55 protein-coding genes and 3 pseudogenes (1 of these 58 running past the window's edge) are annotated in these 55,305 nt (G+C 73.3%); 36 read left to right on the top strand and 22 right to left on the bottom strand.

What is annotated here, in order from left to right; genetic code table 11:
* Positions 1-276, bottom strand: the beginning of a protein-coding gene (locus E4U92_RS05270; protein ID WP_137299066.1) for an ADP-ribosylglycohydrolase family protein. Its footprint begins 798 nt before the window's first position; 276 of the gene's 1,074 nt are visible here — the first part of the coding sequence; its start codon is at positions 274-276; its stop codon lies beyond the left edge, outside the window.
* 219 nt (positions 277-495) lie between these two features.
* On the opposite strand from E4U92_RS05270, the gene E4U92_RS05265 reads away from it, so the two are divergent.
* Positions 496-1,614, top strand: coding sequence for a glycerate kinase (locus E4U92_RS05265; RefSeq protein WP_137299489.1), 1,119 nt, complete (start codon positions 496-498; stop codon positions 1,612-1,614).
* Between the two features lie 45 nt (positions 1,615-1,659).
* On the top strand, positions 1,660-2,490 hold the full coding sequence (locus tag E4U92_RS05260) for a helix-turn-helix domain-containing protein (RefSeq protein WP_137299065.1): 831 nt from the start codon (positions 1,660-1,662) through the stop codon (positions 2,488-2,490).
* Positions 2,491-2,586: 96 nt separating this feature from the next.
* On the opposite strand, the gene pssA is transcribed toward E4U92_RS05260, so the two are convergent.
* From pssA to E4U92_RS05215, 9 genes are all read right to left on the bottom strand, one after another.
* Entirely contained in the window at positions 2,587-3,438 is an 852-nt protein-coding gene (gene pssA, locus E4U92_RS05255) for a CDP-diacylglycerol--serine O-phosphatidyltransferase (RefSeq protein ID WP_067230354.1), read from the bottom strand.
* Positions 3,425-4,081, bottom strand: a complete 657-nt coding sequence (locus E4U92_RS05250) for a phosphatidylserine decarboxylase (RefSeq protein WP_137299064.1) — start codon at positions 4,079-4,081, stop codon at positions 3,425-3,427. The genes pssA and E4U92_RS05250 overlap by 14 nt, the downstream gene beginning before the upstream one ends.
* 171 nt (positions 4,082-4,252) lie before the next feature.
* Positions 4,253-5,458, bottom strand: coding sequence for an acyl-CoA dehydrogenase family protein (locus E4U92_RS05245; protein ID WP_067230359.1), 1,206 nt, complete (start codon positions 5,456-5,458; stop codon positions 4,253-4,255).
* A gap of 2 nt (positions 5,459-5,460) precedes the next feature.
* Positions 5,461-5,973: a MaoC family dehydratase gene (locus tag E4U92_RS05240; RefSeq protein WP_137299063.1), complete on the bottom strand. Its 513-nt coding sequence runs from the start codon at positions 5,971-5,973 to the stop codon at positions 5,461-5,463.
* Between the two features lie 5 nt (positions 5,974-5,978).
* Positions 5,979-6,944, bottom strand: a complete 966-nt coding sequence (locus E4U92_RS05235; RefSeq protein WP_137299062.1) for an HpcH/HpaI aldolase/citrate lyase family protein — start codon at positions 6,942-6,944, stop codon at positions 5,979-5,981.
* Complete coding sequence (locus tag E4U92_RS05230; protein WP_137299061.1) at positions 6,941-8,986, bottom strand: protein meaA; 2,046 nt, start codon at positions 8,984-8,986, stop codon at positions 6,941-6,943. The genes E4U92_RS05235 and E4U92_RS05230 overlap by 4 nt, the downstream gene beginning before the upstream one ends.
* A 19-nt stretch (positions 8,987-9,005) precedes the next feature.
* On the bottom strand, positions 9,006-10,349 hold the full coding sequence (gene ccrA / locus E4U92_RS05225) for a crotonyl-CoA carboxylase/reductase (RefSeq protein WP_137299060.1): 1,344 nt from the start codon (positions 10,347-10,349) through the stop codon (positions 9,006-9,008).
* Between the two features lie 412 nt (positions 10,350-10,761).
* Positions 10,762-11,571 carry a TetR family transcriptional regulator gene (locus tag E4U92_RS05220; RefSeq protein ID WP_229861981.1) on the bottom strand — a complete coding sequence of 270 codons (810 nt, stop codon included), beginning with the start codon at positions 11,569-11,571 and terminating at the stop codon, positions 10,762-10,764.
* A 136-nt stretch (positions 11,572-11,707) separates the two neighbouring features.
* Positions 11,708-13,513, bottom strand: a complete 1,806-nt coding sequence (locus E4U92_RS05215; protein ID WP_137299058.1) for a 3-hydroxyacyl-CoA dehydrogenase family protein — start codon at positions 13,511-13,513, stop codon at positions 11,708-11,710.
* A gap of 401 nt (positions 13,514-13,914) precedes the next feature.
* Here E4U92_RS05215 and E4U92_RS05210 point away from each other — a divergent pair, with 401 nt between their 5' ends.
* The gene (locus E4U92_RS05210; RefSeq protein WP_137299057.1) at positions 13,915-14,490 is read left to right on the top strand and encodes an adenylosuccinate lyase; all 576 of its coding nucleotides are present in this window, start codon (positions 13,915-13,917) and stop codon (positions 14,488-14,490) included.
* Between the two features lie 33 nt (positions 14,491-14,523).
* Here the strand turns inward: E4U92_RS05210 and E4U92_RS05205 are convergent, their stop codons facing one another.
* The 4 genes from E4U92_RS05205 to E4U92_RS05190 all read right to left on the bottom strand — a co-directional run bounded on the left by E4U92_RS05205 (position 14,524) and on the right by E4U92_RS05190 (position 18,287).
* Complete coding sequence (locus E4U92_RS05205) at positions 14,524-14,922, bottom strand: RidA family protein (RefSeq protein WP_137299056.1); 399 nt, start codon at positions 14,920-14,922, stop codon at positions 14,524-14,526.
* Positions 14,923-14,975: 53 nt separating this feature from the next.
* Entirely contained in the window at positions 14,976-16,559 is a 1,584-nt protein-coding gene (locus E4U92_RS05200; RefSeq protein WP_137299055.1) for an alpha/beta hydrolase, read from the bottom strand.
* A 225-nt stretch (positions 16,560-16,784) separates the two neighbouring features.
* Entirely contained in the window at positions 16,785-17,126 is a 342-nt protein-coding gene (locus E4U92_RS05195; protein ID WP_137299054.1) for a DUF6233 domain-containing protein, read from the bottom strand.
* A gap of 84 nt (positions 17,127-17,210) precedes the next feature.
* A complete protein-coding gene (locus E4U92_RS05190; RefSeq protein WP_168725034.1) occupies positions 17,211-18,287 on the bottom strand; it encodes an Rv2578c family radical SAM protein in 1,077 nt (358 codons plus the stop codon).
* A 182-nt stretch (positions 18,288-18,469) separates the two neighbouring features.
* Here E4U92_RS05190 and E4U92_RS05185 point away from each other — a divergent pair, with 182 nt between their 5' ends.
* From E4U92_RS05185 to E4U92_RS05140, 10 genes are all read left to right on the top strand, one after another.
* Positions 18,470-18,919 (top strand): SRPBCC family protein, encoded by a 450-nt coding sequence (locus E4U92_RS05185; protein ID WP_137299053.1) that lies wholly within the window; start codon positions 18,470-18,472, stop codon positions 18,917-18,919.
* Between the two features lie 254 nt (positions 18,920-19,173).
* On the top strand, positions 19,174-21,573 hold the full coding sequence (locus E4U92_RS05180; protein ID WP_229862102.1) for an MFS transporter: 2,400 nt from the start codon (positions 19,174-19,176) through the stop codon (positions 21,571-21,573).
* A 182-nt stretch (positions 21,574-21,755) separates the two neighbouring features.
* Positions 21,756-24,308: an ATP-binding SpoIIE family protein phosphatase gene (locus tag E4U92_RS05175; protein WP_137299052.1), complete on the top strand. Its 2,553-nt coding sequence runs from the start codon at positions 21,756-21,758 to the stop codon at positions 24,306-24,308.
* A 150-nt stretch (positions 24,309-24,458) separates the two neighbouring features.
* Positions 24,459-25,184, top strand: a complete 726-nt coding sequence (locus E4U92_RS05170; RefSeq protein WP_137299051.1) for a class I SAM-dependent methyltransferase — start codon at positions 24,459-24,461, stop codon at positions 25,182-25,184.
* Positions 25,185-25,287: 103 nt separating this feature from the next.
* The gene (locus E4U92_RS05165) at positions 25,288-26,121 is read left to right on the top strand and encodes a M55 family metallopeptidase (protein ID WP_137299050.1); all 834 of its coding nucleotides are present in this window, start codon (positions 25,288-25,290) and stop codon (positions 26,119-26,121) included.
* Positions 26,114-27,418, top strand: coding sequence for a M20/M25/M40 family metallo-hydrolase (locus tag E4U92_RS05160; protein ID WP_137299049.1), 1,305 nt, complete (start codon positions 26,114-26,116; stop codon positions 27,416-27,418). The genes E4U92_RS05165 and E4U92_RS05160 overlap by 8 nt, the downstream gene beginning before the upstream one ends.
* Positions 27,419-27,422: 4 nt before the next feature.
* The gene (locus E4U92_RS05155; RefSeq protein ID WP_137299048.1) at positions 27,423-29,390 is read left to right on the top strand and encodes a dipeptidyl-peptidase 5; all 1,968 of its coding nucleotides are present in this window, start codon (positions 27,423-27,425) and stop codon (positions 29,388-29,390) included.
* A complete protein-coding gene (locus E4U92_RS05150; protein WP_168725033.1) occupies positions 29,387-30,340 on the top strand; it encodes a S66 peptidase family protein in 954 nt (317 codons plus the stop codon). The genes E4U92_RS05155 and E4U92_RS05150 overlap by 4 nt, the downstream gene beginning before the upstream one ends.
* An 85-nt stretch (positions 30,341-30,425) precedes the next feature.
* Positions 30,426-30,671 (top strand): LapA family protein, encoded by a 246-nt coding sequence (locus tag E4U92_RS05145; protein ID WP_137299047.1) that lies wholly within the window; start codon positions 30,426-30,428, stop codon positions 30,669-30,671.
* Between the two features lie 20 nt (positions 30,672-30,691).
* Positions 30,692-31,243 (top strand): GNAT family N-acetyltransferase, encoded by a 552-nt coding sequence (locus E4U92_RS05140; protein WP_137299046.1) that lies wholly within the window; start codon positions 30,692-30,694, stop codon positions 31,241-31,243.
* Here E4U92_RS05140 and E4U92_RS05135 read toward each other — a convergent pair.
* Positions 31,215-31,562 (bottom strand): DUF6204 family protein, encoded by a 348-nt coding sequence (locus tag E4U92_RS05135; protein WP_137299045.1) that lies wholly within the window; start codon positions 31,560-31,562, stop codon positions 31,215-31,217. The genes E4U92_RS05140 and E4U92_RS05135 overlap by 29 nt on opposite strands.
* 178 nt (positions 31,563-31,740) lie before the next feature.
* On the opposite strand from E4U92_RS05135, the gene E4U92_RS05130 reads away from it, so the two are divergent.
* Positions 31,741-33,693 carry a DUF5107 domain-containing protein gene (locus tag E4U92_RS05130; protein ID WP_137299044.1) on the top strand — a complete coding sequence of 651 codons (1,953 nt, stop codon included), beginning with the start codon at positions 31,741-31,743 and terminating at the stop codon, positions 33,691-33,693.
* Positions 33,694-33,762: 69 nt separating this feature from the next.
* On the opposite strand, the gene E4U92_RS05125 is transcribed toward E4U92_RS05130, so the two are convergent.
* A complete protein-coding gene (locus E4U92_RS05125; protein ID WP_137299043.1) occupies positions 33,763-34,113 on the bottom strand; it encodes a VOC family protein in 351 nt (116 codons plus the stop codon).
* 99 nt (positions 34,114-34,212) lie between these two features.
* On the opposite strand from E4U92_RS05125, the gene E4U92_RS05120 reads away from it, so the two are divergent.
* Together E4U92_RS05120 and E4U92_RS05115 are read left to right on the top strand one after the other, a co-directional pair.
* On the top strand, positions 34,213-34,740 hold the full coding sequence (locus E4U92_RS05120; protein ID WP_137299042.1) for a phage holin family protein: 528 nt from the start codon (positions 34,213-34,215) through the stop codon (positions 34,738-34,740).
* Positions 34,741-34,746: 6 nt separating this feature from the next.
* Entirely contained in the window at positions 34,747-35,796 is a 1,050-nt protein-coding gene (locus E4U92_RS05115; RefSeq protein WP_137299041.1) for an SDR family oxidoreductase, read from the top strand.
* 22 nt (positions 35,797-35,818) lie between these two features.
* On the opposite strand, the gene E4U92_RS05110 is transcribed toward E4U92_RS05115, so the two are convergent.
* A complete protein-coding gene (locus tag E4U92_RS05110) occupies positions 35,819-36,772 on the bottom strand; it encodes an LLM class F420-dependent oxidoreductase (RefSeq protein WP_137299040.1) in 954 nt (317 codons plus the stop codon).
* 205 nt (positions 36,773-36,977) lie between these two features.
* On the opposite strand from E4U92_RS05110, the gene E4U92_RS05105 reads away from it, so the two are divergent.
* From E4U92_RS05105 to E4U92_RS05045, 13 genes are all read left to right on the top strand, one after another.
* A complete protein-coding gene (locus E4U92_RS05105) occupies positions 36,978-38,405 on the top strand; it encodes an NAD(P)/FAD-dependent oxidoreductase (RefSeq protein ID WP_137299039.1) in 1,428 nt (475 codons plus the stop codon).
* Between the two features lie 4 nt (positions 38,406-38,409).
* Positions 38,410-40,260 carry a transketolase gene (locus E4U92_RS05100; RefSeq protein WP_137299038.1) on the top strand — a complete coding sequence of 617 codons (1,851 nt, stop codon included), beginning with the start codon at positions 38,410-38,412 and terminating at the stop codon, positions 40,258-40,260.
* Complete coding sequence (gene ligD, locus E4U92_RS05095; protein WP_137299037.1) at positions 40,257-41,183, top strand: non-homologous end-joining DNA ligase; 927 nt, start codon at positions 40,257-40,259, stop codon at positions 41,181-41,183. The genes E4U92_RS05100 and ligD overlap by 4 nt, the downstream gene beginning before the upstream one ends.
* Positions 41,184-41,243: 60 nt before the next feature.
* A complete protein-coding gene (locus E4U92_RS05090; RefSeq protein ID WP_079083947.1) occupies positions 41,244-41,591 on the top strand; it encodes a gas vesicle protein GvpO in 348 nt (115 codons plus the stop codon).
* 93 nt (positions 41,592-41,684) lie between these two features.
* The gene (locus E4U92_RS05085) at positions 41,685-42,122 is read left to right on the top strand and encodes a gas vesicle structural protein GvpA (RefSeq protein WP_137299036.1); all 438 of its coding nucleotides are present in this window, start codon (positions 41,685-41,687) and stop codon (positions 42,120-42,122) included.
* Positions 42,123-42,141: 19 nt separating this feature from the next.
* Entirely contained in the window at positions 42,142-42,915 is a 774-nt protein-coding gene (locus E4U92_RS05080; RefSeq protein WP_137299035.1) for a GvpL/GvpF family gas vesicle protein, read from the top strand.
* 41 nt (positions 42,916-42,956) lie between these two features.
* Positions 42,957-43,220, top strand: a complete 264-nt coding sequence (locus tag E4U92_RS05075) for a gas vesicle protein GvpG (protein ID WP_137299034.1) — start codon at positions 42,957-42,959, stop codon at positions 43,218-43,220.
* Complete coding sequence (locus E4U92_RS05070) at positions 43,217-43,855, top strand: DNA primase (protein WP_137299033.1); 639 nt, start codon at positions 43,217-43,219, stop codon at positions 43,853-43,855. The genes E4U92_RS05075 and E4U92_RS05070 overlap by 4 nt, the downstream gene beginning before the upstream one ends.
* Entirely contained in the window at positions 43,852-45,135 is a 1,284-nt protein-coding gene (locus E4U92_RS05065; RefSeq protein WP_137299032.1) for an SRPBCC family protein, read from the top strand. The genes E4U92_RS05070 and E4U92_RS05065 overlap by 4 nt, the downstream gene beginning before the upstream one ends.
* The gene (locus tag E4U92_RS05060; RefSeq protein ID WP_137299031.1) at positions 45,132-45,470 is read left to right on the top strand and encodes a gas vesicle protein; all 339 of its coding nucleotides are present in this window, start codon (positions 45,132-45,134) and stop codon (positions 45,468-45,470) included. Before E4U92_RS05065 ends, E4U92_RS05060 begins: the two co-directional genes overlap by 4 nt.
* Entirely contained in the window at positions 45,467-46,285 is an 819-nt protein-coding gene (locus E4U92_RS05055) for a GvpL/GvpF family gas vesicle protein (protein WP_137299030.1), read from the top strand. Before E4U92_RS05060 ends, E4U92_RS05055 begins: the two co-directional genes overlap by 4 nt.
* Positions 46,282-46,470 (top strand): gas vesicle protein, encoded by a 189-nt coding sequence (locus E4U92_RS05050; protein ID WP_137299029.1) that lies wholly within the window; start codon positions 46,282-46,284, stop codon positions 46,468-46,470. Before E4U92_RS05055 ends, E4U92_RS05050 begins: the two co-directional genes overlap by 4 nt.
* A gap of 17 nt (positions 46,471-46,487) precedes the next feature.
* Entirely contained in the window at positions 46,488-46,751 is a 264-nt protein-coding gene (locus tag E4U92_RS05045) for a gas vesicle protein K (protein WP_067230442.1), read from the top strand.
* A 79-nt stretch (positions 46,752-46,830) separates the two neighbouring features.
* On the opposite strand, the gene E4U92_RS05040 is transcribed toward E4U92_RS05045, so the two are convergent.
* A complete protein-coding gene (locus tag E4U92_RS05040; RefSeq protein ID WP_137299028.1) occupies positions 46,831-47,652 on the bottom strand; it encodes a class I SAM-dependent methyltransferase in 822 nt (273 codons plus the stop codon).
* A 133-nt stretch (positions 47,653-47,785) separates the two neighbouring features.
* Positions 47,786-48,346, bottom strand: a pseudogene (locus E4U92_RS05035) (phosphatase PAP2 family protein); the annotation flags it as partial.
* A gap of 71 nt (positions 48,347-48,417) precedes the next feature.
* Here E4U92_RS05035 and E4U92_RS05030 point away from each other — a divergent pair.
* The 3 genes from E4U92_RS05030 (at position 48,418) to E4U92_RS05020 (ending at position 51,273) form a co-directional block, all read left to right on the top strand.
* Positions 48,418-49,074: a histidine phosphatase family protein gene (locus tag E4U92_RS05030; RefSeq protein WP_137299027.1), complete on the top strand. Its 657-nt coding sequence runs from the start codon at positions 48,418-48,420 to the stop codon at positions 49,072-49,074.
* A 102-nt stretch (positions 49,075-49,176) separates the two neighbouring features.
* The gene (locus E4U92_RS05025; RefSeq protein ID WP_137299026.1) at positions 49,177-50,796 is read left to right on the top strand and encodes an ABC-F family ATP-binding cassette domain-containing protein; all 1,620 of its coding nucleotides are present in this window, start codon (positions 49,177-49,179) and stop codon (positions 50,794-50,796) included.
* Between the two features lie 129 nt (positions 50,797-50,925).
* Positions 50,926-51,273, top strand: a complete 348-nt coding sequence (locus E4U92_RS05020; RefSeq protein ID WP_373311454.1) for a DUF6158 family protein — start codon at positions 50,926-50,928, stop codon at positions 51,271-51,273.
* A 113-nt stretch (positions 51,274-51,386) separates the two neighbouring features.
* Here E4U92_RS05020 and E4U92_RS05015 read toward each other — a convergent pair whose 3' ends face one another.
* Both E4U92_RS05015 and E4U92_RS05010 read right to left on the bottom strand, forming a co-directional pair.
* Positions 51,387-51,929, bottom strand: coding sequence for a type 1 glutamine amidotransferase domain-containing protein (locus E4U92_RS05015; protein WP_137299025.1), 543 nt, complete (start codon positions 51,927-51,929; stop codon positions 51,387-51,389).
* Between the two features lie 52 nt (positions 51,930-51,981).
* Complete coding sequence (locus E4U92_RS05010; protein ID WP_137299024.1) at positions 51,982-52,356, bottom strand: DUF2795 domain-containing protein; 375 nt, start codon at positions 52,354-52,356, stop codon at positions 51,982-51,984.
* Between the two features lie 170 nt (positions 52,357-52,526).
* Between E4U92_RS05010 and E4U92_RS35780 the strand changes: the two genes are divergently transcribed.
* The 3 genes and pseudogenes from E4U92_RS35780 to E4U92_RS37200 all read left to right on the top strand — a co-directional run.
* Positions 52,527-52,688, top strand: a complete 162-nt coding sequence (locus tag E4U92_RS35780) for a hypothetical protein (protein ID WP_168725030.1) — start codon at positions 52,527-52,529, stop codon at positions 52,686-52,688.
* 149 nt (positions 52,689-52,837) lie between these two features.
* Positions 52,838-53,101 (top strand): annotated as a pseudogene (locus E4U92_RS05005) (ATP-binding protein); the annotation flags it as partial.
* Between the two features lie 8 nt (positions 53,102-53,109).
* Positions 53,110-53,244, top strand: a pseudogene (locus tag E4U92_RS37200) (DNA/RNA helicase domain-containing protein); the annotation flags it as partial.
* Here the strand turns inward: E4U92_RS37200 and E4U92_RS04995 are convergent.
* Positions 53,226-53,735, bottom strand: coding sequence for a hypothetical protein (locus tag E4U92_RS04995; protein WP_229861982.1), 510 nt, complete (start codon positions 53,733-53,735; stop codon positions 53,226-53,228). The pseudogene E4U92_RS37200 and the gene E4U92_RS04995 sit on opposite strands and share 19 nt — an antisense overlap.
* Positions 53,736-54,184: 449 nt before the next feature.
* Here E4U92_RS04995 and E4U92_RS04985 point away from each other — a divergent pair, with 449 nt between their 5' ends.
* Positions 54,185-54,961 (top strand): hypothetical protein, encoded by a 777-nt coding sequence (locus E4U92_RS04985; RefSeq protein WP_373311455.1) that lies wholly within the window; start codon positions 54,185-54,187, stop codon positions 54,959-54,961.
* The last annotated feature ends 344 nt before the right edge of the window (positions 54,962-55,305 follow it).

The raw sequence follows: 55,305 nt of genomic DNA, 5'->3' as shown, positions 1-55,305 counted from the left end.
GTCGACGTCGTCGTCGCGGCAGCTCCCGTGGATGCGGCCGCGCACGCACTGGCGCCACTCCGGGCGCAGCGCGCCGGCCAGGCCCTCGTCGGCGGGTTCGGGAAGGTAGTCGGTCAGCGGCAGGGCCGCCGCCCGGCGCAGGTAGCGGTCGATGCGGTCGCGCGTCCACAGGTCGCCCTGCTCGACCGGCTTGCCGAGCATGTTGCCCGCGATCCGGCCGAGCCAGCCCCCCAGGATGCGGTCGTCGAGCTCCGGCTCGGTGCCCACAGGGGTCATGGGAAGGGTGTACCCGGTACGGGCCCACCCGTGCCCCCGGGGTGCGTACGGCCGTCTCGGGGCGCCGGTGCGGGGCCTGTCCAGGGTCCGGGCAGGGCATGACGGCGGGGGCGTCGTGAGGTTAAGGTCACTGCGGCGCGACTGGCCCTGACGTGCGCGGGGCCCGGAGAGCAAGGGGATGACCAGGTGGCGGAGGCTTCTGGACGCGGCACCCGACGGGTGCTCGTGGCCGCGGACAAGTTCAAGGGGTCGCTGACGGCCGTGCAGGTCGCCGAGCGGGTCACGGCGGGGCTGCGGCGGGTCGTGCCGGACGTGGAGGTCGAGGCGCTGCCCGTCGCCGACGGCGGCGACGGCACGGTGGACGCGGCGGTCGCCGCCGGGTTCGAGCGCCGCGAGGTGCGGGTCGCCGGGCCCCTCGGGGACGAGGTGACGGCCGCGTTCGCGCTGCGCGGCGACACGGCGGTCGTGGAGATGGCGGAGGCGAGCGGTCTGCAGCGGCTGCCGGAGGGCGTGTTCGCACCGCTCACGGCGTCGACGTACGGCTCCGGGGAACTGCTGCGGGCCGCGCTGGACGCCGGGGTGCGCACGATCGTGTTCGGCGTCGGGGGGAGCGCGACGACCGACGGCGGCGCGGGCATGCTGTCCGCGCTCGGGGCGCGCTTCCTGGACGCCCACGGCGAGCCGGTGGCGCCCGGCGGGGGCGGCCTCGCCGAGGTGGCCCGGGCCGACCTGTCCGGCCTCGACCCGCGCCTTCGGTCCGTGGACCTGGTCCTCGCGAGCGACGTCGACAACCCGCTGACCGGACCGAAGGGCGCACCGGCGGTCTACGGCCCGCAGAAGGGCGCCTCGCCGGACGACGTGGCGGCCCTGGACGCGGCGCTCTCGCGCTACGTGGAGGTGCTGGAGGCGGCGCTCGGGTCGCGGGCCGCCGCGCACGCGGCGTCGCCGGGTGCCGGTGCCGCGGGCGGCATCGGGTACGGGGCGCTGCTGCTCGGCGCGCGGTTCCGGGCCGGGATCGAGGTCATGCTCGACGTGCTGGGCTTCGCGCCGGCGCTGGATCGGGCGGAGCTGGTGATCACCGGCGAGGGGTCGCTGGACCGGCAGACGCTGCACGGGAAGGCACCGGCGGGCGTGGCGACGGCCGCGCGGGCCGCCGGCAAGGAGGTCGTCGCGGTGTGCGGCCGGCTGGCCCTGCCGCCGGAGGAGCTGGGGCGGGCCGGGATCCGGCGGGCGTACCCGCTGACCGACGCCGAGCCCGACGTGGCGCGGTGCATCGCCGAGGCCGGACCGATCCTGGAGCGGGTCGCCGAGCGGATCGGGCACGACTTCCTGACCTGAGCCCGCACCTTCGGCCCCCCGCCGACGGCGCCGTACGGTGGACCCATGGATGTCTCGAACGCCCTCGGGGAGTTCCTGCGGGCCCGGCGGGCGCTGGTGCGCCCCGAGGACGTGGGGCTGCGCGGCGGGGGGATCCGGAGGGTGCCGGGGCTGCGGCGCGAGGAGGTCGCGCTGCTCGCCGGCATCAGCTCCGACTACTATCTGCGCCTCGAGCAGGGCCGGGACCGCAACCCCTCAGTCCAGGTGCTGCGCTCCGTCGCGCGGGTGCTGCGCCTGGACACCGGCGCCACCGAGCACCTGCTCGCGCTGGCCCGGCCCCCGGGCGCGCCCCGCTCACCGGCCGCCCCGCGGGCGGCCGACGCGGTGCCCGCGAGTGTCCGCGGGCTCATCGACGGCTGGACCCGCAACCCCGCCTACGTCCAGAACCGGTACGCCGACGCCCTCGCCGTCAACCGGCTGGCGACCGCCCTGTCCCCGAACTACACCCCCGGCGTGAACCTGCTGCGCGCCGTCTTCCTCGACCCCGCCGAGCGCGCGCTGCGCCGGGACTGGGAGGAGCTGACCGAGGAGGGCGTCGCCGTGCTGCGCGGTGCCGTGGGGCCCGACCTGGACGGGCCGCGGCTCAGGGAGCTGGTGGCCGAGCTGTCCGCGGCCAGCGAGCGTTTCCGGCGGCTGTGGGAGCGGCACGACGTGCAGCCGCGGCGCGGGCGGATCAGCAGGCTCCGGCACCCGGAGGTCGGCGACCTGGAGCTGCACTCGAACAAGCTGTCGATCGACGGTACCGACGGGCTCACCCTGGTCGTCTTCCACGCCGAGCCCGGGAGCCCCAGCGAGGAGCGCCTGGAGGCGCTCGGCGCCCCCGCCACGGCCCCCTGAGCCGCCCCGGCCTCCGGTCGGGCCCGCCCGGTCCGGACGACGAGGGGCCCCGGACCGTACAGGTCCGGGGCCCCTCATGTCGTACGACGGCGGCCGCTACGGGAGCTGGGCCGCCCGCGCCTCGCGGCGGTTGTCGCGGAACGTGTTCACCCGGCGGGCCGTGGCGAACAGCGGGATCACCGCTCCCATGACGAGCTGCAGCGCGCAGCCGGTCTGCAGCAGCAGCTGACCGCTCGGGGCGTCGAACGCCCAGGCCGCCAGCAGGCCCATCGACAGCACGATCCAGCCGAGCATCGCGCCGGCCAGGCGGCCCCGGGGCTTGGGGTACTCCACCCGGCTCACCATGAGCCAGGCCGTGCCGATGATGGCGAGCAGCGTCGCCACGAACGGCAGCTCCAGCAGCACGATGGAGACCACCGTGAGCGCGCCGAACGGCGAGGGCATGCCCTGGAACATGCCGTTCGGCGGCGTCACGCACGAGAAGCGCGCGAGTCTGAGCACCACGGCGAGCAGCACGACGATCGCGCCGACCGCCGCCACCCGCTGGTGCGCGTCGTCGGCGACCATGCCGTAGACCAGGACGAAGTAGGCCGGGGCCAGACCGAAGCTGATCAGGTCCGAGAGGTTGTCCAGCTCCGCGCCCATGGGGGAGGAGCGCAGCTTCCTCGCCACCAGCCCGTCGAAGAGGTCGAAGACCGCCGCGCAGAGCATCAGGATGACCGCCGTGGCCGCGCTGTGGCGGGCCATGCCGGCCTCCTGGTCACCCGTGAGGTGGGGGATCAGGATGCCCGTGGTGGTGAAGTACACCGCCATGAAGCCGCACGTGGCGTTGCCCAGTGTGAGGGTGTCCGCTATCGACAGGCGCAGCGAGAGGGGCATCTCCTCGTCGTCCGCGTCGTCGGCCTCGGGTACCCAGCCCGCCTGCGTCTCCGGGTCAATCACGGTCAATGCGAGTCACCCCAGCCACGGTCTTCTGGCCGACCTCGACCGCGACCTCCACGCCCTCGGGCAGGTAGAGGTCCACGCGCGAGCCGAACCGGATCAGACCGATGCGCTCGCCCTGCTCGACCTTCGTGCCCTGGGGCAGGTAGGGGACGATGCGGCGGGCGACGGCGCCGGCGATCTGGATCATCTCGATGTCACCGAGCTCGGTGTCGAAGTGCCAGACGACGCGCTCGTTGTTCTCGCTCTCCTTGTTGAACGCCGGGACGAACCCGCCCGGGATGTGCTCGACCGAGGTCACGGTGCCGGCCAGCGGGGCGCGGTTGACGTGGACGTTCAGCGGGCTCATGAAGATCGCGACCCGGGTGCGTCCGTCCTTCCACGGCATGATGCTCTGCACCACACCGTCGGCGGGGGAGATGACCCTGCCCTGAGCGATCTCGCGCTCGGGGTCGCGGAAGAACCACAGCATGCCCGCCGCGAGAGCGGTGGCGGGCACGGCGACGGCCTTGGCGGCACCCGAGCGGCGGGCGCGGACCAGGCTGACGGCCGCGGTGGCGACGGTCGGCAGAAGCCACGGCGATGCTCCGCGCGCGAGGCGTACGCCGGCGAGGCTGTCGCGAGGTGCAGAGGTTTGGCTGTGGGGCATGGATGACCTTCGTAGCGGATGGTGCCGCGCTTCGACGGGGGGACGGCGGCTTTCCGGCGATCGTAGCGGTTAACGGCCACAACTGGGTAAGCCAGGAAGCCGAGTCGGCGGCTGAGGAAGGTTGACGGGGTGTGATCTTCTTCTCGAAGAAAACACCCCCAACCCGGACATCTAGCCCTGGAACCGATACTCTTCGAGCAGCCTTCGCCCGATGATCATTTTCTGGATCTCGGCGGTGCCTTCACCGATCAGCAGCATCGGGGCCTCCCGGTAGAGGCGCTCGATCTCGTACTCCTTGGAGAAGCCGTAGCCGCCGTGGATCCGGAAGGCGTCCTCCACGACCTCCTTGCAGTACTCGGAGGCCAGGTACTTCGCCATCCCGGCCTCGAGGTCGTTTCGCTCCCCGGAGTCCTTTTTGCGTGCCGCGTTCACCATCATCGCATGCGCGGCCTCGACCTTGGTAGCCATCTCGGCCAGCTTGAACTGGATCGCCTGGTGCTGGGCGATGGGCTTGCCGAAGGTGTGGCGCTGCTGGGCGTACTGGACGCCCAGCTCGAAGGCGCGCTGGGCCACGCCGCAGCCGCGCGCCGCGACGTTGACCCGGCCGACCTCCACGCCGTCCATCATTTGGTAAAAACCGCGCCCGGTGACCCCGCCGAGCACCCGGTCGGCCGGCACCCGCAGGCCGTCCATGATCAGCTCGGTGGTGTCGACGCCCTTGTAGCCCATCTTGTCGATCTTGCCCGGGATGGTCAGACCGGGACGGACCTCGCCGAAGCCGGGCTCCTTCTCCACCAGGAAGGTCGTCATCGACCGGTGGGGCGCCGTGCCCTCGGGGTGTCCTTCGTCACTGCGCACCAGGACGGCCACGAGCGAGGAGGTGCCGCCGTTGGTCAGCCACATCTTCTGGCCGTTCAGGACGTACTCGTCGCCGTCCTTGACCGCCTTGGACGTGATGGCCGACACGTCCGAGCCGAGGCCCGGCTCCGACATCGAGAAGGCGCCGCGCACGTCGCCGGCCGCCATCCTCGGCAGGAAGTGGTCCTTCTGCTCCTGCGTGCCGTGCTGCTTGAGCATGTAGGCGACGATGAAGTGCGTGTTGATGATGCCGGACACCGACATCCACCCGCGGGCGATCTCCTCGACGCACAGCGCGTAGGTCAGGAGCGACTCGCCCAGGCCCCCGTACTCCTCGGGGATCATCAGACCGAACAGGCCCAGCTCCTTGAGCCCGTCCACGATCTGCTGCGGGTACTCGTCGCGGTGCTCCAGCTCGGTGGCGACCGGGATGATCTCCTTGTCTACGAAGTCGCGGACGGTGGAGAGGATCTCCTGCTGGACGTCGGTCAGACCGGCGGTCTGGGCGAGTCGCGCCATGACTACTTCTCCTGCTCTCGCAGCTCCGGGCGGCCGGGCTGCTCGCCGCCGCGCTCCTTGATGTACGTCTCGGTGGGCACCATCACCTTGCGGCGGAACACGCACACCAGGGTGCCGTCCTGCTTGTAGCCCTTGGTCTCGACGTGCACGATGCCGCGGTCGTCCTTCGACTTCGACGGCCACTTGTCGAGCACGGTCGTCTCGCCGTAGACGGTGTCGCCGTGGAAGGTCGGCGCCACGTGCTTCAGCGACTCGATCTCCAGGTTGGCGATGGCCTTGCCGGAGACGTCCGGCACGCTCATGCCGAGCAGCAGGGAGTAGACGTAGTTGCCCACCACGACGTTCTTGCCGAAGTCCGTCGTCTTCTCGGCGTAATTCGTGTCCAGGTGGAGCGGGTGGTGGTTCATGGTGAGGAGACAGAACAGGTGGTCGTCGTACTCCGTGACCGTCTTGCCCGGCCAGTGCTTGTACGTCGCCCCGACCTCGAACTCCTCGTAGGTGCGTCCGAACTGCATGGCGCTCAGGCCTCCGGGATCTCGAACTTGCTGGTGCGCTGCATGCCGGCGGCGCGGCCCTTGCCGGAGATGACCAGGGCCATCTTGCGGCTGGCCTCGTCGATCATCTCGTCGCCGAGCATCGCCGAGCCCTTCTTGCCGCCCGCCTCGGACGTGTAGTAGTCGTACGCGTCCAGGATCAGCTCGGCGTGGTCGTAGTCCTCCTGCGAGGGCGAGAAGACCTCGTTGGCGGCGTCGACCTGGCCGGGGTGCAGCACCCACTTGCCGTCGAAGCCCAGCGCGGCGGCGCGGCCGGCCACCTCGCGGAAGCCGTCGACGTTGCGGATCTGCAGGTAGGGACCGTCGATGGCCTGGAGGTCGTTGGCGCGGGCGGCCATCAGGATCTTCATCAGGATGTAGTGGTAGGCGTCCGCCGGGTAGCCGGGCGGCTGCTCGCCCACGACCAGCGACTTCATGTTGATCGACGCCATGAAGTCGGCCGGGCCGAAGATGATCGTCTCGATGCGCGGGGAGGCCTGCGCGATCGCGTTGACGTTGTTCAGGCCCTGCGCGTTCTCGATCTGCGCCTCGATGCCGATGCGCCCGACCTCGAAGCCCATCGTCTTCTCGATCTGGGTGAGCAGCAGGTCCAGCGCGACCACCTGCTCGGCGCTCTGCACCTTCGGCAGCATGATGCAGTCGAGGTTCGGCCCGGCGCCCTCGACGACCGTGACGACGTCGCGGTACGTCCACTCGGTGGTCCAGTCGTTGACCCGCACCACGCGCGTCTTGCCCGTCCAGTCGCCCTCGTTGAGGAACTTGACGATGGTGTGCCGCGCCTCGGGCTTGGCGAGCGGGGCGCACGCGTCCTCCAGGTCGAGGAAGACCTGGTCGGCCGGGAGGCCCTGCGCCTTCTCCAGGAAGCGCGGGTTCGAGCCCGGCACCGCCAGGCAGGAACGCCGGGGGCGAAGGCGGTTGACAGGCGTCGTCATGCGGGGACCTCCAGGGGGTCGAGCTTGTTCGCTGTCCGGATCTCGTCGACGATGCGGCCGATGATGCCGGTGATGTCGAAGTCCTTCGGGGTGAAGACCGCCGCCACACCGGCGGCCCGCAGCTGTTCGGCGTCACCGCCAGGGATGATGCCACCCGCGATCACCGGGATGTCTGTGGCTCCGGCCACACGCAGCCGCTCCAGCACGTCCGGCACGAGCTGGGCGTGCGAACCGGACAGGATCGACAGGCCCACCGCGTGCACGTCCTCGGCCAGGGCGGCGTCCACGATCTGCTCGGGCGTGAGCCGTATGCCCTGGTAGACCACCTCGAACCCGGCGTCGCGGGCCCGCACGGCGATCTGCTCGGCGCCGTTGGAGTGCCCGTCCAGGCCCGGCTTGCCGACCAGGAAGCGCAGCTTGCCCACCTCCAGCTCCTTGGCCGTCAGCTCCACCTTGCGGCGCACCTCGGCCAGCTGGGAGCCCTCCTCGGCGGGCACCGCCACGGGCGCCGAGGACACGCCGGTCGGCGCGCGGAACTCGCCGAACACCTCGCGCAGCGCCCCGGCCCACTCGCCGGTGGTGACGCCGGCGCGGGCGCACTCCAGGGTGGCCTCCATGAGGTTGTCGGTGCCGCGCGCGGCCTCCTTCAGCTTCTCCAGCGCCTTGCAGGGGCGCGGGTGGTTGAAGGGCGGCTGGTAGCGGGTGTCGCGCCAGTGCTGGAGCGAGGCGATCACCTGGGCCTCGACCGCCGGGTCGACGGTCTGGATCGCGGTGTCCAGGTCGGCCGTGAGCGGATTCGGCTCGGTGCCCTCGAAGATGTTCACACCGACGATCTTCTCCTCGCCGGACTCGATCCGCGCCCGGCGCTCCGCGTGCGAGGCCACGAGCTGCGACTTCAGGTAGCCCGACTCGACGGCGGCCAGCGCGCCGCCCATCTCCTGGATCCGCTCGATCTCCGCGAGCGAGTCCTGGACCAGTTCCTCGACCTTGGCCTCGACCACCTTCGAGCCCTCGAAGAGGTCGCCGTACTCCAGCAGGTCGCTCTCGTAGGCGAGGACCTGCTGGATGCGCAGCGACCACTGCTGGTCCCAGGGGCGGGGCAGGCCCAGCGCCTCGTTCCAGGCGGGAAGCTGCACGGCCCGGGCGCGGGCGTCCTTGGAGAGGGTCACGGCGAGCATCTCCAGCACGATGCGCTGGACGTTGTTCTCCGGCTGCGCCTCGGTCAGGCCGAGGGAGTTGACCTGGACGCCGTAGCGGAAGCGGCGGTGCTTGGGGTTCTCGATGCCGTACCGCTCGCGGGTGACCTGGTCCCAGATGCGGCCGAAGGCCCGCATCTTGCACATCTCCTCGACGAACCGGACCCCGGCGTTCACGAAGAACGAGATGCGGCCGACGACGTCCCCCATGCGCTCCTGCGGCACCTGGCCGCTGTCGCGCACGGCGTCCAGCACGGCGATCGCGGTGGACATCGCGTACGCGATCTCCTGCACCGGCGTGGCGCCCGCCTCCTGCAGGTGGTAGCTGCAGATGTTGATCGGGTTCCACTTCGGCAGGTGGGAGACCGTGTACGCGATCATGTCCGTCGTCAGGCGCAGGCTGGGCCCGGGCGGGAACACGTGCGTGCCGCGGGACAGGTACTCCTTGACGATGTCGTTCTGGGTCGTCCCCTGGAGCCGGGTGACGTCCGCGCCCTGCTCCTCGGCGACGACCTGGTAGAGCGCCAGCAGCCACATGGCGGTGGCGTTGATGGTCATCGAGGTGTTCATCTGCTCCAGGGGGATGTCCTGGAACAGCCGGCGCATGTCACCGAGGTGTGCCACCGGCACGCCGACCCGGCCGACCTCGCCGCGGGCGAGGACGTGGTCGGAGTCGTAGCCGGTCTGCGTCGGCAGGTCGAACGCCACCGACAGACCGGTCTGGCCCTTGGCGAGGTTGCGCCGGTACAGCTCGTTGGACGCCTCCGCCGTGGAGTGACCGGCGTAGGTGCGCATGAGCCAGGGCCGGTCCTTCTCCCGCCGGCCGGCGGGCTGACGCTCAGTCATGGGGGGACCTCCGCTGTCCTCAGATGTTCCGGAAGCGGTTGATGGCGTCGATGTGCTGCGCGCGCTTCTCCTCGTCGCGCACGCCCAGGCCCTCCTCGGGGGCCAGGCACAGCACGCCGACCTTGCCCTGGTGGGCGTTGCGGTGCACGTCGTGGGCGGCCTGGCCGGTGTCCTCCAGGGAGTACACCTTCGACAGGGTCGGGTGGATCTTGCCCTTGGCGATCAGGCGGTTGGCCTCCCACGCCTCACGGTAGTTGGCGAAGTGCGAGCCGATGATCCGCTTCAGCGACATCCACAGGTAGCGGTTGTCGTACTCGTGCATGTAGCCCGAGGTCGAGGCGCAGGTGGTGATGGTGCCGCCCTTGCGGGTGACGAACACCGAGGCGCCGAAGGTCTCGCGGCCGGGGTGCTCGAAGACGATGTCGATGTCCTCGCCGCCGGTGAGCTCGCGGATGCGCTTGCCGAAGCGCTTCCACTCCTTGGGGTCCTGGGTGGTCTCGTCCTTCCAGAACCTGTAGCCCTCGGCGGTGCGGTCGATGATCGCCTCGGCGCCCATGGACCGGCAGATCTCCGCCTTCTGCGGCGAGGAGACGACACAGATCGGGTTGGCGCCGCCGGCCAGCGCGAACTGCGTGGCGTACGAGCCGAGGCCGCCGCTGGCGCCCCAGATGAGCACGTTGTCGCCCTGCTTCATGCCGGCGCCGTTGCGGGAGACGAGCTGGCGGTAGGCGGTGGAGTTCACCAGGCCCGGCGCCGCGGCCTCCTCCCAGCTGAGGTGGGCCGGCTTCGGCATGAGCTGGTTGGACTTGACCAGGGCGATCTCGGCGAGGCCGCCGAAGTTGGTCTCGAAGCCCCAGATGCGCTGCTCGGGGTCGAGCATCGTGTCGTTGTGGCCGTCGGAGGACTCCAGCTCGACGGACAGGCAGTGCGCGACGACCTCGTCACCGGGCTTCCAGGCGTTGACGCCGGGGCCGGTGCGCAGGACGACGCCCGCGAGGTCGGAGCCGATGATGTGGTACGGCAGGTCGTGGCGCTTGGCCAGCTCGTTGGTGCGGCCGTAGCGCTCCAGGAAGCCGAAGGTGGACAGCGGCTCGAAGATCGAGGTCCACACCGAGTTGTAGTTCACCGAGGAGGCCATCACGGCCACCAGGGCCTCGCCCGGGCCGAGTTCCGGCACGGGCACCTCGTCGAGGTGGATCGACTTGCGCGGGTCCTTGTCACGGGTCGCCATGCCCGCGAACATCTCCGTCTCGTCCTTGTGGACGGTGATCGCGCGGTACGACTCGGGGAGCGGCAGTGCGGCGAAGTCGGCGGGGGTGGATTCCGGCGACTGGATCGCGTCCAGGATGTCCTTCACGGTCACGGTGTTGCCTCCGGCGGTGAGCGCCCTGAGGGAGGGGCGCTGAGGGTTACGTCGGTGCTGCTGAGGGATGGGGGTGCCGTCGGTTCGGCGGATGGGACTGATCGGCGGCGCGGGTGGCGCGGGAGGGTGCCTGTGACGCAGGCGTCCGGGCGCGCGAGCCCGGGAGGGGGCTTGCGGGGACAGCCGGCGTTCGCATGGTCTTCGCGCGCCGGCCGCCCGGACACCTTCAACGTATGGCACACCGTGTCACCTGGCAAGGCACTCAGTGCCAGAACTTGCTCTCAGATGAAATCTTTACGCAACATATGAGCGATGATCGATCGAACGGCCCCGGGGATCTCCCCGAAAAGGGCCTCTGACATGGCAAAACGGCCACCCCGAAGGGTGGCCGTCGTCACAGCGGGGGACTGCCTCAGCGCTCCTTGAGGGCCTGCTCGATGGTCCGCATCACCTCGTGCAGCGGCGCGTCCGTGCGCGCCACGGTCACCAGCACCTCGCCCTCGGCCGAGACCGCCGCCGGGGCCGGCCTCGGGGCCGTGGACCGGCCCGCTCCGATGCCCGTCCCGAAGGTGCGGCGCACGATCGCGAAGGCGTGGTCGAGCTGCGCCTCCACGTCCCCCTGGCCGCCCGCGCGCAGCCAGCGCCGCAGCACGTGGTTGTGGGCGGTCACCACGGCCGAGGCGGCGACCTCCGCGAGCAGCGGGTCGTCGTTGGCGTCGTCGTCGTGCGCGTGCTCGTCGAAGTGCCCCAGCAGGTAGCGGGTGAAGAGCCGCTCGTAGCGGGCCACCGACGCGATCTCCGCCTCGCGCAGGGTGGGGACCTCACGGGTGAGCTTGTAGCGGGCGACCGAGATGTCCGGCCGGGCCGCGTACATCTTCATGACCTCCTTGATGCCGCGGCACACCGTGTCCAGCGGGTGCTCGTGCGCGGGCGCGGCGTTGAGCACCGCCTCGGCGCGGATCAGGGTGTCGTCGTGGTCGGGGAAGATCGCCTCTTCCTTGGAGCGGAAGTGGCGGAAGAACGTGCGGCGGGCGACCCCGGCCGCGGCCGCGATCTCGTCGACGGTGGTCGCCTCGTACCCCTTGGTCGCGAACAACTCCATCGCCGCGGCCGCCAGTTCCCGGCGCATCTTGAGCCGCTGGGCGGCCGCGCGGCTGCCCGCGGCGCTCTCCGGGGCGTCGGGCGTGGCGGGGGTACGTGAGGACTTGGCGGGCTGGGACATGACCCGAACGTACTGCATGTCCGCAGCTCGGTGCGCCGCTCCGGCGGTTCCCCCGCCCGGCGGGGGCGGGGGAGGGGCGGCCGGGCCCAGCAGACCGCCCCAGTCCGTGTCCGCCGGGAACCGGCCGCCGGGCCGGTCAGCGCCGGGCATATTCGCGGAAGCCCCGGCCGGTCTTGCGGCCGAGGCAGCCCGCGGCCACCAGGTGCTCGAGCAGCGGGGCCGGGGCGAGCCCGGGGTCGCGGAACTCGCGGTGCAGCACCCGCTCGATGGCCAGCGAGACGTCGAGCCCGACCACGTCCAGCAGCTCGAAGGGGCCCATCGGGTAGCCGCCGCCCAGCTTCATCGCCGCGTCGATGTCGTCGAGCGAGGCGTAGTGCTCCTGGACCATCTTGACCGCGTTGTTGAGGTAGGGGAACAGCAGCGCGTTCACGATGAACCCGGCCCGGTCACCGCAGTCCACGGCGTGCTTGCGGATCGTCCCGCACACCTCGCGGACCGTCGCGTGGACGTCGTCGGCGGTCAGCACCGTGCGGACCACCTCGACCAGCTTCATGGCCGGCGCCGGGTTGAAGAAGTGCATGCCGATCACGTCCTGGGGACGCGAGGTGGCCCGGGCGCAGGCGACGACCGGCAGCGAGGAGGTGGTGGTGGCCAGGATCGCGCCCGGCTTGCACACCTTGTCCAGCGCCTCGAACAACTGCCGCTTCACGTCCAGGTCCTCGGCGACCGCCTCGACCGCGAGGTCCACGTCGGCGAAGGCGTCGTAGGAGCCCGCCGGGGTGATCCGGTCCAGGGTCTTCGCGGCCGTCTCGGCCGTCATCCGTCCCTTGTCGACGGAGCGCGCCAGGGACTTGCCGATGCGGGCCCGCGCGGCCTCGGCCTTCTCCTCGCTGCGGGCGGCCAGGACGACGTCGTAGCCCGCCTTGGCGAACACCTCCGCGATGCCGGAGGCCATGGTGCCCGAGCCCGCGACGCCGACCGAGCGCACCGGGCGGCCCGGCGTGGCCGCGGCACCCTGCGTCGGGGTCAGCGCGTCCCGCACGACGGTGGCGCTGCCGGGGGCCTCGTAGGTGTAGAAGCCGCGGCCCGTCTTGCGGCCGGTCAGGCCCGCCTCGCTGAGCTGCTTCAGGATCGGCGCCGGGGCGTGCAGCCGGTCGTGGGACTCGGCGTACATGGCGTCCAGGACGGTGCGGGCGGTGTCGACGCCGATCAGGTCCAGCAGGGCGAGCGGGCCCATCGGCAGGCCGCAGCCCAGCCGCATCGCGGCGTCGATGTCCTCGCGGGAGGCGTACTTGGACTCGTACATCGCGGCGGCCTGGTTGAGGTAGCCGAACAGCAGCCCGTCCGCGACGAACCCCGGGCGGTCGCCGACCGCGACCGGTTCCTTGCCCAGTTCGAGGGCGAGGTCGGTGACCGCGGCGACGGCCTGCGGCGCGGTCAGCACGGAGGAGACGACCTCGACCAGCTTCATGGCCGGGGCCGGGTTGAAGAAGTGCAGGCCCAGCACCCGCTCCGGGCGGGCCGAGTCGGCGGCCAGCCGGGTCACGGACAGGGCGTTGGTGCCGGTCGCCAGGACGGCCGTGGGGCGCACGATCGCGTCGAGCTCGCGGAAGACCTGCTGCTTGACCTCGTACGACTCCGGCGTCACCTCGATGACCAGGTCGGCGTCGGCCGCCGCCCGCAGGTCGGTGGAGGTGGTCACCCGGGCGAGGACGTCGGCGCGCTCCTGCTCGGTGAGCCGGCCGCGCTCGACGGCGCGGGCGGTGGAGGACTCCAGGGCGGCGACGGACCGCGCGGCCTGGGCCCCGCTGATGTCGATGCCGATGACCTGGCGGCCGGCCTTGGCCAGCACCTCGGTGATGCCGGTGCCCATGGTGCCGAGGCCGACGACGGCGACGGTACGGAGGGGGGACAGGGACGAGTCGGACTGGGGAGTGGCCATCGCGGGACTCCAGGATGAGGGTGACGACTGGGAACGCCCCCCGGTGCGCCGAGGCGGCGCACCGGGTGCGTGAGGGATGCGGGTGTCTTCGGGCTGCGAGCGCACACGCCCGGTCCTGCCGTCACCGCGGGCGCGCACACGCCCGGCCGATGAACGGAAGGGGATCCGACCGGCCCTGTCCCGGGGCCTGGTCGTACTGCGGTACCTGAGGCACCGAACCGACTGCTGCTCCCGACGGCTGCGTCACCAGGCCGTCGTGAGGCGTTGCTGCGAGTGGGTGACTCGCTCGTCTGAGCTTAACCGGCGAGTAACGAGCGCGCCAGACCCCAGCCGGATCCGAGCCGGACTCAAGTGTGTGATCTGCCTCCTGCGGTCCGCCCAGGCCGCCTACGCTCGGCGTCATGGACGAAGAGTTGCGATCACTCACGGAGCGCTTACGGCGGGAGTCGGGCGGCACGGCGGACTTCGAGCACCTCGCCGCCACCGGGGACGCCGAGGTGCTCGCCGGGGTGCTCACCGCGCCGGGGCAGCCGCTGTGGGCCCGGGAACTGGCCGCGTTCCGCCTGGGGTTGGCCGGGGACCGGCGATCGTTCGAGACCCTCGTCCTGCTGCTCAACCACCGCGACCCGCCGCGCTGCGCCTCCGCCGCCCACGCCCTCGCCCGCCTCGGCGACCCCCGCACCGCCCGCGCCGCGGCCGCGCTCGCCACCAACGAGCTGCGCGTGGCCTACGCCCTGCACCCGGTGCGGCTGCTGGTCGACCTGCGGGCCCCGGAGGCCGTGCCGGCCCTGATCACCACGCTGCGGCGGCGCCTGCGCCCGCACGACCCCTACCGGCGGGTGGCCCTGGCCTGCGTGGAGGGGCTCGGTGCCCTGGCCGACACCCGCGCCCGCCCGGTCCTCACCGAGGCACTCGCCCACCCGCCCCTCGCCGAGGCGGCGGTGCACGCGCTGGCGCGCATCCCGCGGCAGAGGTAGGGACACACCTGCTCAGGGGTGCGGCCGGTGGCGTCAGTCGGCCACCACCGCCAGGGCCTCCACCTCCAGCAGGAACTCCGGGCGGACCAGGGCCGCGACCTGGACGGCCGAGGAGGCGGGCAGGTGCTCGTCGGGCAGGTGCGCGGCGCGGGCCTCGCGCACGGCCGGCATGTGGGCCATGTCCGTGACGAAGCAGGTGAGTTTGACGACGTCGTCGAAGGTCGCTCCGGCGGCGGCCAGACAGCGGCGGAGGTTCTCGAAGACCTGCCGGGCCTGGGCCGCCGGGTCGCCCTCGCCGACGAGCGCGCCGTGTTCGTCCAGCGGGAGCTGCCCGGAGACCGCGACGAGCCGGCCCGTGGCCGTCACGACGTGCGCGTACTGGGCGGCGGGTGCGACCCCTTCGGGGGCGGGGATCCTCGTCGGTCGGCTCATGCCTCCCATGATGGATCACGGGTCCGACGCGCGGTCCCCGCCCCCGGCGCTCCTCAGCCGCGGAAGCCCAGCAGGCGGTGCAGCGTGGAGCCGCGGGCCGCACCGGAGGCGGCGGCCTCGGTGCTCAGCGGCTGCGGATCGGGCAGCGCCGCGCAGACCGCGTCGGCCTCGCCCGAGCCGCGCGGCACCGTGCCGTCGGCGAGGTACCTGGCCAGGTGGTCGTCCAGGCAGGCGTTGCCGCTCAGGGTGATGCCGTGGTTGCCGCCGCCCTGCTCGACCACCAGGCTCGAGCCGCGCAGCATCCGGTGCACCAGCGCACCGCCCTCGTACGGGGTGGCCGCGTCGTTCGTCGCCTGGAACAGCAGCACCGGCGGGAGCTTGCGGTTGGCCACGTCGACCGGGCGCAGCGAGGAGGTCGGCCAGAACGCGCAGGGCGCGTTGTACCAGGCGTTGTTCCAGGTCATGAACGGCGCCTTGCCGTACACCGCCCAGTTGTCCGCCCGCCAGCGCGACCAGGTGCGCGGCCAGGCCGCGTCCCGGCACTGCACGGCGGTGTAGACGCTGTAGCCGTTGTCGCCGGAGGCGTCCACCGCCGCGAAGTTCGCGTACGCGTCCACCAGCGGCTCGGTGTCGCCGTCGTTGACGTACGCGGCGAACGCCTCGGCGAGGTAGGGCCAGTACCCGTTGTAGTAGCCGCCCGGCAGGAAGGTGTCCTCCAGCTCCGACGCGCCCACGGTGCCGCCCGCCGGCTGCTTGGCCAGCGCCGTCCGCATCGCGTACCAACGGGCCTCGATCCGCCCGGGGTCGGTGCCGAGGTGGTACGTGGCGTCGTGCTCCCCGATCCACGCCATCAGGGCGCGGTGGCGGTCGTCGAAGGCGCGGTCCTGGGCGAGGTTGTCCTCGTACCAGACGCCGCTCGGGTCGACGATCGAGTCCAGCACCAGGCGCCGCACCCGCTCCGGGAACAGCTTGGCGTACACGGCGCCCAGGTAGGTCCCGTAGGAGTAGCCGAAGTAGTTCAGCTTGCGCGCGCCCAGGGCCCGGCGGATCGCGTCCATGTCCCGCGCCGTGTCGGGGGTGTTCAGGAACGGCAGCACGCTCGCGTACTTGCTGCCGCAGGCCGCGGCGAAGGCCTTGGCGCGCTGGACGCCGGCCCGCTCGACGGGCCGGCTCAGCGGCAGCGAGTCCGGGCGGACCGGGTCGAAGTGGCCGGGCCGGCAGTCCAGCGCGGGCGTGCTCTTGCCCACCCCGCGCGGGTCGAAGCCGACGACGTCGTACTGGGACGCCACCGCCTTGGGCAGCGCCGAGGCGACGAACCCGGCGAGGGAGAGCCCGCTGCCGCCGGGCCCGCCCGGGTTGACCAGCAGCGGTCCCTGGTACGTCGAGGAGGTGTGCGGCACCCGGGACAGCGCCAGGGTGATCTGCCGGCCCCGTGGACGGGCGTGGTCCAGCGGCACCTTCAGGGACGCGCACTGCAGGGTCGGGTAGTCGTCCGTGCCGCACTTCTTCCAGGTGAGCTGGGCCGCTCGGGCGGTCTGCGGCGGGTGCGACGGGCTGGCGTCGGCGGGCACGGCGGTGAGGGTCCCGGCCACGACGACGGCGGCGGCACCGCACAGCACGGCTGCGCGTTTTCTCATCCGGTCCTCCCAGGACGGAGGGTGAGCGGACCGCGTGGGTCACGGCCCTCGCCGCATCGTTCCGGACGGCGCGCGCGGACGAACCCGTTCCGCCGATTGTTGACCCGATCGGGCCGCGCGATGCCGTCGAACGCGCCCGAGAGCGGCCGCGTCCGGACGAGTCGGGCCCGACCCGGGATGTCCGGGGGCCTGGCGGCACGTCAGGGCCCGCGGGGCGTCCGCCGGTCAGCCCTCCTGGTAGCCGAGCGCGCTGTCGGGCCGGCAGTGCGGGCAGGCCCTCACCCCTTCGGCCAGGGCGCGCAGCGCCTGCTCCCTGCTGATGCCCCGGCTGCGCCGGGCGGCGTTCCAGCAGTCGCCGACGTGGACGTACGCCGCTCGCGTGTCGCGGTTCAGCCCCAGCTCCAGGACCCACTCCGGTGCGGGTGGGCGGGCCTCGACGCCGCGTTGCCGCTCGGCCTCCCGGCGCTCCTCCTGGGCGATCCACCAGCGGGTGCGCTCCAGGTCACGCTGCTGCACGCGCTCGAGGAAGCGCAGCAGTGCGAGACGCGACGGACCGGGATCGTTCACACGTTCGATTTTAGGGCAGGGGGAGCCGGGCCGGCCCGGTGGGGTCCGGAGCGCGCCGGGACGGGCCGGCCCGGCGGACGGGGCTCACAGCAGGGTGAGCTGGGTCGGTCCGGACGGCTCCGGCTCCGCGGCCGGCTCCGGCCGGGCGATCCGGCGGGGCATCCCCGCGCGCGCGGGGCCGATGCCGTACTCCCGCGCGAGGTCGTGGACCTGGCGGGTGATCCGCCGCTGGTACCAGGTCGGGGCGTAGGCGCCGTCCGCGTAGAGCCGCTCGTAGCGCCGCACCAGGTGCGGGTGGTGCTGCCCGAGCCACGCCATGAACCACTCGCGGGCCCCCGGCCGCAGGTGCAGCACCAGCGGGGTGACCGAGGTGGCCCCGGCGGTCGCGATCGCCCGTACGGTGGCGCGCAGCTGGGCCGGCTCGTCGCCGAGGAAGGGGATCACCGGCGCCATCAGGACACCGCAGCCCAGTCCGTGGTCGGTGAGGGTGCGCACCACCTCCAGGCGCCGCTCGGGGGCCGGGGTGCCGGGCTCGACGGTCCGCCACAGCTCGCGGTCGGTGAAGCCGACCGAGACGGAGACGCCCACGTCGGTGACGTCCGCGGCCTGGCGCAGCAGGTCGAGGTCGCGCAGGATCAGCGTGCCCTTGGTGAGGATGGAGAACGGGTTCGCCCGGTCGCGCAGCGCCGACAGGATGCCCGGCATCAGCCGGTAGCGGCCCTCGGCGCGCTGGTAGCAGTCGACGTTGGTGCCCATCGCCACGTGGTCGCCGTGCCAGCGGGGCGAGGCGAGCTGGCGCCGCAGCACCTCCGGGGCGTTGACCTTGACCACGATCTGGGTGTCGAAGCCGATCCCGGTGTCGAGGTCCAGGTAGCTGTGCGTCTTGCGGGCGAAGCAGTAGACGCACGCGTGCGTGCAGCCGCGGTAGGGGTTGACCGTCCACTCGAAGGGCATGCGCGAGGCGCCCGGCACCCGGTTCAGGATCGAGCGGGCCCGGATCTCGTGGAACGTGATGCCGCGGAACTCCGGCGTGTCGAACGTGCGGGTGGTGACCGCGTCCGCGCCGAACAGCGCGGCGTCGGCCCGGCCGTGACCGGAACCCGCGGGCTCTGCGGGTTCCGCGGGTTCCGCGGGTTCCACTGTGAGGTTCTCCCAGCGCATGACGCCTCCTCGGTAGCGCGGACCCCACAATAGAACATCTGTTCCCATGATCGTGCGCGTGCTTTCGGCGGGCGCTCCGCGAGGGCCCGCGCCGGCCGCTTGCGGGGCCCCGATTTGGGCGGCCGACGGCTGGGGTGGTTGGCTTGCCCCAGCCCCGAGAAACCAGGACGTGGAGGAACTCAATGGCGCAGGTCGAGGCCACGACGGAACGGGTCGTCGCGGCGGACCCGGAGACGGTGTTCGACGCGATCGCCGACTACAGCGGCACGCGCGGCAAGCTGCTGCCCGAGCAGTTCAGCGAGTACGAGGTGCGCGAGGGCGGCGACGGCGAGGGCACCCTGGTGCACTGGAAGCTCCAGGCCACCAGCAAGCGGGTGCGCGACTGCCTCCTGGAGGTCAGCGAGCCGACCGACGGCGAGCTCGTCGAGAAGGACCGCAACTCCTCCATGGTCACCACCTGGCGCGTCACGCCCGCGGGCGAGGGCCGCTCCCGGGTCGTGGTGACCACCACCTGGCAGGGCGCCGGCGGCATCGGCGGCTTCTTCGAGAAGACCTTCGCGCCCAAGGGGCTCGGCCGGATCTATGACGCGATCCTCGCCCGGCTCGCCGCCGAGGTCGAGAAGCCGGCGTAACCTCCGCCCCTTCCTTGGGGGTTGGGCTCCGCTGACCCCCGTCACCGGTTCGAGTGGTTCTCCTTTCGGACCGGTTCGACGCCGTAACTCGTCGTGCTTGCTCGGAGTTGTCGCTTTACGCGGGAATTGTGCGGCAGGTGCGACGAGGGGAGCGGCAGGTGCGCGGGAGCACACTGGAGCGGGACGCCGGGGCGGGAACCGCGGGGGCGGCCCGGGAGGGCCGGGCGACCGGGGCGGCGGCCGCGCCGGACGCGGTGGGCCTCCCGTCCGACACGGCGCCCCCGGCGCCCGAACCCGGCACCCGCCGGGTGCGGTTGGTCTTCTTCGCGCTGATGCTCGCGCTGCTGCTGGCGGCGCTGGAGCAGATGATCGTCGCGACCGCCCTGCCCAGGATCGTCGGCGAACTCCACGGCCTGGACAAGATGTCCTGGGCGATCACCGCCTACCTGCTCACCGCCACCGTCGGCCTGCCGGTCTACGGCAAGCTAGGTGACCTCCTCGGCCGCAAGGGCGTCTTCCAGTTCGCCATCGTCGTCTTCGTCATCGGCTCCGGACTCGCCGGCCGGGCACAGACCATGGACCAGCTCATCGCCTTCCGGGCGGTCCAGGGCGTCGGCGCGGGCGGGCTGATGATCGGCGTCCAGGCGATCATCGCGGACATCGTGCCGCCCCGGCAGCGCGGCCGCTTCATGGGCCTCATCGGCGCCGCGTTCGGCCTGGCCTCGGTGGCCGGGCCCCTGCTCGGCGGCTACTTCACCGACCACCTGTCCTGGCGCTGGTGCTTCTACATCAACGTCCCCTTCGGACTGGTGACCCTCGCCGTCGTCGCCACCGTGCTGAAGCTCCCCAAGCCCCGCACCCGGCCGCGGTTCGACGTCGTCGGCACGCTGCTGCTCGCGGCCGCCTCCACCTGCCTGGTCCTGCTGACCAGTTGGGGCGGCACCGAGCACGCCTGGGACTCGCGCGTCATCCTCGGCCTCGGCGCCGGAGCGGTCCTCGCCACCGCGCTCTTCCTCGTCGCCGAGCGCTTCGCCGCCGAACCCCTCATGCCGCTGCGGCTGTTCCGCGACTCCGTCTTCACCGTCACCGGCCTGGTGGGCCTCGTCATCGGCGTCGCGCTGTTCGGCGCCGCGAGCTACCTGCCGACCTTCCTGCAGATGGTGGACGGCGCCTCCGCCACCGAGTCGGGGCTGCTGATGCTGCCCATGATGGGCGGCATCGTCGTGGCGTCCATCGTCTCCGGGCAGCTCATCAGCCACACCGGCCGCTACCGGCCCTACCCGATCCTCGGCTCGGCGCTCGCCGCGACCGGCATGTGGCTGCTCTCCCGCCTGGAGGTCGACACCCCCCGGCTGCAGTACAGCCTGTCGATGGCCGTGCTGGGTGCCGGCATCGGCATGGTGATGCCCGTCCTGATCCTCGCCGTGCAGAACTCCGTGCGCCCCGCCGACCTCGGCACCGCCACCAGCGCCAACAACTACTTCCGCCAGATCGGCGGCAGCGTGGGCGCCGCCGTCTTCGGCACCCTCTTCGCCGACCGGCTCGCCGACGCCCTCGCCGACCGGCTGCCCGCCCGCACGGGCGCCGCGCTGCCCGACGCCGAGTCGATCACCCCCCAGCTCGTGCACACCCTGCCCCCGGCGCTGCGCGACGCCTACATCCACGCCTACGCCGACGCCATGCCGAGGATCTTCCTCTACCTGGTGCCGGTCCTCCTGCTCGGCCTGCTCCTCGCCTTCTTCCTCAAGGAGACCCCCCTGGTGAACACCGCCGCCGCGACCGCCCACACGCCCACCACCGGGACGGAGACCGAGCCCGTGACCCACCCGCACCCGCAGACCGTCCCGCACCCCGCGGGCGGCGGCACCCCCGTCGCCTCCCGGGCGCCGCAGACGCCCGGCGTCGCCGTCTGCGGCACGGTCCAGCACTCCGACGGGACCGTGGTGCCCCGCGCGGCCCTCACCCTCATCGACGTCGCCGGGCAGCAGGTCGGACGCGGCGCGAGCGGGGAAGACGGACGGTACGCGCTGGCCGCGCCCGGCTCCGGTTCGTACGTCCTGATCGCCGCCGCGGGCGGGCACCAGCCGCAGGCCGTCTCCGTCACCGTCGGCGAGCGCCCCGTCGAGCTGGACGTCGTCCTCGGCGGCGCCGGACGCCTCGCCGGCAGCGTCGTCACCGCCGACGGCACCCCGGTGCGCGACGCCACCGTCACCCTCACCAACGTCCACGGCGAGGTCGTCGCCAGCACCCGCAGCGCACGCGAGGGCGGCTACGTCATCACCGAACTGGTCGCCGGCGAGTACACCCTGGCGGCCAGCGCGCCCGCCTTCCGCCCGGCCGCGCTCCCGGTCAGCGTGCAGGCCTCCCGCGAGACCCGCCAGGACATCGAACTCGCCGGCGGCGCGGTGCTGCGCGGCACCGTCCGCGCGAGCGGGGGCCGGCCGGTGGAGGACGCCCGCGTGACGCTGCTGGACGCGGCGGGCAACGTCGTGGACACCCTCACCACGGGCCCCGACGGCACGTTCCGCTTCGTCGACCTGTCGTCCGGCGAGTACACCGTGATCGCCGCCGGCTACCCGCCGGTCGCGACCGTCCTCCAGGTCGCCGGCGGCGGCCGCACCGAGCGTGACCTGCAGCTCGGCCACGAGGACTGACACCGCCCGGCGGCGGGAGCGCTCCCGCCGCCCGGCCCGGCAGGCGCCCGGACGGCACGGCCTACCCCGCCGGACCACGGTCGAAACAATTCCGGGATTGACGCACACACGCCACACCCGCGCCGTACGGTGGGCCCAGCGGAACAGATCTTGCACAGCTCTGGGGAGAGAGGGCCTGGGCCATGGACCGTGGCACCGAGAGGGAAACGCCTCCCAGCCGCGGAACGGACACCGCAGGGCCGGGGGACCCCGCGGACGCCGGACGCGTCCCGCTGGCCGTGGTCGTGGTGGACCGCGAGGGCCTCGTGTCGCACTGGAGCAGCGGCGCCCGACGGCTGTTCGGCGTCCCCAGGGAGGAGGCCGTCGGAGAGCCCGCGGTCGACCTGCTGCCCGTCTCCGGCGTGCTGCCCGAGGTGGACGACGACCTCCCGTACGACGACTTCGCCGCCCTCGACGGGCTCGGTCCCGGTCTGGGCAGCTCGCTCGACCACGGCCTGTCCTACCCGGCCGCGGGCCGCGCCCGGCTGTCCGTGCCCCGCCGCGAGGACCGGCCGCCCGTGGACCCCGGCGACCGCGTCGACGTGCTGTGGTGGGCCTACCCGCTCGTCGGGCCCGGCCGGGAGCGGCTGCTGGTGCTCGCCGCGGACGCGGCCGCACTGCACGAGCGGGACGGCGGGGGCGGTGACGGCCACGGCGACGGCGACGGCACGGACGGTGCCGGGGGCCCCGGGGGCGTCGGCGATCCGTTCGCCGTGGAGTGGATCGCGCCCGGCTTCGCCCTGCACACCGACTTCCCCGGCGCCGAGGACCTCGCCGCGAGGCTCCCTGAGATCCTGCCCAGCATGAGCGTCGGGGAGAGCGCCCGCATCGTCTCCCAGGTCCTCGAACTGGGCTACCCGGTCCTGGAGTTCAGCCAGAACGCGCGCGTCCCGGTCACCCCGGACTGGGGCGTCTCGCGCCGGGTGGAGCGCCGGGCGCGCCGCGAGCGGGCGGCCCGGGCCGCCGCCGAGGGCCTGCCGATACCGGACGACCTCGCCGACGAGGCCGAGGACCTGGAGCACGCCGCCGTCCGCGAGCGCCTGGAGTTCCTGAACGAGGTCAGCGGCCGGATCGGCACCTCGCTCGACCTCGCCCGCACCATCGTCGAGGTCAGCAAGGCCGTCGTGCCCCGCTTCACCGACGTCGCCGGCACCTACCTGCGCGAACAGGTCGTCGCCGGGGAGGGGTTCGCCGAGGGGGTGCCCGACACGACCACCCTGTGGCACCGGGTGGCCCTCGAACACACCGACGAACCCGGCCGCTGGGACGACGTCGTGCCCGTCGGCGAGGCGATGCCGTTCCCCGCGCACACCCCGTTCTTCCAGTGCATGACGACCGGCGAGCCCGTCCTGGTGCCGCGGATCAGCGAGCAGCTCGGCCACGCCATCGCCTCGCAGTTCGACAAGCGCGACATCCGGCCCCTGATCACCGGCCGTTCGATGCTGGTCGTGCCGCTGAAGGCCCGCAACGTCGTCCTCGGCTTCATGATCCTGCTGCGCCACCCCGAGCGCGCCGAGTTCAACGACATGGACAAGGTCACCGGCGCCGAACTCGCCGCCCGCGCGGGCCTCGTCCTGGACAACGCCCGCATGTACACGTACCAGCAGAGCGTCGCCGAGACCCTCCAGGACAGCATGCTGCCGCACATCCCGCCGCACCGGACGGGCTGCGACATCGCCACCCGCTACCTGCCCGGCACGCTCCTCGGCCGGGTCGGCGGCGACTGGTTCGACTCGGTGAAGCTCCCCGGCGCCCGCACCGCGCTGGTCGTCGGCGACGTGATGGGCCACGGCCTCAACTCGGCCGCGATGATGGGCCAGTTGCGGACGGCCGTGCAGACCATGGCCGCCCTCGACCTGCCGCCCGCCCAGTTGCTGCGCAACCTCGACGACCTCGCCCAGCGCCTCGGCGACGGCTACCTCGCGACCTGCCTGTACGCCGTCTACGACCCGATCGCGGGCGTGCTGCACCTGGCCAACGCCGGTCACATCCCGCCCGTGCTGGTGCGCGCCGAGGACGGCCGCAGCGAACTGCTGGAGCTGCCCACCGGCGCCCCCATCGGCGTCGGCGGGGTGCCCTTCGAGACGGTCCGGGTGCCCGTCGAGCCCGGCGACCGGCTGGTGATGTGCACCGACGGTCTGGTGGAGATGCGCGGCGAGGACATCGGGGTGGGCCTGGCGACCCTGTGCGCCTCGGCCGCCCACCCGGCGGCCTCCATGGACGACGCCTGCGACACCATCATCCGCGCCCTGAACACCCGCGGCGGCCGCAAGGACGACGTGGCCCTGCTGATGGCGCGCCTCAACGGCATCGCCCCGCAGGACGTCGCCGAGTGGCGTTTCCCGCCCGAGCCCGCCCAGGTCGGGCGCGCCCGCGCCGTCGTGCGCGAGCAGCTCCACGACTGGGGCCTGCCCCGGCTCGCGGACCCGGCTGAGCTGATGGTCAGCGAACTGGTCACCAACGCCGTGCGGCACACCCGCGCCCGCCCGGTCGAGGTCCGGCTGGTGCGCGGCGACACGCTGCTGTGCGAGGTGGACGACGACGACCACGAGCTGCCCGTCCTGCGCAACGCCGGGCCCGAGGCGGCGGCCGGACGCGGACTGCGCGTGGTCAGCGCCCTGGCCCGCGAGTGGGGCACCAGCCGTACCGGCGCCGGGAAGACGGTCTGGTTCGAGCTGACCCTGCCGCGCCGCTGAGGGAACGGGGAATCGCGGCGCCCAGGGCACGAACAGCGCGTGAAGGACGTGAAGTTGTGCGCCGGGCGCTTGTCCGTGCGCCCCCGGGGCGATAGACCGTACGGGACCGTCACCCACGACGGATCGGCCGTGCACCCCGGGGAGTCGGGCATGAGCGTGAGCAGTCGGTACCGGGAGGCCTGGGAAGGCTTCTGGCGCGAGGCGCCCGGCGCACCCGGGGAGGTGTTCTGGGACGCGGACCCGGCGCTCACCGCCGCCCTCCACCTGCCCCTGCTCGAACCCCATCTGCTCGACGGCGCACTGCCGTGGGTGGACCTCGGCTGCGGCAACGGCACCCAGACCCGCTTCCTCGCCGGCCGCTTCCCCCACGTCGTCGGCGTCGACCTGGCCGCCGCCGCCCTGGACCACGCCCGCCGCGCCGACCCCGCCGGACGGGCGGCGTACCGGCTGCTGAACGCCGCCGACCAGGGCGAGACGGAGGCGCTCCACGCCGAACTCGGCGACGCCAACGTGTACATGCGCGGCGTGCTGCACCAGTGCGACCCCGACGACCGGCAGCCCCTGGTCGACGGGATCGCCACGCTCGTGGGACGCCGCGGACGCGTGCTCCTCGTCGAACTGTCCGAGGCGGCACGGCCCGTGCTCGGGGGACTGGCCCAGGGTCCGTCCGGCCCCCCGCCGAAACTGGCGCCCATATTCCGCCACGGCATAGCGCCCGGCGAGGTCGCCGACGACGCGGTGCCGCGCTACCTGAGCGCCGCCGGCCTGACCGTCCTCGCCTCGGGGCGGGCGCCGCTCACCACGACCGAGGCCGGCCCCGACGGCACCCCGGTCCGCCTGCCGTCCACCTGGCTCGTGGCCGGACGCGAGGACTGAGCCGGGGAGCGGGGGCCGCGGGGCGCGCGGCCACCGGCACCCGAACGCCCCCCACCTGCCCCCTTCGTGACGCGGCCCCGTCCCCCCGCGTAACGTGCGCAGCATGAAACTCCTCATCAGCGCCGACATGGAGGGCGCCACCGGCGTGACCTGGCCCGCCGACGTGTTGCCGGGGACGCCCCAGTGGGAACGGTGCCGGGCGATGTTCACCTCCGACGTGAACGCCGCCGTGCTCGGCTTCCACGACGGCGGGGCCGACGAGGTGCTGATCAACGAGGCGCACTGGACGATGCGCAACCTGCTCCTGGAACACCTCGACGACCGGGCGCAGATGCTCACCGGCCGGCACAAGGCGCTGTCCATGGTGGAGGGCGTGCAGCACGGCGACGTGGACGGCATCGCGTTCATCGGCTACCACGCGGGCGCCGGAATGGAAGGCGTCCTCGCCCACACCTACCTCGCCAACCAGATCACCGGCGTGTGGCTGAACGACGTACGCGCCAGCGAGGGCCTGCTCAACGCGCACGTCGTCGCCGAGTACGGCGTGCCCGTCGTGCTGGTCACCGGCGACGACCTGGCCTGCGAGGACGCCCTCGGCTACGCCCCGGAGGCGCTGAAGGTGGCCGTGAAGGACCACGTGTCGCGGTACGCGGCCGTGTGCCGGACCCCGGCCCGCACCGCCGCCGACATCCGGGCCGCCGCCCAGCAGGCCGTGGCGCTGGCGGGCCGACGGGATCCGGTCACCGGTGGACCGTATACAGTCGCCGTCGAGTTCGACGCCGAACACCTGGCGACGGCCGTCACGGTCGTGCCCGGCGTCGGCCGCATCGGCGAGCGCAAGGTCGCCTACACGCACGAAACGATGTACGAGGCGATCCGCACCTTCAAGGCGGTCACCACGATCGCCTCGGCCGCGGTGGAGGAGCAGTATGGCTGACGGGCAGGCGCTGGACGAGGTCGTGCGGTTCACCTCGGACCTGATCCGCATCGACACGACCAACCGGGGCGGCGGGGACTGCCGGGAGCGGCCCGCCGCCGAGTACGCGGCCGAACAGCTCGCCGGCGCCGGTCTGGAGCCCGTGCTCCTGGAGAACACCCCGGGCCGCACCAACGTGGTGGCCCGCGTCGAGGGCAGCGACCCGTCCGCCGACGCGCTGCTCCTGCACGGCCACCTGGACGTGGTGCCCGCCGAGGCCGCCGACTGGCGCGTGCACCCCTTCTCCGGCGAGGTCCGCGACGGCGTCGTGTGGGGGCGCGGCGCGGTCGACATGAAGAACATGGACGCGATGATCCTCGCGGTCGTGCGCGCCTGGGCCCGGCAGGGCGTGCGGCCCCGGCGGGACGTCGTCATCGCCTTCACCGCCGACGAGGAGGCCAGCGCCGAGGACGGCTCCGGCTTCCTCGCCGACCGCCACCCCGGCCTGTTCGAGGGCTGCACCGAGGGCGTCAGCGAGTCCGGCGCGTTCACCTTCCATGACGGCGCCGGCCGGCAGATCTACCCGATCGCCGCGGGGGAGCGCGGCACCGGCTGGCTGAAGCTCACCGCGCGCGGCCGCGCCGGACACGGCTCCAAGGTCAACCAGGAGAACGCGGTCACCCGGCTCGCCGCGGCGATCACCCGGATCGGCGAGTACGAGTGGCCGCTGCGGCTCACCCCGACCGTGCGGGCCGCGCTCACCGAACTGGCCGCGCTGTACGGCATCGAGACTGACCTGAGCGACGTCGACGGCCTGCTGGACAAGCTCGGGCCGGCCGCCCACCTGGTCGAGTCGACCGTGCGCAACAGCGCCAACCCGACGATGCTGTCCGCCGGTTACAAGGTGAACGTGGTCCCCGGCCAGGCCGTCGCCCACGTCGACGGACGCCATCTCGCGGGCCACGAGGAGGAGTTCCGCGCCACCCTCGACGAGCTGACCGGACCCTACGTGGACTGGGAGTTCGACCACCGCGAGGTCGCCCTGCAGGCCCCGGTGGACTCCCCGACCTACGCCCGGATGGCCGACGCGGTACGGGAGTTCGCGCCCGAGGGACACGTGGTGCCGTACTGCATGTCCGGCGGCACCGACGCCAAGCAGTTCTCCCGGCTCGGCATCACCGGCTACGGGTTCACCCCGCTGAAACTGCCCGAGGGCTACGACTACCAGGCCATGTTCCACGGGGTCGACGAGCGCGTCCCGGTCGACGCGCTGCACTTCGGCGTCCGCGTCCTCGACCGGTTCCTGCGGACGGCCTAGGCGAGTGGGGGAGAACGTGCGCATCCTGCCGTACGGCGCGTGGCCGTCGCCCGTCGACGCGGCGACCGCCGCCGCCCACGACGGACGGCCCGAGTACGTGGGCTTCGTCGGCGACGAGGTGTGGTGGACCGAGCCCCGGCCCGCCGAGGGCGGCCGCCGCACCCTGGTGCGACGGCGCGCGGACGGCACCGAGGAGTCGGTGCTGGCCGCCCCGTGGAACGTGCGCAGCCGGGTCATGGAGTACGGCGGCCGCCCCTGGGACGGCGCCGTGCGCGAGGACCGGCCCCTGGTGGTCTTCGCGCACTTCGCCGACCAGCGGCTGTACCGGTACGAGCCCGGTGCCGGCGAGCCCACGCCCCTCACCCCGCTCTCGGCGACGGGCGGCGGACTGCGCTGGGCCGACCTGGTGGTGCGGCCCGAGCGGGACGAAGTGTGGTGCGTGCTGGAGGAGTTCACCGGCGACGGCCCCACGGACGTACGGCGGGTCCTGACCGCCGTACCGCTGGACGGGTCGGCCGCCGAGGACCGCTCGGCCGTCCGTGAACTGAGCGACGGCACCCACCGGTTCGTGACCGGGGCACGGCTGTCGCCGGACGGGCGGCGGGCCGCCTGGCTCGCCTGGGACCACCCGCGGATGCCGTGGGACGGCACCGAACTGCTCGTCGCCGACGTCCGCCCCGACGGCACCCTGGGCGCCCCGCGGACAGTGGCCGGCGGGCCCGAGGAGTCCCTGGCGCAGGTCGAGTGGGCGCCGGACGGCGGCCTGCTGTACACCAGCGACCGCAGCGGCTGGTGGAACCTCTACCGCGACGGCCGGCCCCTGTGCCGGCGCGAGGAGGAGTTCGGCGGCGCCCTGTGGAAGCTCGGGGAGCGCTGGTTCGCCCCGCTGGAGAGCGGGCTGATCGCCGTCGTGCACGGCAGCGGCACCACCGCCCTCGGCGTGCTCGACCCCGAGACCGGCGACCTCGTGGACGCGGCCGGCCCGTGGACCGAGTTCGCCTCCACCCTCGCGGTGCACGGCGAGCGCATCGCCGCCGTCGCGGCCAGCCCCCGCAGCGCCTACGAGGTCGTCGAGCTGGACACCCGCACCGGCCGGGCCAGGGTGATCGGCTCCGCCCACCGGGACGCGGTGGACCCCGCGCACTACCCCGAGCCGCAGATCCGCACCTTCGGCGGACCGGACGGCCGCGAGATCCACGCCCACGTCTACCCGCCGCACCACCCCGGCTGCGCCGCCCCCGACGCCGAGCGGCCGCCCTACGTCGTGTGGGCGCACGGCGGGCCCACGGGCCGCTTCCCCCTCGTCCTCGACCTGGAGATCGCCTACTTCACCACCCGGGGCATCGGCGTCGTCGAGGTCAACTACGGCGGCTCCACCGGGTACGGGCGCGCCTACCGCGACCGGCTGCGCGAGCAGTGGGGCGTCGTCGACGTCGAGGACTGCGCCGCGGTCGCCCTCGCCCTCGCCGAGGAGGGCACCGCCGACCGCGACCGGCTCGCGATCCGCGGCGGCAGCGCCGGCGGCTGGACCACGGCCGTCTCCCTCACCACCACCGACGTCTACGCCTGCGGCACCATCATCTACCCCGTGCTGGACCTGACGGGCTGGGCGACCGGGGAGACCCACGACTTCGAGTCCCGCTACCTCGACAGCCTGGTCGGACCGCTCGACGAGGTGCCCGGGCGCTACGCCGAGCGCTCGCCCGTCGAGCACGCCGACCGGATCGACGTGCCGTTCCTGCTGCTGCAGGGCCTGGACGACGTGATCTGCCCGCCCGCCCAGTGCGAGCGGCTGCTGGCCCGCCTGGAGGGCCGGGGCGTCCCGCACGCCTACCTCGCCTTCGAGGGCGAGGGCCACGGCTTCCGTCGCGCGGAGACCGTCCGGCGCGCCCTGGAGGCGGAACTCTCCCTGTACGCGCAGGTGTTCGGCCTGCGGCCGCCCGGCGTGCCGACCCTGGAGCTCGCCCCGTGACGGATCGCCCGCCCCAGCCCCCGGCCCCGCTGCGGCGTCCGCCCCGGCTGGCTCCCGGCGCCCGGGTGGCGATCGTCGCGCCGAGCGGCCCCGTGCCCGAGGAGCGGCTGGAGGCCGGCCTCGACGTGCTGCGCGGCTGGGACCTCGACCCGGTGGCCGCGCCCCACGTCCTGGACCGGCACCCGCGCTTCCCGTACCTGGCGGGCACCGACGCCGACCGCGCGGCCGATCTCCAGCGCGCCTGGTGCGACCCGTCCGTGGCCGCCGTGATCTGCGCCCGCGGCGGCTACGGCGTCCAGCGCGTCGTGGACCTGCTCGACTGGGAGGCGATGCGGGCCGCCGGGCCCAAGGTGCTCGTCGGGTTCAGCGACGTCACCGCGCTGCACGAGGCGTTCGCCACCCGGCTCGGCCTGGTCACCCTGCACGGGCCGATGGCGGCGGGCGTCGACTTCCTGAAGAACGCCCGCGCCCAGGACCATCTGCGGGCCACGCTGTTCGCGCCGGAGACGGTCCGGGTGATCACCGGAGCCCCCGGCGGTCGCGCCCTGGTTCCCGGCCGCGCCCGCGGCGTCCTGCTCGGCGGCTGCCTCAGCCTCCTCTCGGCCGACCTGGGCACCCCCGCCGCCCGGCCGTCGGCGCGGGGCGGGCTGCTGTGCCTGGAGGACGTGGGGGAGCACCCGTACCGGCTGGACCGGAGCCTGACCCAACTCCTGCGCGCCGGGTGGCTCGACGGGGTGCGCGGGGTGCTGCTGGGCTCCTGGGAGGAGTGCGGGCCCTACGAGCGGGTGCGGGACGTGCTGGCCGACCGGCTCGGCGCCCTCGGGGTGCCGGTCGCCGAGGAGTTCGGGTTCGGGCACGGGGCGGGCGCACTGACCGTGCCGTTCGGTGTCGGCGCCGAACTCGACGCGGACGCGGGGACACTCACCCTGGACCAGCCCGCCCTGCTCTGAGACGCCGGCCACCGTCACCCGGCACCCCGCGGCGCCGGGCCCGGGCCGGCGTGCGGGCGGACGCCGTCGGGCGCACCCTGGTGCCATGACCGCGAAGACCTCCGAGCGCCGCACCGGGGAGCCCCGGACCCGTGCGCTGACCCCCGCCCGGATCGCCGTCCTGGTCCTCGCCGCCCTCGCGCTGGTGTTCCTCTTCGAGAACACGGCCGACACCGAGATCAGGCTGCTGGTGCCCGTGGTGACCATGCCGCTGTGGGTGGCCCTGCTCGCCACCGGCGTCATCGGCGCGCTGTGCGGGTCCTGCCTCACCCTCGCGAGGCGGCGCCGCTGACCGCGCCGTACCCTGGCCCGATGCCGCACACACCGTCCCGCTTCCTCGCCGAGGGCCCCCGGGTGGGCATACGCCACTTCACCTACGAGGACGCCGCCGAGTTCACCGCGCGGGCCCGGGAGAGCAAGGACCTGCACCACCCCTGGCTGTTCCCGCCCACCACGCCCCAGGCCTACACCGCGTACGCCGCGCGGCTGATCGAGGACCCGTCGAAGGCCGGCTTCCTGGTGTGCACCCGGGACGACGGGGCCCTCGCGGGCTTCGTCAACATCAACAACATCGTCGAGGGCGCCTTCCAGTGCGGCGCGCTCGGCTACGGGGCCTTCGCCCATGCCGCCGGGCGCGGCCTGATGCGCGAGGGGCTGGACCTGGTCGTCGGGCACGCCTTCGGACCGATGCGGCTGCACCGCCTGGAGATCAACGTGCAGCCGCTGAACACGGCCTCCGTCGCCCTCGCCCGGGCCGCGGGCTTCCGGCTGGAGGGCTTCTCCCCGAAGATGCTCTACATCGACGGCGACTGGCGCGACCACGAACGCTGGGCGCTCACCGTCGAGATGCGGACCTCCGGTTGACCTTCATGGTGTCCAGGTCGGTGACGGTCGAGCGCAGCGCCGTCCAGCCGTACCCGAGCGCGCGCAGCGCCGACTCGGCACGGTCCTCGGCGACCGCGCCCGCCATCTCCTCGCCGTCGGCCGCGTCCGACACCACCACGAAGCGCATCGAGAAGTGCTTCAGCGGGCGCGGCTCGTAGGTCAGCGTGCCCTCCTCGGTGAACCGCATGATCGCCAGCCCGTGCCGGTCCGCCTCCGCGAGCAACCGGGTGCGGGCCTCCTCGGTGAGGCCGTCCCAGGTGCCCCGGACGATCACCCGGTAGGTGTGCTGCTCGGTCATCGTGTGCGCTCCTCGCTCGTGCCGTGACCGGCCCGACTCTACGGCGGCGGGGACGCCGCGCCCACGGGATTTCCCCGCGCGGCCCGGCGGTCGCGACGGCGCCCGGATCCGCCCTTTTGCGCAATCCTGACCTGCGGCGGCCCTGGTCAGCCCCGCCGCCGGAGGTTTCCATGGGGACGTGACGAGCATCCGACGTGCCGTAGTGACCCTGCCCGCCGCCGAGTTGGGACCCGACAACCCGCTGCCCCCGCTGAGCCCGCTCGACGAGGTCCACCACGTCCAGGACCGCGACCTGGAGGACCTGCCGCGCGAGATGGCCCGCCAGATCCGGTACGAGCCGCTGCGCAGCCTGCTGCCCGTGCGGGTGCGCGACGGCTACGGCAGACGGCGCGTGCCGCGCGACCTCGACGCCCTGGTCCTGGAGAACGACCGCCTGGCCGTGACCGTCCTGCCGTCCCTCGGCGGCCGCGTCGCCTCCCTGTTCCACAAGCCGACGAGCCGTGAACTCCTCTACCGCAACCCGGTGTTCCAGCCGGCGAACTTCGCCCTCAACGGCGCCTGGTACTCCGGTGGTGTCGAGTGGAACATCGGCGCCACCGGCCACACCACCCTGTCCTGCTCGCCCCTGCACGCCGCCCGTGTCCCCGCCCCCGACGGCGGCGCGATGCTGCGCCTGTGGGAGTGGGAGCGGCTGCGCGACCTGCCCTTCCAGGTCGACCTGTGGCTGCCGGAGGGCTCCGACTTCCTGTACGTCGGCGTCCGCGTGCGCAACCCGCACGAGAGGCCCCGCCCGCTGTACTGGTGGTCGAACATCGCGGTGCCCGAGGAGTGCCGCGTCCTCGCCCCCGCCGACGCGGCGTACCACTTCGGGTACGAGCGCCGGCTGCGCCGGGTCCCGGTCCCCGTGCACGACGGCGCCGACCGCAGCCACCCGCTCGGCAGCCGTCACGCCGCCGACTACTTCTACGACGTCCCGGCCGGCCGGCGCCGCTGGATCGCCGCGCTGGACGCCGACGGGCACGGCCTCGTGCAGACGTCGACCGACGCGCTGCGCGGGCGCAAGCTGTTCGTGTGGGGCACCGGACCGGGCGGCCGGCGCTGGCAGGAGTGGCTCACCGAGCCCGGCACGGGCGGCTACTGCGAGATCCAGGCCGGCCTCGCCCGCACCCAGCTCGAGCACGTCCGGCTGGAGGCGCAGAGCGAGGTGTCCTGGCTGGAGGCGTACGGCCCGCTGGACGCCCCGCGCGACGGCGCCTGGACCGACGTGGTCCGGGAGGCCGAGGCCCGGCTGGCCGCCGCGCTGCCCCGGGCCGCCGTCGACGCGGCGTACGCCGCCTGGCGGTCCCGCGCCGACACCGACCCCGGCGAGGTGCTGGCCACCGGGTCCGGCTGGGGCGCCCTCGAAGTGCTGCGCGCCGGCTGGAAGCTGCCCGGCACCCCCTTCCCCGAGGAGACGCTCGGCGAAGAGCAGGAACCGTGGCGGGAGTTGCTGCGGACCGGCTCCTACCCCGAGCCGCGCCGCGTCCGTCCGCCGGGACCCAGCCTGGTCGCCCCGCACTGGCGGGACATGCTGGAGACCGCCCCGGCCACCCCGTCGGCCGAGTACCACCTCGGCGTCGCCCAGTGGCACGCCGGGGACCACGCGCAGGCGGTGCGGAGCTGGGAACGGGCCCTCGGACTCGCCCCGTCCCTCTGGCCGTTGCTGCGTTGCCTGGCCGTGGCCGACCGGCTCGCCGGGCACGGCGAGCGGGCCGCCGACCGGTACGCCGAGGCGTTCGACGACCTGTGCCGCGAGCGCCGCGACGACGGCGACGCCTGGACGGCGGCGAGCGCCGCGCTCGGCCGCGAGGCCATCGAGGCGCTGCTCGCCGCGGGCCGCCCGGCCGCCGCCCGCGCGGTGTGGCAGCGGCTGGGCCCCGAGATCCGCGCCCGGGGCCGGTTCCGGCTGGCCGAGGCCGCGCTGCTGCTCGCCGAGGGGCGGCGGGAGGCGGCGCGGGCCGTGCTCGACGCCGGCCTGGAACCGGCCGACCTGCGCGAGGGCGCCGACGACATCGACCGGCTGTGGGCCCGCGCCGGGGACGGCCCGCTGCCGGCCCGGCTGGACTTCCGCATGCACCCGGAAGGGACGTGACGGGCCTGAACGGCCGGCCCCGCCCGACGTCCGGAGGCCCGCGGAAGGGACCGGGTGGCCGCAGGCCGGTCAGGCCGGCCTGCGGTCGACGTACTCGTAGACCGCGCCGTCCGGGTGGCGGGCGATGAGGTTGCGGCCCACCGGGGTCGGCACGGGGCCCGCCACGATGTCCGCGCCGAGCCCGGTGAGGGTCTTGTGCGCCTCGTCGACGTCGGTGACCGCGATGGTCGCCGCGACCTTGCGCAGCACCTCCAGCTCGGCCTGCGGCCCGCTCATCAGCAGGAAGCAGCCCACGGCCGCCACCTCGACGCCACCGCGCGCGAAGCGCAGCGCCGGGGTGCCGGTGAGGCGTTCGTAGAAGGAGACCGCGGCCTCCAGGTCGTCGACGCAGACGCGCAGTGTCGCTCCCAGAATCTCCATGCGCACGAGCCTAGTTGGGGCACCGCCCGCACGTCCCGGCCCCGGCCCGGCCGGCCCGCCGCGGCGTTACGCGCCGGTGACGGCGGGTACCCGCAGTCCATGGACCGCATCGATCACCTGGAGCATCTGGACAGACACCTGGTCGACGAGCTCGCCCAGGTGGCACGGGAGACCATCCGCGAGGAGCTGCGCGAGCAGACCCGGCGGCAGCGCCGCACCGCCCTGCTGTACGCCGCGTCCGGCGCGGTCGCCCTGTACGCCGGAGCCGCCGTCGCGCTCGCCGTCGGGTTGGCCCTGGACATCGGCCTGCCGGACTGGGCGGCCGCCCTGATCACCGCGGTGATCCTCGGCGCCGTCGCCTTCTTCCTGCGCAACGTCGCCCGGCCCTCCGCGTCCCACCCGGCCCCCGGGCACGGGCTCGGACACGCGGGCCACGGCGGCCCGGCCGCCGGCGGCACCCCGCCGGCCACGCCCCCCGCGGCCCCGCCCATGCCGCCGGTCGCCCCGAGCAGCGCGGCCGGCGCCACCGGCTTCCCGGCCGCCGGCGGACCGGCCGTGCCGGGCACCACGCCCGCCGCGCCCGGCCGCGACGACGTCGACCCCGAGGGCCCGCACCACCGGGCGTGAGGCACCATGCGCACACCATGGACACCGGCACCGAAGGACGCCACGAGCAGGGTCGTCGTGGTGACCGGAGCCAGCGGCGGCGTCGGCCGGGCCACGGCCCGTGCCTTCGCCGCCCGCGGCGACCGGGTCGCCCTCCTGGCCCGCGGACGCGAGGGCCTCGACGCGGCGGCGGACGACGTCCGCCGCGCGGGCGGACAGGCGCTGGTCGTCCCCGTCGACACGGCCGACGCCCGGGCCGTGGAGGACGCCGCCCAGCGGGTCGTGGACGCGTTCGGCCGGATCGACGTCTGGGTCAACAACGCCTTCACCGGGATCTTCGCGCCGTTCGCCGAGATCACCCCGGACGAGTTCCGCCGGGTGACCGAAGTGACCTACCTGGGTTACGTGTTCGGCACCCGGGCGGCGCTGCGGCACATGCTGCCCCGGGACCACGGCACCATCGTGCAGGTGGGCTCCGCGCTCGCCTACCGCGGGGTGCCGCTGCAGTCCGCGTACTGCGGGGCCAAGCACGCCATCCAGGGCTTCAACGAGTCGCTGCGCTGCGAGCTGCTGCACGACAGGAGCCGGGTGCGCACCACGATGGTGCAGATGCCCGCCCTAAACACCCCCCAGTTCGACTGGGTGGTGGACCGGATGTCCCGCCGCTCCCGGCCCGTCGCGCCCGTCTACCAGCCGGAGGTCGCGGCCCGTGCGATCGTGCACGCGGCCGGACACGCCCGGCGGCGCGAGTACTGGGTCGGCGGCTCCACGGCGGCCACCCTCCTCGCCAACGCCGTCGTACCGGGCCTGCTGGACCGCTACCTGGGCCGCACCGGGTACGACTCCCAGCAGGACGAGGGCGAGCCGCCCACCCGGGACGGCAACCTGTGGTCCCCGCTGGACGGGCCGCACGGCCACGACTTCGGCGCGCACGGCCGCTTCGGCGAGGAGTCGGCGGACCGCAGCGTCCAGCAATGGGCCTCGCGCAACCGCTCCCGCGTCGGCCTGGGGCTCCTCGCGGGCGGCGCCGTGGCCGCGGTCACCGCGGGCCTGCGCCGCAGCGGGCGCCCGCGGTGACCACGGCCCACGTGCGCCCGGCTCACGGCAGCCGGGGGAGCACCTTCGTGCGGTAGAAGTCGAAGAAGCCCTGCTGGTCGGGGCCGATCTGGTTGACGTAGATCCGGTCGAACCCGGCGTCCGCGAACTCCGTCAGCGCCGCCACGTGCTGGTCCACGTCGTCCCCGCACACCGTGCCGTCGGCCACCATCTCCTCGGTCACCAGCGGCTCGAGCTGCTCGAAGTGGCTCGGGGTGGGCAGGATCTGGCCCATCTCGCCGGGCAGGAACTGGTTCGGCCAGAGCTTGTGCACCGTACGGACCGCCTCGTCGCGGTCGGTGCCGTAGCAGACCTTCATGCCGCCGCTGACCGGCTTGCTGCCGCCGCCGCCCTTGCGGTACTGCTCCACCATCGACGCGTCCGGCATCATCGTGATGTAGCCGTCGCCGACGCGCGCCGCGAGCGAGGTCGCCTTCGGGCCGAAGCCGGAGACGTCGATCGGGACCGGCTCGTCGGGCACCGTGTACAGCCGGGCGTTCTCCACCGTGTAGTGCTTGCCGTGGTGGGTGACCTCCTCGCCGGTGAACAGCCGGCGCATCACCTGGATCGCCTCCTCCAGCATCTCCAGGCGCACGGTCGCGGGCGGCCAGGCGTCGCCGAGGATGTGCTCGTTGAGCGCCTCGCCGCTGCCGACGCCGAGCCGGAAGCGGCCCCGGGTCATCACCGCGCTCGTCGCCGCGGCCTGCGCCACCACCGCCGGGTGCATCCGCACCGTCGGACAGGTCACCGCGGTCTCGACCGGCAGCGACACCGCCTCCGACAGCGCCCCGATCACCGACCACACGAACGGGCTCTGGCCCTGCGCGTCGTTCCACGGGTGGTAGTGGTCGGAGATCCACAGCGCCTGGAACCCGGCCTGCTCGGCCATCCGCGCCTGCTCCACCAGCTCCGCGGGGGAGAACTCCTCGCAGGACAGGAAGTAGCCGTACTCGGGCATGGGGGGTACCTCCACGGGGGGAAAGGCGATCGGGTCGTTCGGCGCCCGGGTACCCGGGGCCCGGCGCGGAAACCGGCGTGCTCCCGCCGCGCGCCCGGGCCCGGGTTTGGCCCCGGCACCCAGGGGGACGCGGAATGCCGGACCGTCGCGCAGCCGAGACACCCCGCAGGAGCACCACGCCCGCCACACCGCCGGAGGCCCGCCCGTGAGTCGACCCCGCATCGTGATCGTCGGCGCCGGCTTCGCCGGCTACCGCGCGGCCCGCACCCTGAGCCGGGCGGCCCGGGGCCGCGCCGACATCACCCTGCTGAACCCGACCGACTACTTCCTCTACCTTCCCCTGCTGCCCCAGGTGGCCGCCGGCATCCTCGAGCCGCGCCGGGTCACCGTCTCCCTCAGCGGCACCCTGCGCGGCGTCCGGCTCGTCCTCGGCGAGGCCGACCACATCGACCTCGACGCGCGCAGCGTCCACTGCACGGGTCCCGAGGGCGACACCGCCACCCTCGCCTACGACCGGCTCGTCCTGGCCGCCGGCAGCGTCAACAAGCTGCTGCCCGTCCCGGGGGTCGCGGAGCACGCCCACGGCTTCCGCGGTCTGCCCGAGGCCCTGTACCTGCGCGACCACGTCACCCGCCAGATCGAGCTCGCGGCCTCCGCCGACGACCCCAAGAGCTGCGCCGCCCGGTGCACCTTCGTGGTGGTCGGCGCCGGGTACACCGGCACCGAGGTCGCGGCACAGGGGCAGCTGCTGACCGACGCGCTGGTCCGCAAGCACCCCCTGCGCGACGGCGTCCGCCCCCGCTGGCTGCTGCTGGACCTGGCCGGGCGCGTGCTGCCCGAGCTGGACCGGCGGCTGTCGGACACCGCCGGCCGCGTGCTGCGCGGGCGGGGCGTCGAGGTGCGCACGGGGACCTCCGTGAAGGAGGCCACCCGCGACGGGGTCCTGCTGACCGACGGGGAGTTCGTCGACACCCGCACCCTGGTGTGGTGCGTGGGCGTGCGGCCCGACCCGCTCGCCGAGTCGCTGGGCCTGCCCATGGAGCGCGGCCGGCTGCTCGTCGAGCCCACGCTGCGGGTCCCGGGCCGGCCCGAGGTGTTCGCCTGCGGGGACGCCGCCGCCGTTCCCGACCTCGACGAGCCGGGCCAGTACACGCCGATGACCGCCCAGCACGCCTGGCGGCAGGGCAAGGTCGCCGGGCAGAACGTCGCCGCCTCGCTGATCGGGGGCGAGCTGCGGTCCTACCGGCACAAGGACCTGGGGTTCGTGGTGGACCTCGGCGGGGTCCAGGCCGCCGCGAACCCGCTCGGCGTGCCGCTGTCCGGCCCGCTGGCCGGCGCGGTCACGCGCGGCTACCACCTGGCGGCCATGCCCGGCAACCGGGTCCGGGTCGCAGCCGACTGGCTGCTGGACGCCGTACTGCCGCGCCAGGGCGTGCAGTTGGGCCTCGTACGGTCCTGGTCCGTGCCGCTGGACACCGCGTCCCCCGAGCTGGTGCGGATGCCGGGCGGGGAGCCCGCCGGGCACCGGTCCGGCGGCGCACCCGCCCGCGACCACCCCGCGACCGCGCCGGGCGCGCACCCCGCGCCCGGCCCCGTCAAGCGATCCGACACTCCCGCGCAAGGAGACCAGTAGACCCATGGACAGCGCCGAACTCGCCGAACTCGGCCAGCAGTTGCGCGTCGACAGCATCCGCGCCTCGGCGGCAGCGGGCTCCGGGCACCCGACCTCCTCGATGTCCGCCGCCGACCTCATGGCGGTCCTGCTCGCCCACCACCTCCACTACGACTTCGAGCGCCCCGAACACCCCGCCAACGACCGCTTCGTCCTGTCCAAGGGGCACGCCTCACCGCTGCTGTACGCGGCCTACAAGGCGGCCGGCGCCGTCGACGACGACGAGCTGCTGACCTTCCGCGAGCTGGGCAGCCGCCTGGAGGGCCACCCCACCCCGCGGCGGCTGCCGTGGGTCGAGACGGCCACCGGCTCGCTGGGCCTGGGACTGCCCGTCGCGGTGGGCATCGCACTGTCCGGCAAGCGGCTGGAGAGCCACGCCTACCGGGTGTGGGTGCTGTGCGGCGACAGCGAGCTGGCCGAGGGATCGATCTGGGAGGCCGCCGAGCACGCGTCGTACGAGAACCTCGACAACCTCACCGCGATCGTGGACGTCAACCGGCTCGGCCAGCGCGGCCCGACCCGGCACGGCCACGACCTCGACGCCTACGCGCGGCGTTTCCGGGCCTTCGGCTGGCACACCGTCGAGATCGACGGGCACGACGTCGACGCGATCGACCGCGCCTGCGGCGAGGCCCGCTCCACCCTCGGCCAGCCCAGCGTGATCCTCGCCCGCACCCTCAAGGGCAAGGGCGTCGCCGACATCGAGGACCTCGAGGGCCTGCACGGCAAGCCGCTGAAGAACGCCGACGACGCGATCGAGGAGCTGGGCGGCCTGCGCGACCTGCGCGTGCGCGTCCACACCCCGGACGTCGACCGGGTGCTGCACTCCGTCCCCGGCGGCGGGCTCGACCTGCCGCGCTGGGAGCAGGGCGAGAGGGCCGCCACCCGGGACGCCTTCGGCAAGGCCCTGGCCGCCCTCGGCACCGCCCGCGGCGACGTGGTCGCCCTCGACGGCGAGGTCGGCGACTCCACCCGGGCCGAGCTCTTCGCCAAGGAGCACCCCGAGCGCTACGTCGAGTGCTACATCGCCGAGCAGCAACTGGTCGCGGCCGCCGTCGGACTCGCCGCGCGCGGCTGGGTGCCGTACGCCTCCACCTTCGCCGCGTTCCTCACCCGGGCGCACGACGTCATTCGCATGGCGGCCGTCAGCGGCGCCGGGATCAACCTCGTCGGCTCCCACGCGGGCGTGGCGATCGGGCAGGACGGGCCCTCCCAGATGGGCCTGGAGGACCTGGCGATGATGCGGTCCGTGCACGGCTCGACGGTGCTGTACCCGTGCGACGCCCACCAGACCGCGCGGCTCGTCGCCACCATGGCCGGCCTCGACGGCGTCCGCTACCTGCGCACCTCGCGCGGCGACGGCCCGGTGCTCTACGGGCCGGACGAGGAGTTCCCGGTCGGCGGCAGCAAGGTGCTGCGGTCCTCGGGCCCGGACGACCGGGTGACGATCGTCGCGGCCGGCGTCACCGTGCCCGAGGCGCTGGCCGCCGCCGACGCCCTCGGCGCGCAGGGCATCCCGGTGCGCGTGATCGACCTGTACTCGGTCAAGCCCGTGGACCGCGACACCCTGCGCCGGGCCGCCGAGGCGACCGGCTGCCTGCTCACCGTGGAGGACCACCACCCCGAGGGCGGTCTCGGTGACGCCGTGCTCGACGCCTTCGTCGACGGCCGCCCGGTGCCCCGCCTGGTGCGCCTCGCGGTCACCTCCATGCCGGGCTCCGCCTCCCCGCAGGAGCAGCTGCACACCGCGGGCATCGACGCCGAGTCGGTCGCCGCCGCCGTCCGGCTGCTGGTGGAACAGGCGATCGCGCCGTGAGCGGCGATGCCGAGCTGACGGTCCGCGCGGGCCGGCGCAGCGTCCCGGTGCGGCGGGCGGACAAGGTGCTGTTCCCCGCCGAGGGCTCCGCCCCCGCGTACACCAAGGGCGACCTCGCCGCGTACTACCGCTCCGTCGCCGCGTACATGCTGCCGCACCTGCGCGGCCGTCCCCTGATGCTGGAGCGCCACCCCGACGGGGTGGGCGGCCCCCGGTTCATGCAGAAGAACACCCCCGAGCACTATCCCGACTGGATCACCCGGGCCGAGGTCCCCAAGGAGGACGGCACCGTCTGCCACACCGTGTGTGACGACGCCGCCACCCTCGTGTACCTCGCCGACCAGGCCTGCCTCACCGTGCACCGCTGGCTCTCGCGGACCGGCGACCTCGACCGGCCGGACCTCATGGTGTTCGACCTCGACCCCGGCGAGGACGACTTCGCGACGGTGCGCCGGGCCGCCCGGTGGGTCGGCGAACTGCTGGACGAGCTCCAGCTCCCCTCGGGACTGATGACGACCGGCTCGCGCGGGCTGCACGTCGTGGTCCCGCTCACCGGCCGCCACGACTTCGACGAGGTGCGCGCCTTCGCCCGGGACGCCGCCGAGCTGCTCGCCGCCGAGCACCCGGACGACCTCACCACGGCCGCCCGCAAGAAGGACCGCGGCACCCGCCTGTACCTGGACGTCCAGCGCAACGGCTACGCCCAGACCGCGGTCGCCCCCTTCACCGTGCGGGCCCGCCCCGGCGCGCCCGTCGCCGTCCCCGTCGGGTGGGACCAGCTCGACGATCCGGAGCTGGGCCCGCGCCGCTGGACCCTCGCCGACGCGGCCGACCAGGGCCGCAAGAACCCCTGGTCAGGGCTGATGGGCCGGGGCCGGGCACTGGGGCCGGCCCGGCGCAGGCTCGACGCACTGCGTGGCTGATACATGTTGTTGTGCAGGTTTGGCCAAGACATGTGCGGCCACACGAAGTTCGAGGTGGCCATGTCGAACACAAACAACACATCACAGCCGCAGGAAGCACGAGATGAACACCCCGATCACGAGCACAGTGCGGCGGACAGCCGGATGACCCCGCTGGAAGTCCTGCGCCAGGCGCGCGCCCAGCTGGCGGAGCTGACCGGAATGGTCGCCGAGAACGTGTCGTCCTTCGAGCAGACGGAGGACGGCTGGCAATTGGAGATCGAGGTCCTCGAGCTCTCGCGCGTGCCCGACACCATGAGCCTGATGGCGAGCTACGAAGTCCAACTCGACCCCGAGGGACAGCTCACCGGCTACCGGCGCGTGCGGCGCTACGAGCGGGGGCGTTCCGACGCCCACCGGCGGGGCTGACCGGGCCGGCGCCCAGCGGAGGAAACACACCGCGCCGGCCCGGCCCCGCGCACCAGACCACGCAACGACACGAGACAAGGAGGCACGGTCGGCATGTCCGTTGTCCCGGCACAGCAGACCGGCGGCGGAGGCGGCAGCAGCGGCCTCTACGACGTACTGGAGCTCGTCCTAGACCGAGGACTCGTCATCGACGCGTTCGTGAGGGTCTCCCTGGTCGGCATCGAGATCCTGAAGATCGACGTACGCGTCGTCGTCGCCAGCGTCGACACCTACCTGCGCTTCGCCGAGGCGTGCAACCGGCTCGACCTGGAGGCGGGGCCGCGCAAGAGCCCCGGCCTGCCCGAGATCGTCGGTGAGGTGACCGAGTCGGGCGCCCGCGGCAAGTCCAAGGGTGCCCTGTCGGGTGCGGCGCAGACCGTGTCCGACGCCTTCAAGCAGGCCCGCGACGAGGGCTCCGAGGAGGAGCAGCCCGTCCGGCGCACGCGCAAGACCGCGACCACGCGGCGCAAGAGGGAAGAGGAGTCGGAGTGAGCCGCAAGGAGGAGCAGGAGTGAGCACGTACGTCTACGGGATCACCGCGCGCTCGCACACCGCGGTACCCGAGGGCACCACGGGTGTCGGGGAACCGCCCGAGCCCATCCGGATCCTGACGGAGGGCGACCTCGCCGCGATCGTCAGTGACTCGCCGGAGGGGCTGCGGCCCAAGCGCAGGGACCTGCTCGCCCACCAGAACGTCCTCGCCCAGGCGGAGGCGTCCGGGTGCGTGCTGCCGATGCGCTTCGGCAGCGTCGCCCCCGACGACGCCTCCGTGACCGGGGTGCTGGCCGAGCGGGCCGAGCACTACCTGGAGCGGCTGCGCGCCCTGGACGGCAAGGTCGAGTACAACATCAAGGCCACCCACGTCGAAGAGGCCGTCCTGCACCACGTGATGGCCACCAACGCCGAGGTGAGGTCCCTCGCCGAGGCCAACCGCAAGGCCGGCGGCGGCAGCTACGAGCAGAAGCTCCAGCTCGGCGAGATGGTCGCCTCCGCCGTGAAGGCCCAGGAGGCCGAGGACGCGGTGGCGGTCCAGCAGGCCCTGGAACCGGTCGCGGCGGCCGTCGCCACCGGCCCGGAGTCCACCGGCTGGCTGGCCAACGTGTCCTTCCTCGTCGCCCGGGACTCCGCGCAGGAGTTCCTGGCCGCCGTGGAGGCGCTGCGCAGCAGCCACCCCCACCTCGAGGTGCGGGCCAACGGTCCGCTGCCGCCGTACAGCTTCGTCGAGCCCGGCCCCGCCGAGCCCGCCGAGCAGGCCGGTCAGCGCGAGGCCGCGGCCCAGGAGTGAGGCACCGCAATCCGTGACGAGCAGCGAGAGGGGCGAGACAGGTGGGACTGATCGGGGAGGTGTTGCTGCTGCCGTTCGCCCCGGTGCGCGGCAGCGGATGGGTGATGGGACAGGTGCTCCGCGAAGCGGAGCGGATCTACTACGACCCCTCTGCCATCCGGGCCGAGCTGGCTCGTCTGGAGGAGCGGCTGGAGGCCGGGGAGATCACTGAGGAGGAGTTCGACAGCCAGGAGGACGAACTCCTCGACCGGCTCGAGGCGGCCATGCGCCGGGGCACGCAATCGGACGACGGGACAGCACGATGAACCGAACAGGACTGGGCCTCGCGGTAGGGGCCGGATACCTGCTGGGACGGACGAAGAAACTCAAGCTGGCCATCGCGGTCGGCGGCCTGGTCGCGGGCAAGAAGCTCAAGCTCAGCCCGAAGGCGATCGGGGACCTGCTGTCCCAGCAGCTCAAGGACAACCCGCAGTTCAAGGAGCTCGGCGACTCGCTGCGCCAGGACCTGCGCGGGGCCGGCAAGGCGGCCTCGGGTGCGATGCTGGAGCGGCAGCTGGGCAGCCTCGCCGACCGGCTGCACGGCCGTACGGCCGAGATGCGTGAGCAGCTCGCCGGCGGCGGGCGGTCCGACGACGAGGACGAGGCCGAGGACCGGGACGACCGCGAGGCCGAGGACCTGGACGAGGACGACGAGTACGAGGACGACCGGGACGACCGGGACGCCGAGGACGCCGAGGAAGCGGACGGGCAGGCCGAGGCGCCGCGCAAGCCGCCGGCGAAGAAGGCCCCCGCCAAGAAGGCGCCCGCGAAGAAGGCGGCCAAGAAGGCTCCGGTGAAGCGGGCCGCCACACAGAAGACGGCGACCAAGAAGACGCCGGCCCGCAAGACCGCCGCCAAGACGGCGTCCCGCGGCCGTTCGGCTGGAGGTGGCGACCGATGACCGAGACCCTGGGATCCGCGGCAGGCTCGGCGAAGTCGGCGGGCAAGTCCGCGACGGACTCCGCGCAGTCCGCCAATCCGCTGAGCGCCGTGGCGCACAGCGACGCGGCCGAGCGCCTGAAGGAAGAGGCGCAGGCGTACCTGACCGCGCAGGCCGAGCGCCTGCTGACGGGGGTGGGCCGCAAGCTCGGCGAGACCACGCTCAAGCTGAACGACATCGCCGAGGGCAAGAGCCCCGGCTTCGCGAAACTCGCCCTGGACGGCGGGCGCAAGATCGCCGAGGGGAAGGGGCCGGTGCGCACCGCCCTGGAGCTCGGCGGCTCCCGCGTCAAGGACAAGGTCACCGGCGCCCTGAAGAACCTCGGCGGCAAGGGCGGCGGCAAGGGCAAGGGTGGGGCCGGCAACAAGCCCACCGTGATCATGGAGTACATCGACGTCGGGGTGCCCCTGCGCACGGCGTACGACCAGTGGACGCGCTACCAGGACTTCAGCACCTTCGCCAAGGGTGTCAAGAGCGCCAACCGCGCCGACGACACCCACTCCGACTGGCAGGCGAAGATCTTCTGGTCCAGTCGTAGCTGGAAGGCGACCACGACCGAGCAGGTCCCGGACCAGAGGATCGCCTGGACGTCGGAGGGCGCCAAGGGCTCCACCAAGGGCGTGGTCACCTTCCACTCCCTCGGTGACAACCTCACGCGTGTCCTGCTCGTGATCGAGTACTACCCCTCCGGTCTCTTCGAGAAGACGGGCAACATCTGGCGCGCCCAGGGCCGCCGCGCCCGTCTCGACCTCAAGCACTTCGCGCGCTACGTCACCCTCAAGGGCGAGGCCCAGGAGGGCTGGCGCGGCGAGATCCGCGACGGCGAAGTGGTTCGCAGCCACGAGGACGCCGTGGCGGAGGAGGAAGAGGAGAACGAGCAGAACGAACAGGCCGACGAGGCCGAGGACGCCGACGAGGCCGAGGACGCCGACGAGGCCGAGGCGAACGGCGAGGCCGGCGAGGACGTCGAGGACGAGGACGCCGAGGCGGAGTACGACGAGGACGCCGACGCCGAGGACGGCGAGGACGACGCCGAGGCGGAGTACGACGAGGAGCCCGAGGGCGAGGAGGAGCCCGAGGACGACGCGGAGTACGCCGAGGAGGACGCCACGGCCGAGGACGACGCCGAGTACGACGAGGAGCCCGAGGGCGAGGAAGAGGCCGAGGGCGAGTACGAGGACGAGTACGAGACCGAGGAGGAGCCGGAGGAGGAGTCCGCCGAGGAGGGGAGCCGGCGATGACGACGGCCTCCCGACTGCCCGATCCGTACGGCCAGGGCGGCGGCGCCAACCTCGCGGACATCCTCGAGCGCGTCCTCGACAAGGGGATCGTGATCGCGGGTGACATCCGGATCAACCTGCTCGACATCGAACTGCTCACCATCAAGCTCCGCCTGATCGTCGCCTCGGTGGACAAGGCCAAGGAGATGGGGATCGACTGGTGGGAGTCCGACCCGTCGTTGTCCTCCGGTGCCCGCCGCGACGAGCTCGCCCGTGAGAACGCCGAACTGCGGGAGCGACTGGCCCGGCTCGAACAGCTGGAGCTGGGCCGCACCCGCGAGGAGGAGGCCCCATGACCGGACTGCGCTACGTCTACGCGGTCTGCCGCCCCTTCGACGCGCCGCTCCAGGCCCAGCTCACGGGCGTGGGCGGCGCTCCGGTCAAGATGCTGGCCCACCACGGCCTGGTCGCCGTGGTCAGCTCGGTGCCGGAGGGCGACTTCGCGGAGGCGCCGCTGCGCGAGCACCTGGAGGACCTCGACTGGCTCGGCGCCACCGCCCGGGCCCACCAGCAGGTGGTCGACGCGCTCACCGCGGTCACCACCCCGCTGCCGCTGCGGCTCGCCACGGTGTTCCGCGACGACAGCGGGGTGCGCGTGATGATCGAGTCCGGCGAGGAGGCGTTCCGGCGCACGCTGGACCGGCTCGACGGCCGCGTGGAGTGGGGCGTGAAGGTCTACATCGAGGGCGGCGAGGAGCCGGCCGAGGCCGCGCCCGCGGCGAAACCGGTCTCGGGCCGGGACTACCTGCGCCAGCGGCGCAACCGGGCCCAGGAGCGCGAGGACCGGTGGCGTGCGGCGGAGCGGTTCGCCACCCGGCTGCACGGCACGCTGGCCGCGCACGCCGAGGACTCCCGTCTGCACGCCCCGCAGAACTCCGCGCTCACCCGGGGCTCGGGGCACAACGTGCTCAACGCGGCGTACCTCGTGCCGCGCGCCCACTCCGAGGAGTTCGTGGAGCTCGTCGACCACACGAAGGACGAGGAGCCGGGCATGCGCGTGGAGCTCACCGGCCCGTGGGCGGCCTATTCGTTCGTCGATCCCGAGGGGCGCGGTGCGGGCGAGGCGGCCGGCACCGGCGGTACGGGCGACACATCAGGGGAGGCCGAGTGACCGTCGTCGAACGCCGTGAGATCGCGCTCGTGGACCTGCTGGACCGGCTGCTGGCCGGCGGCGTGGTGATCGCGGGCGACATCACCCTGCGCATCGCCGACGTGGACCTGGTCCGCATCGACCTCAACGCGCTCATCAGCTCCGTCAACGAGAACGTGCCCTCACCGTGGGGAGACTTGCCGTGACACCGCCGCGCAGGCGCATGGACCTGGAACCGGACACCGTCGAGCGTGACCTGGTCAAGCTCGTGCTCACCGTGGTCGAACTGCTCCGCCAGCTCATGGAGCGGCAGGCCGTGCGCCGCTTCGACCAGGGCGACCTCAGCGAGGAGCAGGAGGAGCGGATCGGGCTGACCCTGATGCTGCTCGACGACCGGATGGCCGAGCTGCGGGACCGGTACGGGCTGCGGCCCGAGGACCTGAACCTGGACCTCGGGCCGCTCGGGCCACTGCTGCCCCGGGAGTGATTCCGGGCGGAGCCAGCCCCGGGGGGCGCGTCGGGCCCCCGCTGTCCGCACGGCCCGCATCGCGGACATTATCCGGTTGTCAGGCGTCCTTCCTGCACAGGACCTCTCCGTGCAGCACCGCGAACCAGGCGTCCTCGCGCCGTCCCCACTCCCGCCAGGCCTCCGCCACGGCCGCCAGCTCGTCCGGCGTGGCGTGGCCGCCCCCGGTGGCCCGCTCGGCGTAGGCCGAGGCCACCGTGCGGTCCGCCCACAGGCCGCTCCACCACTGCCGCTCCTCGGGCGTGCTGAAGGTCCAGGTCGCGGACGTGGCGGTGACGTCGGTGAAGCCCGCGGCCAGCGCCCACGCCTTCAGCCGGCGCCCGGCGTCGGGCTCGCCGCCGTTGGCCCGGGCCACCCGCCGGTACAGGTCCAGCCAGCCGTCCAGCCCCGCCGACTCCGGGTACCAGGTCATCGCCGCGTAGTCGGAGTCCCGTACGGCGACGAAGCCGCCCGGCTTGGTCACCCGGCGCATCTCGCGCAGCGCCTGCACCGGGTCGCCCACGTGCTGGAGCACCTGGTGGGCGTGGACCACGCAGAAGGTGTCGTCCGGGTAGTCCAGGGCGTGGACGTCCGCGACCGCGAAGTCGACGTTGCGCAGGCCCCGTTCCGCCGCCGTGGCCCGGGCCCGGTCCAGGATGCCCGCCGCGTGGTCGACGCCGGTGACGTGCCCCTCGGGGACCAGGGCGGCCAGGTCGGCGGTGATGGTGCCGGGGCCGCAGCCGACGTCGAGGACCTTCATGTGGGGCTTGAGCGAACCGATCAGGTAGGCCGCTGAGTTGGCGGCGGTGCGCCAGGTGTGCGACCGCAGCACCGACTCGTGGTGCCCGTGCGTGTAGACGGCGGTCTCCTGCGCCTTCGGCATGACTGAACCCCTTCGCGTCGTACCGGCCCCCGGGCGGCGTGGACGCCCGGGGCGATGGTCCTCACGGTACGCCCGTGGCCGCATGCTGAGACCATATGTTTCGCCATGCGGACTGACGGATCGTCAGAATTCATGGTGTCAGGCCCCTGACGGTGAACGCGGCACCCACCCCGAGCGCCGCGCCCGCGAGGACGTCGCCGGGGAAGTGCACCCCGGTGTAGACGCGGGACAGCGCCACCGAGAACGCGACCGGCGCGACGGCCGCCCCCCAGCCCGGCGACTCCAGCGCGACCCCGGTCGCGAAGGCCGCCGCCGACGCCGCGTGGCCCGACGGGAACGACGTGGTGAACGGCTGCCGCTGCAGCCGCCGGCCCACCGGCACCGCGTCCAGCGCGGGCCGCGTCCGGCGCACCGAGCGCTTGCCGAGCGTGTTGATGACCAGGGACGCCAGCCCCAGCGAGGCCACACCGCGGGCGGCGGCCCGGCGGCCCCTGGCCGTACGGCTCACCGCCATCGCGGCCGCCGCCGCGCCCCACAGCACCCCGTGGTCGGCGCCCCGGCTCAGCCGCGGCAGCACCGGCCCGGCGGCGGGCCAGCGCCTGGCGGCCGCGAACTCGAACACCCGCCGGTCGAGCGCGAGCAGCCCCGCGCGCAGGCCCGCCGCCGGGCCGGCGGGACCGAGATCCTTCCTCATGGCCTGCGGGTACCCTGAAGCGGCCGTTCCCCCGCGGGACGGGCACCCCAGCCGACCGGAGGGTCCCCCGCATGCGCCTGCTCCTCGTCCGCCACGGTCAGACCCCCTCCAACGTGGACTACCTGCTGGACACGGCCGCCCCCGGCCCCGGCCTGACGGACCTCGGCCGGCGGCAGGCGGCCGCGCTGCCCCAGGCCCTGGCCGGCGAGGACATAGAGGCGCTGTACGCCTCCACCCTGGTCCGCACCCAGCTCACCGCCGCCCCGCTGGCCGCCGCCCGCGGCCTGGAGGTCCTGGTCCGCGACGGCCTGCGCGAGGTGTCCGCCGGGGACATGGAGATGCTGCCCGGCGTGGGCGAGGCCGGCGAGCGCTACATGCGCACGGTGTTCGCCTGGGCCGACGGCGACACGGACCTGCGCATGCCCGGCGGCGAGTCCGGCACCGACTTCCTCACCCGCTACGACGCGGTGGTCGCCGAGGCCGCCGCGAGCGGCGCCCGGACGGTCGCGATGGTCAGCCACGGCGCCGCCATCCGCGCCTGGGCCGCCGCCCGCGCCCACAACGTCGACGTCCCCTTCGCCGCCGCCCACCGCCTGGAGAACACCGGCGTCGTCGTCCTGGAAGGCAGCCCCGAAGACGGCTGGAAGGCCCTGACCTGGGCGGGCGCCACGGTGGTCCCCGCGGGCGAGGGCGGCCCGACCGGGCAGGCCCTGGACGGGACGGCCTGAGCCGCACGCGGGCGCACCGGCCTCACCGCACCCCCGGACAAGGGGTTGCCCAGCCGGATAAGGGTTTGCCCGGCTCCCCGCCGGGCCCGCAGAATCCTCCCCATGGGACACCTGGAAGCCGCGCACCTCGAGTACTACCTCCCCGACGGGAGGGCGTTGCTCGGCGACGTGTCCTTCCGGGTGGGCGAAGGGGCCGTCGTGGCGCTCGTCGGACCCAACGGCGCCGGCAAGACGACCCTGCTGCGGCTGATCTCCGGCGAGCTCAAGCCGCACGGCGGCACCGTCACCGTCAGCGGCGGGCTCGGCGTGATGCGGCAGTTCGTGGGCTCCGTCCGCGACGAGACCACCGTGCGCGACCTGCTGGTGTCCGTCGCCCCGCCCCGCATCCGTGAGGCGGCCCGGGCCGTCGACGAGGCCGAGCACGCCGTGATGACGGTCGACGACGAGGCCGCCCAGATGCGCTACGCCCAGGCCCTCGCCGACTGGGCGGAGGCCCGCGGCTACGAGGCCGAGACCCTGTGGGACATGTGCACCACGGCCGCCCTGGGCGTCCCCTACGAGCGGGCCCAGTGGCGGCTGGTGCGCACCCTCTCCGGCGGCGAGCAGAAGCGTCTGGTGCTGGAGGCGCTGCTGCGCGGCACCGACGAGGTGCTGCTGCTCGACGAGCCCGACAACTACCTCGACGTGCCCGGCAAGCGCTGGCTGGAGGAGCGGCTGAAGGAGACCCGCAAGACGGTCCTGTTCGTCTCCCACGACCGGGAACTCCTCGCCCGCGCCGCGGAGAAGATCGTCTCCGTGGAGCCGGGCCCGGCCGGCGCCGACGCCTGGGTGCACGGCGGGGGCTTCGCCACCTACCACGAGGCCCGGCGCGAGCGCTTCGCCCGCTTCGAGGAGCTGCGCCGCCGCTGGGACGAGAAGCACGCCCAGCTCAAGAAGCTGGTGCTGAGCCTGCGCCAGGCCGCGAGCATCAGCCATGAGCTGGCCTCCCGCTACCAGGCCGCCCAGACCCGGCTGCGCAAGTTCGAGGAGGCCGGCCCGCCGCCCGAGCCGCCGCGCGAGCAGGACATCACCATGCGCCTGAAGGGCGGCCGCACCGGCGTGCGGGCCGTCACCTGCGAGCAGCTCGAGCTCACCGGCCTGATGAAGCCCTTCGACCTGGAGGTCTTCTACGGGGAACGGGTCGCCGTGCTCGGCTCCAACGGCTCCGGCAAGTCCCACTTCCTGCGGCTGCTCGCCGGTGACGACGTGGCCCACACGGGCCGGTGGAAGCTCGGCGCGCGGGTCGTGCCGGGCCACTTCGCCCAGACCCACGCGCACCCGGAACTCCAGGGCCGCAGCCTGCTCGACATCCTGTGGAAGGACCACTCCCAGGACCGGGGCGCGGCCATGTCCCGGCTGCGCCGCTACGAGCTGACCCAGCAGGCCGAGCAGGGCTTCGACCGCCTCTCCGGCGGACAGCAGGCCCGCTTCCAGATCCTCCTGCTGGAGCTGCAGGGCGTCACGGCCCTGCTGCTGGACGAGCCCACCGACAACCTCGACCTGGATTCGGCCGAGGCGCTCCAAGAGGGCCTGGAGGCGTTCGAGGGCACGGTCCTCGCGGTCACCCACGACCGCTGGTTCGCCCGCTCCTTCGACCGCTTCCTGGTCTTCGGCAGCGACGGCCGGGTCCGCGAGACGGCCGAGCCGGTCTGGGACGAGCGGCGGGTGGAGCGGGCGCGGTAGCCACCGGTCACGTACCCGGAGGCCGACCACGCGGAGTCTTCGTACAGTGGGTGCAGAAAGGTCGGCTCCACGGTTCGTTCACGGGATCCCGTTCGGGGTGGCCGTGAACCGGGTGGGTACCCGGGCCGCATGAACGAACACGACGAGCGGGGCACCACGATGACCGGAGTCGACCCGGACCGGCTGGACGACCAGCAGCTCATGAAGGAGCTGGAGACGATCCACCGCACCCGTCACGACACCCTGCTGTACGGCTCGAACGACGCACTGCGGGCCCACAACGAGCGCATGGCCGTCCTGGAGGGCGAGTACCTGCGGCGCAACCCGCGCCGCTTCGTGGCCCCCGGCCGCACCCGCGAGGGCGCCCGCGAACGCACCGCCGACGGCGAGCCCCAGGGCTCTTCCCAGGGTGCTGAGGGAACGCCGGTGGGCAAGTGGGGCCCGGGCGGCGCGGGTGGCGGCACGGGCGGGCGCTGACCACCGCCGGGACCGCCGCGTACGACCCCCCGCAACGGGTACGGCCCCCCGAGCCCCGCATGGGGCCTCGTGAGGGCCGGGGAGCCGTGAGGTGGGCCCGCTTGCCGTCGTCCTCAACCGGCCTCGGCCGCGAACACCTCGAGGTACGTCTCGCAGAACGCCTTGAGGTCGTCCGGCTTGCGGCTGGTGATCAGCTTGTTGGTGCCGTGGTCGCAGACCTTCACCTGCTCGTCGACCCAGGTGGCGCCCGCGTTGCGCAGGTCGGTCTGCAGGCTCGGCCAGGACGTGAGGACCCGGCCGCGCACGACGTCCGCCTCGACGAGCGTCCACGGGGCGTGGCAGATCGCGGCGACCGGCCGGCCCGCCTCGAAGAAGCCGCGCACGAACGCCACGGCCTTCTCGTCCGTGCGCAGGAAGTCGGGGTTGGCGACGCCGCCCGGCAGGACCAGCCCGTCGAAGGCGTCCACGGTCACCTCGCCGACCAGCTCGTCCACGGGGAAGGTGTCGGCCTTGTCCAAGTGGTTGAACGCCTGGATCTCGCCCGCCTCGGTCGACACGAGCACGGGCTCGTGGCCGGCGTCCTTCGCTGCCTGCCAGGGTTCGGTCAGCTCGACCTGCTCGACGCCCTCGGGTGCGGTGAGAAACGCGATACGCATGTTCAGTCCTTCGTACGCTCGGTCGGTTCGTGCCTGTGGTGGGGGCCGGGGGTCACTCGCGCTCGCCCACGAGCGCCTCGGCCAGCTCCTGGACGCCCTGCCAGGTCTTCTTCGGCGGCAGCTCCGCCACCGCCTCGATCAGGGCGTCGGGGGCGTGGTGCCGGCGCAGGGCGCTGACGACGGCCTTGCCGGTGGCCGGGAAGTCGCCGCGGGTCAGGGTCCGGGCCAGTTCGAGCCGGACCGTCTCGAGGGACGCCGCCTCGGGCGCCAGCCCACCGCCCCACACCTGCGGGTCGTCGTCGGCGCCCGGCTCGGGGTCGTGCCACTCCTCGGACCGGGTGGGGTGCCCCGACCGCAGCAGACCCTGCAGTTCGTGCTTCATCTCGTCGTCCCGGTGGACGCTCAGCCGGTCACTGCCTCGCTGCATGTCTCCCTCCAGAGCATCGGGAATCCCCCGCGTACCCGAGCAGAGCCGACCGACACCGGGTCATGCCCGGATCAAGCAGGGCTCGCGACAACGCATCCCGGGTTTGCCCTGCGGCGACCCGGGGACCCGGACCGCACCCCCCCACATGGACTGCTGGGGAAGGACATGCCATGGCGCTGCTCGCCGCGCTCGTCCCGGTCGTGATGCTCGCCGTCGTACTGGCCCTGGGCCGCTACGAGGACGCCCTGCTGCCGACATCGGACACCGAACAGGAACCGGCGACCACCGGACTGACGGCGACGGAGGGGGCGGGGCCGGGCGCCACCGCTTGAGCGGACCGTCGGCGCGAACCACGGTGCCGCCGGACATCCTCGGACAACATCGTCAGAGCGGCCCGACGGGCTTCCGCTCCACTCCGGTGGAGTCTCGAAGGACATGCCCCCACCCGCACGAGTCACTTCGTGCTGCCTGGGGGAAGTCCGTGCTGTTCCGCGAGTCCGCGAAAACGGTCGCCGTCATGGCATTCGACGGCTGGCTGTTCCTGCACCTCACCGACCAGTTCGCCCACCTGCACGGCCACCGGCCCGGTGCCTCGGAGGTGCGCTCCTGGGAGCGCAGCGTCCCCGTCCTGGCCGCCGCCCTCAACGACGCGGGCCTCGGTGACGTGGAGGTCGTGCTGGAGTACACACTGCCGCTGAACAGCAAGCGTGCCGACGCCGTGCTCGTAAGAAGTCCACCCCGGACGCCGACGTCGACCGCCTGATCCGCAACACGTACAAGGTGCTCCTGACGCGAGGGATGGTCGGCACGATCGTGTACTCGACGGACCCGGAGACGCGGGAGAAGCTGAAGGAGTTGGCGGGTGGAGGTCAGAACGCCTTCAGGTAGACCCTGGCCCGATCGTCCCCAAGCGCCTGGACGTAGATGTCGATCCACTGCACCTTCCTGCGACGGTCGTCCTTCACGCACGGGGGGCAGGCCCCGGCCGAGCGGGCTCCCTTCAGCGTCTGCGGCTCGGCCAGCCCGAGGTGCTCGAAGAGCTCGCCGTCCGGGGGGAAGTCGACCTTCTTCGCCTTCAGCGGTTCTTCGGGACGAAGGTCCGCCGCGATGCCTTCGGCGTTCCTCTCGCCGGTGACGAACGAGAGGAGGTAGATGTCCTCCTGGGGGTTGACCTGCACCGCTCCCTTGACCTCGGTCGCTCCCTCGGGCACGGTCACGTTCATGAACGCCGATGCCTCGGGCGCGCCGGCGTTCTCGTCCCACCGCGAGGTGCGCCCGTCGGTCGCATGGTGCTCGTCCGTGTCCGGGCCGGAGCAGGCGGACAGCAGAAGAGCGGCTGCCGCTGCCACGACGAGGAGGGCAGCTCGTGTGGTCGTCACCGGTTCTCCTCGTCGCCGCGTGAGACGTCGCCGCGGCTTCCTTCTCGTCCTTGGTCCGGCGGGTCCACTGTCGGTTTCGCACCGCTGTCCAGGTCGTACGTGTACGTGGAGCTGCTGCCTCGCATGTCGAACTCCCGAGCAAGTCCTGTCCTGTGCAACCGCCCCATCTCGGAGTCCGGGATCACCACGTCTCCGGGGAAGGTGGTCGACTTCACGTGAGGCGCGGTCGGGGCGGCAAAGGACCGGCGAGCCCGAAACCGGCCCCGCCGCCGCGGTACTGGCCGCGCACTCGACGAGCGGACCGTCATCAGCCCCAAGTCCCGGCGGCTCCACCGCGAACTGCAGTGCTCGACTTCGTGCACGCCGACCCTCGGATCGTGGGGCTCCTGTAAGTTCCTGCCACGAAGCAGGGTAAAGAGGTCGAGGACTCCGAGTCGCGGTTCTTCACGGTGCTGCTGGCGGCGGCGAAGCTCCCGAGCGTGCGTATCAACAGGGAGGCGTACCTGCGCAGTGCGCTGGCCCGTCACTGCTCCGAGGACGAGATCCGACGAGCGGTGGAAGAGACTCCCGCCGCGGCGGGCATCACCGTCGAACTCCTCGACAAGGTCGCCAACGACTCCATCCGCTACGAGACCGCCAAAGTCAGCGCCCTCTCGGCCGCCGCAGGGATACCCGGCATCCTCGCCCTTCCCGCCACAGTGCCCGCCGACCTGGCCCAGTACGTCGGCCACATGCTGCGCATCGCGCAGAAGCTCGCCTACCTCTACAGCTGGCCCGATCTGTTCGACGACGAGGGCGACGGAGTCGATGACGCGACGATGGGTGTGCTCACGCTGTTCTTCGGCGTGATGTTCGGCACCCAGTCGGCGAACATGGCCGTGGGCAAAGTCGCCGGGATGATGTCGAAGCAGGTCGCGAAGAAGCTGCCCCAAAAGGCGCTCACCAAGGGTGTCATCTACCCGATCGTGAAGAAGTCCGCGGCTTACCTCGGCGTCCAGATGACCAAGCAGTCCTTTGCGAAGGGCGTCTCCAAGGCCATCCCCGTCATCGGGGCCGTCGTGTCCGGCGGGCTCACTTTCTCGACCTACCTTCCGATGGCCAAGAGGCTCAAGAAGCACCTCGCCGGCCTGCCCCTGGCGGACCCGTCGCACCGAGTGATGGAGGAGGAACGTCGTGGACGGCGAAGTCGTGGAAGAGCACGAGACGTTCGCCTTGGCGGACGCTGAATTGCACGGCCCGGACACTGCTGCCGTCAAGCTGGAGGACCCCAGGCCCTGACACCGTGACAGCTCTCCTGGTCACCCGCCTCGAGGAAACGGCCTTCCGTCTTCGGCGGAGGTGCGGGCCGAGTGCCCGGCGCTACGGCTGCTCGCGATGTCTTGCCCAGGACACACGCCCGCAGCGACATCACGGTGGGGCCAGGGAGCGGCGGGCCGATGCGATGACCCATACCGCTGGACGACACGTCGGTCATTTCCCGCGCATCATGGCAGAGCCTGCGCAACCTCGCTCTCGGCGTCCACCCCCGCGCCACCTGGGGTAGGAAACCGAGCACCACCCAGGCGCAATG

The organism is Streptomyces galbus (genome assembly GCF_005280195.1).
GTDB lineage: Bacteria > Actinomycetota > Actinomycetes > Streptomycetales > Streptomycetaceae > Streptomyces > Streptomyces galbus.
This window is presented reverse-complemented; position numbering and strand designations above follow the sequence as displayed.

Excerpts from the sequence above, each read along its gene's own strand:
- E4U92_RS05260 (WP_137299065.1), top strand. The coding sequence starts at position 1,660 with ATGGATGTCTCGAACGCCCTCGGGGAGTTCCTGCGGGCCCGGCGGGCG.
- E4U92_RS05250 (WP_137299064.1), bottom strand. The coding sequence starts at position 4,081 with ATGCCCCACAGCCAAACCTCTGCACCTCGCGACAGCCTCGCCGGCGTA.
- E4U92_RS05245 (WP_067230359.1), bottom strand. The coding sequence starts at position 5,458 with ATGGCGCGACTCGCCCAGACCGCCGGTCTGACCGACGTCCAGCAGGAG.
- E4U92_RS05240 (WP_137299063.1), bottom strand. The coding sequence starts at position 5,973 with ATGCAGTTCGGACGCACCTACGAGGAGTTCGAGGTCGGGGCGACGTAC.
- E4U92_RS05235 (WP_137299062.1), bottom strand. The coding sequence starts at position 6,944 with ATGACGACGCCTGTCAACCGCCTTCGCCCCCGGCGTTCCTGCCTGGCG.
- E4U92_RS05230 (WP_137299061.1), bottom strand. The coding sequence starts at position 8,986 with ATGACTGAGCGTCAGCCCGCCGGCCGGCGGGAGAAGGACCGGCCCTGG.
- E4U92_RS05220 (WP_229861981.1), bottom strand. The coding sequence starts at position 11,571 with ATGTCCCAGCCCGCCAAGTCCTCACGTACCCCCGCCACGCCCGACGCC.
- E4U92_RS05215 (WP_137299058.1), bottom strand. The coding sequence starts at position 13,513 with ATGGCCACTCCCCAGTCCGACTCGTCCCTGTCCCCCCTCCGTACCGTC.
- E4U92_RS05210 (WP_137299057.1), top strand. The coding sequence starts at position 13,915 with ATGGACGAAGAGTTGCGATCACTCACGGAGCGCTTACGGCGGGAGTCG.
- E4U92_RS05205 (WP_137299056.1), bottom strand. The coding sequence starts at position 14,922 with ATGAGCCGACCGACGAGGATCCCCGCCCCCGAAGGGGTCGCACCCGCC.
- E4U92_RS05200 (WP_137299055.1), bottom strand. The coding sequence starts at position 16,559 with ATGAGAAAACGCGCAGCCGTGCTGTGCGGTGCCGCCGCCGTCGTCGTG.
- E4U92_RS05190 (WP_168725034.1), bottom strand. The coding sequence starts at position 18,287 with ATGCGCTGGGAGAACCTCACAGTGGAACCCGCGGAACCCGCGGAACCC.
- E4U92_RS05185 (WP_137299053.1), top strand. The coding sequence starts at position 18,470 with ATGGCGCAGGTCGAGGCCACGACGGAACGGGTCGTCGCGGCGGACCCG.
- E4U92_RS05175 (WP_137299052.1), top strand. The coding sequence starts at position 21,756 with ATGGACCGTGGCACCGAGAGGGAAACGCCTCCCAGCCGCGGAACGGAC.
- E4U92_RS05170 (WP_137299051.1), top strand. The coding sequence starts at position 24,459 with ATGAGCGTGAGCAGTCGGTACCGGGAGGCCTGGGAAGGCTTCTGGCGC.
- E4U92_RS05165 (WP_137299050.1), top strand. The coding sequence starts at position 25,288 with ATGAAACTCCTCATCAGCGCCGACATGGAGGGCGCCACCGGCGTGACC.
- E4U92_RS05160 (WP_137299049.1), top strand. The coding sequence starts at position 26,114 with ATGGCTGACGGGCAGGCGCTGGACGAGGTCGTGCGGTTCACCTCGGAC.
- E4U92_RS05145 (WP_137299047.1), top strand. The coding sequence starts at position 30,426 with ATGACCGCGAAGACCTCCGAGCGCCGCACCGGGGAGCCCCGGACCCGT.
- E4U92_RS05140 (WP_137299046.1), top strand. The coding sequence starts at position 30,692 with ATGCCGCACACACCGTCCCGCTTCCTCGCCGAGGGCCCCCGGGTGGGC.
- E4U92_RS05135 (WP_137299045.1), bottom strand. The coding sequence starts at position 31,562 with ATGACCGAGCAGCACACCTACCGGGTGATCGTCCGGGGCACCTGGGAC.
- E4U92_RS05125 (WP_137299043.1), bottom strand. The coding sequence starts at position 34,113 with ATGGAGATTCTGGGAGCGACACTGCGCGTCTGCGTCGACGACCTGGAG.
- E4U92_RS05120 (WP_137299042.1), top strand. The coding sequence starts at position 34,213 with ATGGACCGCATCGATCACCTGGAGCATCTGGACAGACACCTGGTCGAC.
- E4U92_RS05115 (WP_137299041.1), top strand. The coding sequence starts at position 34,747 with ATGCGCACACCATGGACACCGGCACCGAAGGACGCCACGAGCAGGGTC.
- E4U92_RS05110 (WP_137299040.1), bottom strand. The coding sequence starts at position 36,772 with ATGCCCGAGTACGGCTACTTCCTGTCCTGCGAGGAGTTCTCCCCCGCG.
- E4U92_RS05100 (WP_137299038.1), top strand. The coding sequence starts at position 38,410 with ATGGACAGCGCCGAACTCGCCGAACTCGGCCAGCAGTTGCGCGTCGAC.
- E4U92_RS05090 (WP_079083947.1), top strand. The coding sequence starts at position 41,244 with ATGTCGAACACAAACAACACATCACAGCCGCAGGAAGCACGAGATGAA.
- E4U92_RS05085 (WP_137299036.1), top strand. The coding sequence starts at position 41,685 with ATGTCCGTTGTCCCGGCACAGCAGACCGGCGGCGGAGGCGGCAGCAGC.
- E4U92_RS05070 (WP_137299033.1), top strand. The coding sequence starts at position 43,217 with ATGAACCGAACAGGACTGGGCCTCGCGGTAGGGGCCGGATACCTGCTG.
- E4U92_RS05065 (WP_137299032.1), top strand. The coding sequence starts at position 43,852 with ATGACCGAGACCCTGGGATCCGCGGCAGGCTCGGCGAAGTCGGCGGGC.
- E4U92_RS05060 (WP_137299031.1), top strand. The coding sequence starts at position 45,132 with ATGACGACGGCCTCCCGACTGCCCGATCCGTACGGCCAGGGCGGCGGC.
- E4U92_RS05055 (WP_137299030.1), top strand. The coding sequence starts at position 45,467 with ATGACCGGACTGCGCTACGTCTACGCGGTCTGCCGCCCCTTCGACGCG.
- E4U92_RS05045 (WP_067230442.1), top strand. The coding sequence starts at position 46,488 with ATGGACCTGGAACCGGACACCGTCGAGCGTGACCTGGTCAAGCTCGTG.
- E4U92_RS05040 (WP_137299028.1), bottom strand. The coding sequence starts at position 47,652 with ATGCCGAAGGCGCAGGAGACCGCCGTCTACACGCACGGGCACCACGAG.
- E4U92_RS05030 (WP_137299027.1), top strand. The coding sequence starts at position 48,418 with ATGCGCCTGCTCCTCGTCCGCCACGGTCAGACCCCCTCCAACGTGGAC.
- E4U92_RS05025 (WP_137299026.1), top strand. The coding sequence starts at position 49,177 with ATGGGACACCTGGAAGCCGCGCACCTCGAGTACTACCTCCCCGACGGG.
- E4U92_RS05020 (WP_373311454.1), top strand. The coding sequence starts at position 50,926 with ATGAACGAACACGACGAGCGGGGCACCACGATGACCGGAGTCGACCCG.
- E4U92_RS05015 (WP_137299025.1), bottom strand. The coding sequence starts at position 51,929 with ATGCGTATCGCGTTTCTCACCGCACCCGAGGGCGTCGAGCAGGTCGAG.
- E4U92_RS05010 (WP_137299024.1), bottom strand. The coding sequence starts at position 52,356 with ATGCAGCGAGGCAGTGACCGGCTGAGCGTCCACCGGGACGACGAGATG.
- E4U92_RS35780 (WP_168725030.1), top strand. The coding sequence starts at position 52,527 with ATGGCGCTGCTCGCCGCGCTCGTCCCGGTCGTGATGCTCGCCGTCGTA.